This window comes from Bacillus sp. MM2020_4 (assembly GCF_011250555.1).
Classification (GTDB): Bacteria; Bacillota; Bacilli; order Bacillales; family Cytobacillaceae; genus Neobacillus.
In genome coordinates this window covers 1-57671 of record NZ_JAANMZ010000013.1, presented here as the reverse complement: position 1 = coordinate 57671, position 57671 = coordinate 1, and the positions used below count along the sequence as shown (strand labels likewise).

The following is a 57671-nucleotide window of genomic DNA, read 5'->3' as shown; positions in this document are numbered from 1 at the left end:
ATGAAACGCTATATTAGTTTTCAGTAGAAAAGAAAATTCAATATATTAAGAAAGCTTGTTTTTATTCTTGGCTAATCCATATATAATGGAATTGAAATGAATGAAAAGGGGGAATTTGCCGTGTCAATCAATTTTACAACGGATAAGGTAAATTTACGAGTTGTTGACCGCGTTGCAACACTGGAAATGAACAGACCGGAATCTTTAAACTCGATGGATACGGATGTCATTAAGGGGCTAGTTTGCAAACTAAAGGAATTAAGTGATTCTGATGATGTTGATATTGTTGTCATAACAGGTAAGGGGAGAGCCTTTTCAGCTGGCGGTGATATTAAAACAATGCTTTCAAACATGAATGAGAGCGACTTCTTTCCAGTAATGGATTGCATTAGTGAACTAATCATCACTCTTTATAGCATGCCGAAACTAACCATTAGTGCTGTTACAGGTGCCGCTGCAGGCTTGGGCTTTAGTTTAGCGTTGGCGACAGACTATATTATAGCCGATAAAGCTAGCAAATTGGCAATGAATTTTATTGGAATTGGTTTGATTCCTGACGGTGGTGCCCATTTCTTTTTAGAAAAACGATTGGGAGAGACGAAGGCAAAGCAAGTAATCTGGGATGGAAAAATGCTTAGTGCCGAAGAAGCGTTCAAGCTGGGACTGATTCAAGAGGTAGCAGGTGAAGACCTCCAGGAGGCTTTGGATACTAGAATTGCAGATTGGCTAAGTCGTCCGGTTCAGGCAATGATTAAGACGAAAAAAATAATGGCTGAGAAGAATCGACCGCAATTATTAAAAATCCTGGAGTTAGAAAAATATGGCCAGCAAAAAATGCGGGAAACGATTGATCACCAAGAAGGAATAAAGGCTTTTATTGAAAAAAGGAAACCACGTTTCATTGGACAGTAACCATTAGCGGCGCATGAATGATTCATGCGCCTGCTTGTTTCACGAATGGAAAAGTAAGAGCTTGCCATTTGGTGATGTGCAGCGATGTGTTTTTGCTAATAAGTTTTTCTCTACTAATAGTTGTTCCCCTAGTTTCTTTGCTGCATCGTCATTTTCCGCCTGAAAGGTTTCGTCTAAAATCTTTTCGCCAGTTGCTTCAAATGCAGTTAATTTATAATTCTTCACTATAAAAACCCCTTTAAAAAATGATTTACTACTATTTTTGCATAATTCTAAAAAAAGTGCAAAAGAAAGAAAATGAAACCAAATTATGGTACCATTCGTAATAATGAGAGAAAGGAGTGTATGAAATGGTTCTAAAACTTGAACATGTCACAAAACGGTTTGGGCAGTTTTTGGCCGTTGACGATTTATCCTTAACAATCCCTGAAAAAGAAATGTTTGGCTTTTTAGGGGCTAACGGGGCCGGAAAGACAACCACGTTTCGGATGATTTTAGGTTTGCTCGATAATACCGCCGGAAGAATTACCTGGGATGAGCAGCCGATTGATTATTCCACCAGCCATTTAGTCGGCTATCTTCCCGAGGAAAGAGGATTATACCCGAAGTTGAAAGTCCGAGATCAAATTGTCTATTTAGCGAGATTAAGAGGGATGCAGAAGAGTGAGGCGCTGATTGAACTAAAATCTTGGTTGGAGCGCTTTAAAATCCCAGAGTATGAAAATAAAAAAGTGGAGGAGCTGTCAAAAGGGAACCAGCAGAAAATTCAGTTCATTGCTGCTGTTGTACATAAACCGAAATTATTAATCCTTGACGAACCATTTAGCGGGCTTGACCCGGTCAATGTGGAAATGCTCAAGGAGGCTGTCTTAACCCTTAAACAAAATGGGGCAACCATTGTATTTTCCAGCCATCAAATGCATCATGTCGAGGAGATGTGCGAACATCTTTGCATTATGCATAAAGGAAAAACGGTAGTTCACGGTGACTTAAGGAAGATAAAACGTGAGTTTGGCAAAAAAAATCTCATCATCCATGCCGATTTTTCCCTAAATTCTTTGAAAGATTATCCTGGCGTTGTAAAAGCAACGCCAACAATGGAAGGGATTCTTCTACAGATTGAAGGAGAAAGAGTGGCAGAAAGTATACTTAAAGAAATTGTTAACAAAGGATTCATCCGAAAATTTGCCCTCGAAGAACCTTCTTTAAATGATATCTTTATCGAGAAAGTGGGTAATTCTTATGAATAGCTTTTGGATTATCTTATTTCATACCTATCTAAACAAACTAAAAAGTAAATCGTTTATTATTACCACAATCATCACTGTTGTGATTGTCCTGGCTCTAACGAATATTAATAATATAATCAGTATATTTGATAAAAACGGCGGGAAAGAGAATGTTGCTGTACTGGATGAAAGCGGGAAACTTTACGACCCTTTTAAACAACAGCTAAAAACAATTAACAAAGATATCAATTTAAAACTTTACAACGGAAGTGAGAAGGAAGCAGAAAAAGCAGTTGAAAAAGGCGATGTTTCCGGTGTTGTTCAGCTGGGGCTTAATGATGAAGGCTTGCCGGTAGCAACCTATAAAGCCATGAGCATCGCGGATTCCTCCCTTTTTACTGATCTACAAACTGCTTTGCAGCAAGTGAAAACGATGTTAGCGGCTTCTCAAATTAATTTGGCACCGGCACAGCTGCAAAAGCTTTATGAACCAGTTTCTTTTAAAAAAGTGGCGCTTGAGAAGAATGCCAAAACAGAAGAGGAGCTTAATCAGGCTCGAGGCCTTGTTTACGTCCTCCTATTTATCATCTATTTTGCGGTTATTATGTATGCCAACATGATTGCGATGGAGGTAGCCACAGAAAAGTCCTCGAGGGTAATGGAAATATTAATATCAAGTGTTTCGCCAATCAAGCAAATGTTTGCGAAAATATTGGGTATTGGTCTATTAAGTTTGACACAATTAGCGGCATTTCTGATAGTCGGTTATTTCTCCTTAACCAAAAACATGGATTCATTAAAGGAAGGTTTTTTTGGTGTTTACGGGTTTGGTGATATTCCCACAGCCACCATCATCTATGCCGTCATTTTCTTTATTCTCGGCTATTTCCTCTATGCCACACTTGCAGCCTTTTTGGGCTCACTTGTCAGTCGGATTGAGGATGTACAGCAGATGATTACTCCGATGACGCTAATGGTTGTAGCCGGATTCATGATTGCGATGTTTGGACTTGGTAAACCTGATGCAGCCTTTATTACCGCAACGTCTTATATTCCCTTTTTTACACCGATGATTATGTTCCTGCGTGTTGGGATGCTGACAATCCCTGCGTGGGAGGCGATCTTGGGTATCGCTATCCTTGTTGCTACCATTGCCGTGTTAGCCATTTTTGGGGCACGTGTTTACCGAGGCGGTGTCTTAATGTATGGGAAATCTAATTCCTTTAAAGATATTAAAAAGGCATTGCAATTAACCAAAAGCGAATAATGAATGGCTTTACCGGTTTCCGGTAAAGCTTTTTATTATTTTACTATAGGAACGTGCATTCGTGTTTTAATGGTGTTACAATGAATAAAAAGGGCGAAAGGAATTATTTATGAAAAAGATATCGTTTATTCATGCAGCAGATCTACATTTGGATAGCCCGATGATCGGATTAAAGCATTTACCAGCACCTATTTTTTCTAGGGTAAAAGAGAGTACCTTTATAGCATTGAAAAAGCTGACAGCAGCTGCGATCGAGCGGGAGGTTGATTTTGTCGTCTTGGCAGGAGATTTATTCGATGGAGAGGACCGCAGTTTGAGGGCACAATCTCGCTTTCGTACGGAAATGCTAAAGCTTGCTGAGAAGGATATTCCCGTTTATGTTGTACATGGAAATCACGATCATTTAAATGGTTCTTGGGTGCATTTGGACATGCCTGAGAATGTTCATGTTTTTCATGGTGAGGTTGAAACAATGATGCTCCATACCAAGACTGGTGAATGCGTTCATCTTTATGGATTTAGTTATCCTACAAGGCATGTGTTTGATCGGAAAATAGATAATTATAAGAAAGCTGAGGGGGCAGATTTTCATATTGGCATTCTTCATGGTAATGAAAGCACGGGAAAGGAGCATGACAACTATGCTCCATTTTCAGTCAAGGATTTACTGGAAAAAGACTTTGATTATTGGGCATTGGGACATATTCATAAACGTTCTGTATTGTCTGAGAATCCCCCGATTATCTATCCCGGCAATATTCAAGGAAGAAATAAGAAAGAGTCCGGCAGTAAAGGGTTTTATTATATTACATTGACAGACCTGGATACAAAAATGGATTTTATCGAGTCATCTGATATGATCTGGGAGGAAGCTGTCATTGATGCTGACTCAGCGAATAGTTTTCACGATGTACTTCGTTTATGCCAAGCGGCTATCAACACTATTCGAAGAGCTCAAATAGGAACACTGGTAACTCTTTATTTGAAAAATATTTATCTACCCAATGATGATGAAAAAAAAAGCTTGAACGTGGAACTTTTAGACCTCCTACAAGAGGATGAAAAGGATGAAGAGTCCTTTGTTTGGGTTGTCGACTTAGTCATCACGGAAAGTCTGCCAATCGATAAAGAGCAGTTGAAAACAGAAACCAATTTTTATGGAGAGCTATTTGAAACAATTGATCATTTCGATCAATTTGATTCTGCGTTAGCACCCTTGTATGAGCATCCGTTTGGGAGAAAATATTTGTCCCATTTATCACTTGAGGAACAAAATGAGTTGCTGGAAAAAGCAGAAAAAACGCTTATAGAATTACTTTATCATTCTTAGGAAAGGAGTGATCTTTTGAAAATTATTGAGTTTCACATATACGGATACGGTCAATTAGAAAATCTCAAAATCACGAACCTTAGTGATTTTCAAGTTTTCTATGGCGAAAATGAAGCCGGCAAGTCTACCATTATGGCTTTTATTCATGGGATTCTTTTCGGGTTCCCTACCAAGCAACAATCTGACCTGCGCTATGAGCCAAAACATAGCAGCAAATACGGTGGGAAAATTAGAATTTATCATGAAGAGCACGGATATGCTGTCATAGAGCGGATTAAAGGAAAAGCAGCAGGCGATGTGAAGGTAGTCATGGATTCAGGAGTAATTGGCGGCGAGGAACTTTTAAAAGAACTTACAGGAAATTTTGATAAAAGTTTATATCAAGCTATTTTTTCCTTTAATTTGCAAGGCTTGCAAAACATTCACCAATTAAAGGATGAGGACATTGGTAAATTTTTATTCTCTGCAGGAACATTGGGCACAGAACAATTATCAAAAGCGGAAACCTTCCTTCAAAGGGAATTAGACCTCCGGTTTAAGCCAACAGGGAAGAAACCACTTTTGAATGAAAGATTACAAGCCCTTCATGAAATAAGTGGAGAGTTGAAAAAAGCAGCGGCAAAAAATAAGGAATATGAAAGCCTGATTACGAAGAATGACGTGCTTCAGGAAGAAATGCTCGCAATAACGGATGCTCTTCAGGAACTAGCTAAAAAGATGGAGAAATTGAATGAATGGAAGAGGATCGAGCCAATCTTCAAAGAAGAGAGACGAATAAAGAAGGAGCTTAACGAACTGGGAGAAATCAGGTTTCCAGCACGCGGGATGGAAAGAATGGAGAAACTAAATCAACTGATTCACCCCTATCAGGCCGAAATCGTAAGTATTTCCGACAGAATCGAAAATATGAAGCAGGAATTAACGACGATTGAACCTACTATTTCTTTGCTTGAAAATGAGCCTGCGATTTTAAGATTGCTTAATCAAATACCGATAATGGAACAATGGAATCTTGAGAAGCAGCAATGCGAGGTTAAATTAGCTGAACTTGAAGATAAGCTGTCCATTACTAGAGAAAAACTTCATTTATCCTTAAATGAAGATGATATCCTTGCGATTAATACAAATATTTATATGAGGAATCAAGTGGAAATCGTTTCCCGAAAACGACAAAAACTTGAAGAAACAAAAGTAGAGCTTGAGGCGCAGTATCAAGAGGAAAAAAACGGATTGGAAGAAATAGAAAAGGACGTCCGATTTGTAGAGAGGCAAGTCCTGGCTAAACAAGAGCGGTTACAACTTGAGGAGCAAATAAATGCCGCCAATGATAAAAAGAGTTTGGAATGGGAATTAAATTCCATACAGGAACAAATAGAGATTTTCAAGCTGGCAAATGAACGGGATAAGACTGCAAAAGAAAACATAAATAAGCAGAAAAGGATCCAATTTTTTCTGTTTGAGTTCATTTTATTTGGGCTGTTATTATATGGCATGTTCACAAAGCAATGGGTTCTCTTTTCTTTCGGTGTGCTTGGATGTATAGGAATTGCACTATTTATGATGAAAAGCACAAAGCCAATAAAAGAAGAAAAAGGGAAGCAGAAACTTAATGGTTTAATAGACAAAGAAACAAACCTAAGGCAAAAGCTTGAGTCAGCAAAATATTTGGATATCACAAAGCTTGAGAATCAATTACAGTTGGATAATCAAAGGCTTGATGAGCTGCAACTATTAAAAATGAGCCTAAAACAACAGCAAATTCAATACAATAAGGCATTAACGAAATGGGAAGAATGGGAAAAAGAGTCTTCTCAAAATAAAGAACAGCTGTTGTCGATCAGCAATGAACTAAAGATCCCCGAATATATTGCAGTCATGTTTTTACAAGAAGCTTTTGAATTAATTGAGCAATGTAAATCGATTTACCGCGAGAAGAAACAATTGCAAGAAAGACTTGGACAGATAAATCAGCTTCAGGACCAAATAGAAGAAGGACTTAAATCATATGAGAATCGTTTTTTAGAGGTAAAGGGCTTAGATCTACATAATTCGGCCTACCTACTAAGGAACAAGCTGAAGGAAGAGCATGAAAAGCAAATAAAGAGCCAAGAAAGGAACGGGAAGCTTGCTGACCTTATAGCGGACTTAAAGCAAAAGTCACAAGAATTGGTGCTTTTACAATCCGAACATGATAAGCTTCTCCAAACTGCTAATACGGAAACTGAGCTTCAATTCTATGAACGAGGGGAAAAGGCTGAAAAACAAGCTTTCCTTCTTGAAAGGTATAACCATCTTTTAAGTCAGCTTCAGTACGCTACACTTCCTGAACAGGCTTGGGAAAGCTATCTGTCGATTCATGATTGTGATGAAGTGATCGCAGGATTAAATCTTGAGGCATCGAAATTCCATTCAAAATTAAAAGAGCTTCAAGAGAATCAAGCTTCGATAAAGTACGAGATTCAAATATTGGAGGAAGGCGGCGTGTATTCTGACATTCTCCATCACTACAAGCAGAAGAAATTTGAACTAGAAGAGGCTGCGAAAGAGTGGTCTGTATATTGTTTATCCCAACAGATTTTGGCGCAAACGATTGATAAATATAAAAATATTCATTTACCAAGGATGCTCTCCAAAGCGGAAGAATACATGTCAATTCTGACGGATGGCAGCTATAATAAAATTCACTTGCAGAAGTCAGGTTCCGGTTTTCTTGTTGAGCGTGAGGACCATACCCTATTTGAAGCAAAAGAGCTAAGTCAGGGAACGATGGAACAGTTATATGTGTCTATTCGGCTGGCGTTGGCAACAACGCTTTATGAAAAATATCAGTTTCCCATTATCATTGATGATAGTTTTGTCAATTTTGATGCAAAAAGAACAAACAAAGTGATTGAACTACTTAAAACACTAGAGCGCAATCAACTATTATTTTTTACTTGCCATGCGCACTTACTACCCCTTTTCCAGAGGGAAAATATTCTTTCTATAGAAAAAGGTGCTATTCAGGTCATTCACTAGAGATATATGTCTATGTGTTATACTCATATTATGGGAAGGAGCGTGGATAGATTGGGAAAAAGTATTTTAGATTATGAGGTTGGAGAACAGGTTGAATTATTTCTCTTAATAAAAAATTCAACAAAAGGGATTGCGAGTAATGGCAAGCCTTTTTTGACATTAATCCTCCAAGATCAAAGCGGCGAAATCGAGGCAAAGCTCTGGGATGCTAGTGAAGAAGATGAAAAGAACTATGCAGCTCAAAATATTGTAAAAATTCTTGGAGACCTTCAAAATTATCGTGGTAAGAGTCAGCTGAAAATCCGTCAAATCAGAAAGACTGGCCCATCTGACATGGTTAAGTTAGATGACTTTCTAGAGATAGCCCCATTAAGTCAGGAAGAAATGGTCGGCAAACTGACACAGTATATTTTCGAAATGAAAAATCCAAATATCCAACGAATTACCCGTCATTTAATAAAGAAGCATCAGAAGGCATTCTTAGAATATCCAGCTGCTACAAAAAATCATCATGAATTTGTTTCAGGACTTGCCTATCACGTAGTCAGCATGTTGGACTTGGCCAAAGCGATAGCTTCTTTATATCCTAGTCTTGATAAGGATCTATTGTATGCTGGTGTGATTTTACATGATATGGGGAAGGTCATAGAATTATCGGGGCCAATTTCAACCGTCTATACAATTGAAGGAAATTTGCTTGGACATATAACAATAATGATTACCGAAATAGGCAATGCAGCAGAGGAACTGGGAATTTCCAGTGAAGAGGTATTAATTTTACAACATCTTGTCCTTAGCCATCATGGGAAGGCGGAATGGGGCAGCCCTAAACCTCCATTAATCAAGGAAGCAGAAATCCTTCATTATATTGATAATCTTGATGCTAAAATGAACATGCTTGACCGTGCATTAGAACGAGTAAAGCCAGGGGAATTTACTGAGCGAATTTTCGCGTTGGATAATCGATCATTTTATAAGCCGATGTTTCATAAGTAAATGGAAATAACCCACTTAGGGTTATTTTTTTTGCGAAGAAACGAATATTTTTGGAAAAACCGAATAAGTTGTAATACAAAGTGGACAACCACTAGAGAAGGGAGCATGAGAAGTTGACTATACCTATTTGGGTTTATGCAGTCGTGGTTGGAATTGTGATTAGTGCCCTAATGGCAATCAAAACAGGCAGGGAAGAACGGCAGTTAGAAATGGAAAACATCGAGCGTGAGGGAGAAATCTATATTTCGCGACTAGAACGGGAAAAAGAGATGCGTGAAGAACTAAATGCAACAGGAGAATAGAAAAGCGGAAGCGCCTTGCTCAGGGGCGACAGGCATAAGACGAGCTGGCGAGAAGGCTGTTCTTTAACCTTCTTGACAGATTGGCTTATGACCCCGAGCCCCTAGGCGCTGGAGCTAGCCAATTAGAAAAGCGGAAGCGCCTTACATGACGCTTCCGCTTTCCCTTTTTATTGTTGTGGAGCAGCTGCTTGTGGCTTAAGCGCGTCTTTTAAATCTTTATCGCTAACTTTTACGTTGGCTGCTTTAAGTTCACGTTCCATTGCTTTGTTGATGTCTTCGGTTTTTAATTTAGATGATTTTACTTGATATTCAATATCTTTTTTCATATCATCGTAAGGCTTCTTCTCTTGTTTCTCTGTTACTTGGATAATATGATAACCGAATTGTGTTTTGACTGGTGCGCTTATTTCATTTGCCTTAAGAGCAAAGGCTGCTTTAACAAAGTCAGCATCATATTGAGCTTTATTGGCATTATTGATGGTACCTAGATCGCCGCCATTTTGAGCAGAAGCGGTATCTGTTGAGAATTCTTTTGCAACATCTTCAAATTTTGCGCCTTCATCAAGCTTTTTCTTTACTTCATTTGCAGTTGCTTCATCTTTAACAAGGATATGACGAGCTTTGATATCTGGCGTATAGCTATCATAGTATTCCTTCATTTCTTTGTCAGTTGCTTTTACGTCTTTCAATGCTGCTTTTTCCTGCATCATTCCAAGCTTCATTGTTTTCTTTAAATCGTCTTCGTTTTTATAACCATATTGTGCAAGAGTTGTTTCGAAATTTGCACCAAGATCTGATTTTAACTGGTTGATTTTATCATTCAGTTCTTTATCCGATACCTTGTATTTTTTAGATAGAACTTTTTCATATACCAGCTGCTGAAGGGCTTGATCACCGATTTTATCCTTCATCGATTTGTACAACTCTTCCTGCGTTACATTCCCAGCCTTGCTCTCTACCACAGTTTCAGAACCACTTTGATTACATGCACCTAATACAAGAACCCCACCAGCTAATGAAAGGGCTAATATCCATTTTTTCATGCTGTATCTCTCCTAAACAGTAAATTCTTATGGGCTTTTTGTCCACATTCCTTACTATAACATAAATTGGAACCGCTGCAAAAATAAATGCTAGGCGCGGTAGAAAAATATCAAGAAGGGCGTGGGACTTTCCTATAAAAATTAGCTAAGTGCCTAAACGAAATGAATACAACATGAATAGTATATCTTAGCAAATGAAAAAGGAGGTATTTCAATGAGTGCCGGAGGATATGGAGCTGGATTTGCTCTAATTGTAGTCCTTTTCATCCTATTGATTATTGTAGGGGCTGCTTTCGTTTATTAAAGAGGAAATTCCCATTTATGAAAGGAGGTAAAATATATGTCTGGTGGTGCAGCATACGGAGGAGGATTTGCCTTAATCGTAGTCCTTTTCATCCTGTTAATTATCATTGGGGCTTCTTGGGTCTATTAAGAAAATAGTGTAAAACTTAAAGCGATGAGAACTTCCTCATCGCTTCGCTTTTTTTAGTTAATTTCCTATTGATTAATCCTAACCATTCGTATTATTTTCACAGGCGGATTATGTATACAAAATTTCCAGGTATGATGAAATAAGTAAGATGGTAATCAGAACATTAATGGTACGAAAGACCTTATGCTGGTTTTCTTCTGGTATTTCCTTTTGAATGCAAAGTGAATTGGTCATTTTATTTACATAAAACAAAATAAAAATAGCGAAGACAATAAAAACGGAGATCATCATTGATTCCCTCCCTGTTGTTCGTGTTATGATTTATACAATACCAAAAATCGCACAAAAAAGATAGTCATAAAGAATGGAAGACTGTTAGACTTTTTATCGTCAGTAATAAATTCAAAATAGTAAAAGAGGTTTACCCAACTCTCAAAAAGGTGAATAATGTTAAAGGGAAAATGTAAAGGTTCGGAAAGAGGGCTATGGTTATGAATGAACATAAATTATTGTGGCAAAGGATCCAGCTTCTTGAATACCACCAGAAACTGCTTGTAAAATTGCTACACAATCCAAAGCAAGAATTTTATAAGCTTGTTATTGAAAATAGTTTAACCGAACAGGAAACAGAAAAGTTCTTAGCTTTATGTGACGAATTGAGCATGAAATTTGAAGAACAAAAAGCGGAAGGGTATGTATACTTTCATCCGCTTTTTGAACGATTATTAGCCTCATTACCAGCTAACCTGAAAATGGAAGAGGTAATAAAAGCATGCCTGCTCCAAAATTTATACGAACCGCTTTTTCACGAGTTCGAAAAATATTTATAATGGAGGTTTTACGCTAATTCTTGTTCTGTCTTTTTTGCTTTTTTTAGTAAACCATTTTCTTCGATGAATTCACTTTCGATATTATGAAAAGAACGTTCAAAGATCTCCATAAAATCTTCACCATAAATGTTGCGAATAATCGCCATTATTTCAATGATATCCGGAAATTTCCCATACAATTCCCGCAGCGGTAACGCACCAGAAAAGGCGGCATTACTAGTTGGTTCATACGTTTCCATTGATCGAAGTAAGATATCTTCACCAGTGTCAGTGAGTTGAATATACGTATTACGTTTGTCGTTTTCCTTTTTAGAGAATTTCAACAAACCTCGTTCTTCTAACTTTTTCGAAAAGTTAAAAGCTGTTGATACATGCATTACCCCGAATTTTGCCACATCGGAGATGGAAGCCCCATTTAAATGATAGGCGATCCAAAGAATGTGATGTTCATTAATATTTAAATCATAAGGCTTAATCCATTGCTGCCAGTCTTTTTCAATCGACTTCCATAACGCTTTACTTAATTGCGTTATTCTCTGACTAAAGATCATTGCTTCTTTCATTGAATATTGTTTCTCAGTCATCCCCAATTTCACCTACTTTTATATTTCTCTATTATCATTATGCCAATAAAATAAAAATTAATAAAGATGTAATTAACAAAATTTTTAGAAATTGCGTAAAATTTATATTGAATTTTTAAAAAATTCCATTTAAAAAATTTTTTCTAAATAGTTTTCACATAATTGTCCTGCTTAAAGGTGCCTTGTTCATATGAATGAATAATAAAACATATAAATAGTTACAACCATTGTTCGAATGAGTAGGAGGACAAAATAAGATGAAGAGTGTAGCTGTAACGTTATTTATCGTAAGTGCTATTCTTTTTCTGGGATCATCTAAATATTTATTTGATTTAAAAAGACCCGGTGTGTATCCGCCAAAACAGATAATAAAGAAAAGAGCAGCAGCTTTGGCTGGTGTTGGCGGCATTTTCCTCCTAGTTGCTTTATTGCTTTCAATAATTTCATAGAAACCCCCGTATGTAATTTAAGAAAAGAACCCCTGGGGGTTCTTTTCTTAAAAAGAGAGCCCCGTACATTATTTTTGGATGACGGAAGCTGATGACAATTTAGTTCGTTTAAAAATAGATTGAGCCACTGGATACAAAATAATCATAATAACAGTATTTAGTGCGATTGCCGGTAAAACACCTACCGAAAATAATGCAGCGAATGGTCCTGGTAAGCTGAATAATAAAAGAGCTGAGCCTAAAAATACAGTTCCTGATACTAATGTACCAACAGCTGATAAGATTGCTGCACAAACAATCGGCTTCATAACTTTCCTAAAGACCAAGAACAAACCGAAAAAGATTAACGAAGTAACAATCTTATCGATAATATTTGGGATTTGGCCGCTAGGAAAACTTGTCGTTAATGCCGACAAGATACCAGTTACAATCCCCATAAGCATGACGCTCTTTACTTCAGGAACGAGTAAAATGCCTAAAAACATCATGGCCAACATCATATCCGGCTTTATTCCAAGAAAACTTGGCATTATCGTATGCAATACGACTCCAATCCCCGCTAAAAGTGCTAAAATGACTAGATTCTTTGTATTCATTTCTCATCTCTCCTCTGCTATTCTAAGCTATTTGTTTCTCCTGCAGTACACTCATTGCCTACAGCGAAAAACTTAGATTCATTATAACATATTACGATAATATTAATAAAGATATAATTTTCAGAAAATTATGCTCTGGAGATAGGTTAAAGCTGCTTTTTAATGTTCACGGCCATTTCTTGTAATAGTTGAGGTGTATAATCGCTTTGATTGCTTTTCCAAACTACACCCAGGCCATCCCCTTTGCCATAACGCGGAATCAAATGGACATGGAAGTGAAAAACAGTCTGACCGGCAAGTTCACCATTATTATTGATGGTATTCATTGCAGCAGGCTCAAATTCCTTTTTTAGGGCAGTAGCAATAGAGGGGACCACTTCATATATGTTTCTTGCGATTTCTGGAGTCAATTCGTAAATATTCTCTTTATGTATTTTAGGGATCACCAGGGTGTGGCCTTTTGTCACTTGACTGATATCCATAAACGCTACCACATGCTCATTTTCAAAAACCTTTGCAGCAGGAATTTCACCATTAACAATTTTACAAAAGATACAATCGCTCATTTCAATGACAACTCCTTTTAATGTTTGTCTTATTTTACCATAATGAATGGTAATACAAAAGAAAAAGGCAGGATTCGCATGGAATCCCGCCTTCCCGAAGGGGAATTGCTTCAATTTTGACGTTCATTTAGGAGTGTTCTTTGATAAACACCTCATTTTTCATAGAGTGTTTTTATAAAGAGACATCTTTGTTCAAGCTGACCATCCCCTATTTGTGTTTTTATTGGTTTTCCTAACCTTTAAAAACGGGTAGTGATCTGCGGTAAACACCTCATTTGCCGTTTATTTTTTTAAGATAAACAGTTGGTGTTGAACTCTAAATGGTTTGCATGCACTGTGTACAAAACAACCATCCCCTTATCTGAAACGACCTGAAAGCTAACTTGTTTGAATGGAAAATGTCTTTGACAGACACCTCATTTCAAGGTTTGATGAATTTCTTCATCTTCGTCAGTTGTTTCCCCTTCGAATATTATGATAACCCGTTAGGAAAGAAATATACAAAAAAGTGTAAGAAAAATTGAATTCCTATTTTTATTGAAAGGAATTTGTTAAAATGTAAACCATAATCATGCTACGGAAGGACGTTTGCAATGTCTTTATTAACAATTGAAAACCTAGTTGGAGGCTATACAAGAAACCCAGTTTTAAAAGATGTTTCCTTTGAGGTTCGTGAAAAGGAATTAGTGGGACTTATTGGCTTGAATGGAGCCGGGAAAAGTACAACCATCAAACATATTATCGGATTAATGGAACCACATCGCGGTACCGTCAAAATTAATGGGAAATCTTTTACAGAAAATAAAGAAGCCTATCGCCGCATGTTTACCTTTGTCCCCGAAACACCAGTCTTATATGAAGAATTAACGTTGGATGAGCATTTAAAATTAACGGCCATGGCCTATGGGCTGGACGAGTCCACCTATAAACAGCGAATTAATCCGCTGTTATCGGAATTTCGAATGGAAAAACGGTTAAAATGGTTTCCAGCTCATTTCTCCAAAGGGATGAAACAAAAGGTGATGATCATGTGTGCGTTTCTCGTCCAGCCATCGCTTTATATCGTTGATGAACCATTTGTTGGACTCGATCCGCTTGGCATTCAATCATTGCTTGATTTAATGAAAAAGATGAAAGAAAATGGTGCGGGAATCTTAATGTCAACCCATATTCTCACAACGGCCGAAAAATATTGTGACCGCTTTATCATTTTACATGAAGGGAAGGTCCGTGCTAAAGGAACACTTAGTGAATTAAGGCAGCAGTTCTCAATGCCAACCGCCTCTTTAGACGATTTGTATATTCAATTGACGAAGGAAGAAAATTATGTTTGATGAGAAGAAACTTTGGAGAGACCGTGCTGGCGGTCGGATGAAGGATATAGGAAGATATTTACGCTATATTTTCAATGGGCACCTTGTTATTGTCCTGTTATTTTTGATTGGAACAGGAGCCTTTTATTATCAAAAATGGCTTGAAACCCTTTCAACTGCATTTCCTGCTGAAATCATATTAGCTGTTATCATGGGCTTTTTCATTACCTATAGCCCGGTTTACAACTTTTTACTCGAAGCCGATAATGTATTTTTACTTCCGCTTGAGGAGAAATTAAAGGGGTATTTTATTCGATCCGGGGTCGCCAGTTTTGTTTTTCAAGGCTATATTCTATTAATGGTTTTAGCGGTCCTGATGCCGATGTATGCCCATGTAAGCGAAAGTGGTTTTCACTCATTTATTCCGTTCTTATCCGTATTACTCATTGCTAAAGTCTGGAATTTAGCTGTTTCGTGGAAAATTCATTATTATGTCGAGGTATCTGTACATAGATGGGATATGGTTGTACGCTACTTTCTAAATGTCGCATTTTCCTATCTTTTATTTAAACAGGCCAACCTGGTTATTCTTTTGGTTATGGCATTAATTATGGGGTTTTATTATTACAGCTTTTTGGTTCGAACAAGAAAAATGGGCTTAAAATGGGACCAATTAATTAACCATGAAGAGAAAAGGATGGCATCTTTTTATCGTTTAGCTAACATGTTTACGGATGTGCCAAAACTGAAGGATACGGTAAAACGTAGAAAATGGCTTGATTTGTTTATCAGTAAAATTCCGTTCTCACAGGAAAAAACTTATTTATTTTTATTTTCGCGAACATTTTTGCGTTCTTCTGATTATCTGGGTTTATTTATCCGTTTAACAGTGATTGGCGCGCTTGCCATCTATTTTATTTCGTTTGGATTCGGCCAGATATTAATTGGTGTCTTGTTTTTATATTTAACCGGATTTCAATTGCTGCCGTTATGGAATCATCATCAAAATAAACTCTGGGTCGATATTTATCCGGTTGCGCCTAAATTTAAGGCTGCCTCGTTCCATTTTTTATTAATGGCCATCCTAACGGTCCAAGCCATTATTTTTGCCTTATTTATTCTGGTTAAAGGAGAAATAATGATTTCACTGCTTGCATTACTAGCTGGTCTTGCATTTTCCTATCTTTTTATTTACTTTTATGGAAAAAATCGTTTAAAAGCCTAGTCTATGAATTTCCCCTTTAAGATGAAGGGTTTTTTTTTGAAACTATTAGGCGGTTTTTATCGTATGTAAGCATAAGCTAATATGTAAAGGGGGTTGGTCATTTTGAACGAATATGAATTAATGGTTTTTGATGAAGTGGATGAATGGAAACGAAAATTAACCAGGCGTTCAGGAATGATGAACCGAATATCAAAAAAAGCCCAAGGGAAAATAAACGAATGGATTCCGGAAAAAGTCCATGAAGTCATGACAGAGAGCATCAAAGCGATGGTGAAAGCTACGTTACTTGGTTCGAAAGTGACAACGAATAAGGACCAGGCCCAAGGGCTAACCCTTGCAGAGAGAGACGAATTGGCACGAAAAAAAATAGCTGCGTATCAGAAGACCGCTGTGATTGAAGGAGCGGGAACGGGGGCGGGCGGTATTTTGCTTGGTCTAGCCGATTTTCCGCTGCTCTTAACGATTAAGATGAAATTCCTGTTTGAAGCAGCTTCTGTTTATGGATTTGATACGAGGAAATATGAAGAAAGATTATTTATTCTCCATGTCTTTCAATTGGCTTTTTCTAGTGATGAAATCCGTAAGCATACCTTATCGGAAATTGAAAATTGGGAAATCCGCAAGCAGGTTCTTGTGGAAATGGATTGGCGTCAGTTTCAGCAGGAATATCGCGATTATATTGACCTTGCCAAACTATTTCAGCTTGTACCGGGCATTGGGGCATTTGTGGGTGCTTATGCTAATAATAATCTTCTGAAGCATTTAGGTGAAACGGCGATGAATGCCTACCGCTTACGAATACTGCAAAAATCCCCTGAACTCTAATGAGACAGGGGATTTTTTATCATTATTCCTTATGGACTCTTATAGCTGCTGTACCCAATGTTTTTGCGGCGATGAGCATGGCTTTTTCATCAATATCAAATTTAGGGTGATGATGTGGATACCCTTCATCATTGGAAACCGGTTTTGCTCCCGTGTAGAAGAAGGTGCCCGGAACTTTTTGTAAATAATAGCCAAAGTCTTCTCCGCCCATTTGCAGCTCGGTTTCTTCGATACTATTCACCTCAGCAATATCCTGTGCACAGCTAATGATAAATTCTGTTTCCTTTTCATGGTTGACCACTGCAGGATAACCTCTGACAAAATCATACTTATAATTACTGTCAGATGTGTAGCAGGTACCGTGAACGATTCGTTCTATTTCACCTTCAATGAATCGTCTTACCTCTTCATTAAATGTCCTGACTGTTCCTATTAATTTTGCTTTGTCTGCAATGACATTGAAGGCATTTTCAGCTGTAAAAGAAGCGACAGTGACAACTGCAGATTCAACTGGGTTTACCTTACGGCTGACGATTTGCTGGAGATTCAACACGAGTTGTGATGCGGTCACGATGGCATCCTTTGTTTTATGCGGTTGTGCCCCATGACCACCCTTACCTTGAATTTCAATTTCGAAACGATCTGCTGCCGCCATGATGGGTCCTGTCCGGTATTGGATGGTGCCTGTTGGTTCACTTGCCCACAAATGCGTACCAAAAATCACATGGACACCTTCTAAACAGCCATCCTTAATCATTGGTGCCGCACCGCCGGGAGCATATTCCTCTGCATGCTGATGTATAAAGACATAGGTCCCTTCAAGGTCGTCACGAAGTTCATTTAAGGCTTTCGCAAGGACAAGAAGTGTCGCGGTGTGACCATCATGTCCACAGGCATGCATGACTCCGGGTACAAGTGATTTGTAAGGGACATCCTTTTCATCCTGAATCGGCAACGCATCGAAGTCTGCCCGTAATGCAACTGTTTTTCCAGACTTTTTCCCGTAAACTTTTGCCACTACCCCATTTCCGCCTATGTTCCCTTTTACTTCGATATCATGTTTTTCATAATAGGTTTGAATGAACCTAGCTGTTTCGTATTCCTGAAAAGATAATTCTGGATGTTGGTGCATGTAGCGGCGGATGGAGACCATTTCGTCATAATTATTTTCTAATTTCGTATATAGCTTGTTTAACATATGTAATCCCTCCAGAGTGGTTTGAAAAAGAGTCTATTTTCAAACTATTTTAACACCTTTGTGGTGTTTTGTATTTTATTTAACTCGGGAAATGAATGTGGCCGACATTAAGTCGGCCTTTCGTTAAATTAAAAATATTGCTGCAATTGTTGTCACGATAAGCCCGATAAATACAGGAAGAAGGTTCCGCCGAGCTAGTTCGAATGGATCAACGTTACAAATGGCTGCAGCTGGAATTAAAGCCCATGGCACGAGTGTTCCGCCTCCGACCCAGATGGCAGCAATTTGCCCTAGTGCAGTCAGTGTAGCGGCACCTTTACCGATAGCAACTGCAAATAGACCAGCAACAGAACCTGCTAGGGAAATTCCGGAAAATCCGGAACCATCCAAACCAGTAATAGCCCCAACAGTTGTTAATGTAATAGCTCCAACTGTTTTACTTAATGGGACAATGCCTGCTAACGCTATACCTAAATCATTGACAATTCCATGGGAAGCTTTCGGTAAAAAGTCGCCAATAATTTTAGTAAAGCCGCTATCACCCAAGTAGAAAAACGCGGCAATCGGTATGACGGGACCAAAAACTTTAAAGCCAAATTGGAAACCTTCGATTAAATAATGGGTAGTTTTTTCAAGCCCTTTATTTTTATGGCTAGTTAAGGTGATTAATAGAAGAATAAGAATGGAGGTTCCGCCGACTAAGGCAGTCGCATCTCCACCGGTTAAATCGAGGATCGACATGGCGGCTACGTCAGCAGCAAATAATAGTGGAACTAAGATGGCAAAAAAACGTTTTTGGACAAGTGATAATAACCCCAGTTCGTCAGCTTTCTCATCGGGAGAATTAGGTAAAACGGTAGAAGAGACCTTCAAAATTCCCCGTTTCATATCCCGCCTTAGAAAGTAAAAAGCTGTTACGGTTGTCACCAGTCCCATGATAAACACTAATGGAATGCTGGCATTTATTACATCTTGAATGGGTAATCCGGCTGCATCTGCGGTTAGTTTAGGTGCCGCTTGTATAACGAAGTCCCCTGATAGAGCAATTCCGTGCCCGAACAAGTTCATCGCCATGGCGACGCCCAATGCTGGCAAGCCAGCTCTAATGGCAACCGGTAGAAGAACAGCACCTAAGAGGGCAACAGCAGGGGATGGCCAGAAAAACCAGGAAATGACCATCATTAAGATCCCGATCGTCCAATAAGCAAGTGTCGGATTGCGTATCAATTTCCTAAAGGGTGAAATCATGACATCGTTGATACCGGTGCTTGTTAGAGTGTGGCTCATGGCAACAATAATGGAGATTACGAGTATCGTCGACAATAATTCTGTGATGGCATAGCTAAAGCTATTGAAAATACTACTAATCGAATGACTTAAACTACCAGAGGCTGTAAGCGCAATTAAGAAAATCCCTACAATACAAATTATTGATGTGTCCCTTTTCATTACCATAAACCCGATAATAAGAACAATAAAGGTCACATATATCCAATGAAGAGCCGTTAGCTCGATAAGCATTATATTCCCTCCTCTCATAATACCCATCAGGGGAAATCGCCCTGCTGGATGTAATACAGAATATGAAAATTGAACCTAGAGGTGAGGGGGTGCAAATAAAAAAGAATGGAGAAATATAACTCCATCCCTGTATTTCCTACAATTATTCGATTATTGAATATTTACTAATATATGGAGCACTAGCGAAAATTTTTTGCTGTGCATCTAGACCTGCTCCTGACTTCATAAATGAATCGGAATTTTGCCATCTTTGATATGACGCTTCATTTTCCCACACCGTCAGGATGACATAGGTAGTAGACGAAATAGGTCGAAGCAATCTTAATGCCCTCAATCCTTGCGCGCTTGCCGTTTTTTGAATTTGAATTTTACATTGGTGTTCAAAAACGGGCCGGCCTTCATCTGTAATCGGAATATGATTCATAATCGCAAAACTTTCTTTTTGAATAACTCCAACCGATTCTAATACCTCATACTTTCGGGGCATGCTAAATTTACTTTTCCCTTCTGTTTCGTGTAATAATAGGGCACCATTTTCATTGACCATGGTCACAATCAGATCATCAGGATATTTGTTTGCTAATTTTGTTAAAAAGTCCAATGTACCAGCGGTTATATAGATGTTCATCTATTCAATCCCCCTTGTATGTTTCATCCTCTATACCATACTATTTTCCATGCTTCATGTTAAATTAAACAAATTATGATCGAAAAAACGACATTTTTTTGACAGTTAGTATCATTTACTATGCACAAATAGGATTAATCGCTATAGTGGAGACAGTCTATGTATAAGAAAATTTTTAAATTTATCCTTTATATATTAAAATGGAGAACAGACATGTCTTTGAAAGGTGGACTTTATTCATGACCAGATCAATTAATGAAACATTTTTAAAAGCAGCAAGAGGTGAGAAAACGGATCATGTACCTGTCTGGTATATGCGCCAAGCAGGGCGTTCCCAACCGGAATACAGAGAAATTAAAGAGAAGTACTCCTTATTCGAAATTACGCACCAGCCTGAGCTATGTGCCTACGTTACCCGCCTGCCAGTTGAGCAGTACAATGTCGATGCCGCGATATTATATAAAGATATCATGACACCGCTTCCGGCAATTGGTATGGAGGTAGAAATAAAGGGTGGAATTGGACCAGTTATAGACAATCCAATCCGTTCTTTAGCAGATGTTGAAAAACTGGGTGAAATACACCCGGAGGAAGATGTACCATACGTATTGGATACAATCAAATTACTAACGACTGAGCAATTAAATGTTCCGTTAATCGGGTTTTCCGGAGCACCATTTACGCTTGCCAGCTATATGATTGAAGGCGGTCCATCGAAAAACTACAATAAGACAAAATCCTTCATGTATTCGGAACCTAAGGCATGGTTTGCATTGATGGAAAAACTGGGCGATATGATTATTACATACGTGAAATCGCAAATAAACGCAGGAGCCAAGGCAATCCAAATTTTCGATTCATGGGTTGGAGCATTAAATGTCGAGGATTACCGTTATTTCATCAAGCCTATCATGAATCGTATTTTCGCTTCATTAAAGGAAGAAAATGTTCCCTTAATAATGTTTGGTGTGGGTGCGAGCCATCTTGCTTTAGAATGGAATGACCTGCCACTGGATGTTGTTGGCTTGGACTGGCGCCTGCCAATTAGCCAAGCAAGAGAAATGGGGGTAAATAAAACCGTTCAAGGCAACCTCGATCCAGCTGTCCTGCTTGCACCATGGGAGGTCATTGAGGAAAAGACTAAAGCAATTTTAGATCAAGGAATGGCACAAAATGGCTATATCTTTAATTTAGGTCACGGTGTTTTCCCATCTGTTAAACCGGAAACATTGAAAAGATTAGCGTCCTTTATTCATGAGTATTCAGCATCCAAAATGAGTCGCTAGGTTTTCAACCTATGAGTGTTAATATTGGTAAGCAACCCACTTTTTTGGCACAATAGAATGAGTTGTTTGGAAGGGGGTATTCATTAATCCCCCCTATTCTTTTATAAATAACGAAAGAGACTTAATAAGAGGTGCAGCATATGACAAAAAAGAAAATGGGACTTTTAGTAATGGCATACGGTACCCCCTATTCATTAGAGGATTTAGAAGGCTATTATACGCATATCCGCCATGGCAGGAAACCAAGTCCTGAAATGTTAGAAGATCTTCGTAATCGTTATCAAGCAATCGGCGGGATCTCTCCATTAGCGAAAATTACCCTTAACCAAGCGGAAAAGCTTGAACAGTATTTAAATCAAATTCAAGACGAAATAGAATTTAAAATGTACTTGGGGTTAAAACATATTGCGCCGTTTATTGAAGATGCTGTGAAAAAGATGCACGAAGATGGTATTGAAGAGGCTGTAAGTCTTGTTTTGGCCCCGCATTTTTCCACCTTCAGTGTAAAATCCTATAATGGAAGAGCAGTAGAGGAAGCTGAGAAATTAGGCAACCTTACTATCAAAACGATTGATAGCTGGTATCAGGAACCGAAATTTATCTCCTATTGGGCTAATCAAGTACAACAAGTGTTTGGACAAATGCCCCAAGAGGAAAAAGACCAGGCCGTACTAATCGTTTCTGCACACAGCCTGCCGGAAAAGATCCTCCAGTATGGCGACCCCTATCCAAGCCAGCTGCAGGAAACAGCTAATTTAATTGCTGAACAAGCAGGTGTAAAGAATGTTGAAATTGGCTGGCAAAGTGCCGGAAATACACCAGAGCCTTGGATTGGTCCGGATGTTCAGGATTTGACAAGGGATCTCTATAAACATCATCATTATCAGGCATTCGTATATGCACCTGTCGGGTTTGTTTGCGACCACCTTGAAGTGTTATACGATAACGATGTTGAATGCAAAACGGTTACGAATGAATTAGGGGTTAACTACTATCGTCCGGAAATGCCTAATGCAAAGGACGAATTTATTGACTGCTTATCAAGCGTTATTCTTAAAAGAGTAAATGAATAAAACGCAGGCAGAAACATACATGGAGGAAGGTGACGTTTGTGACCAAAGACAAACAGAAGGTTGTCATTATTGGGGGAGGAATTGCTGGTCTCACGTCAGCATTCTATCTCCAAAAAACAATTCAAGAGCATCAACTGCCAATTGAGATTCAATTAATTGAAGCATCCCATCGTCTTGGCGGTAAAATGCAAACGGTTGTTAGAGATGGTTTTACCATTGAGCGAGGACCCGATTCATTTTTAGCAAGAAAAACAAGCATCATTAGGCTGGCAGAAGAAGTCGGAATGGATGACAAATTAGTTCCTAATTCGACGGGTAAATCGTATGTTCTTGTAAACGAGAAGCTCCACTCCATGCCTGGCGGTTCAATCATGGGAGTGCCTACGGAAGTGGGACCCTTTATCACAACAGGTCTTTTTTCCGTTCCCGGTAAATTACGAGCGGCAGCCGATTTTATCCTTCCCCGTTCAGAAAGTGGGAAGGACCAATCATTAGGACAATTTTTTCGAAGAAGATTGGGCGATGAGGTAGTTGAAAATTTAATTGAACCATTACTATCAGGAATCTACGCAGGTGATATTGATCAATTAAGCCTGATGTCGACCTTCCCGCAATTTTACGAAGTAGAACAAAAGTACCGAAGCCTGATAATGGGGATGAAAAAAACAACGCCTTCCCAGCCAAAACAGCCGGAAAATAAAGATAAGAAAAAGGGTGGTTTCTTAACCTTTAAAACAGGACTTCAATCCTTTGCTGAGGCCATTGAAGCAAAATTAGATCCGAGGACCATTTTAAAGGGCCACCGTGTTGATAAAATATCAAAGTCCAATGACCACTACGAAATTTATCTTAATAATAGCGAAACCATAAAAGCTGATTGTATTATTGCTGCTACGCCACATAAGGTAACGCAATCCATGTTTTCTGATTATAGCTTTTTCGATCCCTTTAAATCTGTACCATCTACATCTGTAGCTACCGTTGCAATCGCCTTCCCTGTGGAAGCAATTAAGAACGATATTGATGGAACAGGATTTGTTGTTTCAAGAAATGGGGATTACTCTATTACCGCTTGTACGTGGACCCATAAAAAATGGGAGCACTCAACTCCGAAAGGAAAAGTGCTTCTCCGCTGCTATGTAGGAAGAGCGGGTGATGAGACGATTGTTGACCTGTCGGATGATCGCATCATTAAGATTGTCCTCGACGATTTGAAAAAGACAATGAGCATCACGATGGATCCTGACTTTGCGATTGTTTCTAGGTGGAAAAATGCCATGCCGCAATATACCGTGGGCCATAAGCAACGGCTTGAAACTATATTGGAGCAGGTGAAGATAGATCTGCCTGGTGTCTTCTTGGCAGGTGCCTCATATGGAGGGGTTGGTGTTCCCGATTGTATTGATCAAGGAGAGGCAGCCGTCAAGAATGTGTTAGAATACCTAAAAGTAAAAAATATGTCAGAAGAAGCTGTTACGTTATAACCAGCTTCTTCTTTTTATTTTTCCTTGCCAACAGGAAAAATTGGATGTATACTCTTAAAGTATTAAATGACTGAAATGTTCATACAGTCATTTAAGAGGATCAGATTTTTGATATATGGCTTTCAAAACAAGGATTGTCCATGAAGATGGTCCTTATTTTCAGAAGTAAAATGACCAGATGAACGAATTGGTCATAAATAAAAAGGAGGTAGTAGAGGTGAAAAACATCTTATTAAAGGAAGAACTTTTGACGATTTTTAAAAATAAAAAAGTCTTAATTCCGATTATCGCTGTTATGTTTGTCCCCGTCCTATATGCCGGAATGTTTTTGTGGGCGTTTTGGGATCCGTATGACAAGCTTGACGAACTGCCAGTCGCAGTGGTGAATGGAGATGCGGGTGCAACACTTGATGGGGATCACCTAAAGCTAGGTGATGACTTAGTAACTAAGTTAAAGAAGAGTAAAGACTTTGGGTTTGAATTTGTTGATAAAAAAGAAGGTTATAAAGAATTAAAGGATCAAAAATATTATATGGTCATTGAAATTCCGAAAGACTTTTCTAAAAATGCAACTACATTAATGGATAAGGATCCAAAAAAATTAGAGTTGATTTATACTCCTAATGAAAGCTTTAACTTCCTTTCAGCACAAATTGGTAATACTGCTGCTGAAAAGATTAAAACGGCAGTAGCGGAAAAAGTAACAGAAACCTATGCAGAAACTATTTTTTCAAAAGTTAGCGATCTTGCTGACGGGATTATAAAAGCAAGTGACGGGGCAGGTCAGTTAAAAGATGGTTCCGTAGATTTAAATAAAGGATCTGAGGAGTTAAACGGTGGCCTAGCAACACTCGCTGAAAAATCTCTTGAATTTAATAATGGTGTCAAAACAGCTAATTCAGGTTCAAAGGCATTGGCTTCCGGGGCAACTGAATTGAAAGAAGGACTTTCCAAAGCAGAAGCTAATATGCCTATCTTAATTGATGGAACAAATCAGGTTGCTGCCGGTGCAGCAAAATTAAAAACCGAGCTGCCCACTGGTATTGCACAAGGAATGCAAAAAGAATTAACGGGCAGCGTTGGGGAGCTTAATAAAGGGATTGACATGTTTGAAACGCAGTTAACGAAAGGTTTGGCTGCACAAATTGCGGATCAGACGATTACAGAACAAACAGAAAAAATGAAGAAACTTGCTAACGCCTTAATCGCAAATGGGGTTTCTCCACAGCTTGTAAATGCCATCATGACAGCAGAACCTGCACCAACAAAAGAGGTGGTGCAAGCCGGTATTGAAGCAAAGCTATCTCCAGGAATTGATGCCGGTTTTAAACAATTTAAAACGGGTGTTAATGAAAAACTTTTGGGTGCGACCAATGGATTAGATCAAAAGATTAAGAGTCAGACCGATCCTTATTTTAATCAATTGTTAGCCGGTATTAATCAAGTAAATAGTGGTCAAAAACAACTTCAATCGGGAATCGATGCTTTGTCTGCGGGTTCTATCAAATTAAATGACGGAACAAATACCTTGTCTACTGGATTGAACACGTTAGAGGATGGTTCTAGCCAACTTACAGCAGGAACTGGAAAATTAGCAGACGGCTCTAATCAATTAAAAGATGGGACCACGAAGCTTTCTGACGGTGCGAAGGAATTAGCTGATAAGCTTGCCGATGGTGCAAAAGAAGCCTCCAAGGTTCATTCAGATGATAAAACATATAATATGATGGCAGAACCGGTTAAACTCGATAATAAGAAAATGAATCATGTACCAAACTATGGAACTGGATTTGCCCCATACTTCATATCACTAGGTTTATTTGTTGGTGCACTATTATTATCGATAGTCTTCCCGCTTCGAGATACTGCAGTTGCTCCTTCAAGTGGATTTAACTGGTTTCTTAGCAAGTATTCTATCATGGCGGGTGTTGGAATTATCCAAGCGTTACTTGCCGATGTAATCCTGCTAGGAGGATTAGGACTTGATGTACAGAGTGTACCAAAATTTATTCTATTTTCAATCATAACCAGCTTGACGTTCATTGCCTTGATTCAATTGCTCGTTTCAGTATTCGCTGATGCAGGACGTTTCTTGGCTATCGTCATCTTAATTTTCCAATTAACTACAAGTGCGGGAACCTTCCCACTTGAATTAATTCCTAATTTCTTACAGCATTTTAATGCCTTCTTGCCAATGACCTATTCGGTTCAAGGCTTTAAAGCTGTCATTTCAAGTGGTGACTTCAGCTTTATGTGGCATAATACTACGATTCTTTTAGGTTTCTTAGTTGCATTCGCCTTAGTAACGATCGCCTATTTTACAATGAGACATAAACATCAACATCAACATCAAAATAATTCTTTAGTAAGTGAATAAGTTACAATACCAGCCGTACTACTTCGGCTGGTATTTTATTTATGAAAAGAAATAGATTTTTGAGTATAGTAAAGGTAGGAACTAAAATCAGGAGGAATGATTCGTGAAACTAACAATAATTGGCTATTGGGGCGGATATCCAAAACAGAATGGAGCATGTTCGGGGTATTTGCTTGAACACGGGGGATTTCAATTATTAATCGATTGCGGTAGCGGGGTTCTTTCGAAACTGCAAAATATCATCCAGCCAGAGGAATTGGATGCGGTGATCATTTCTCATTACCATCCAGACCATATTGCAGATATCGGGGTCTTGCAGCATGCAAGACTAATCCTAGGATTTTTAGGCAAGGATTTCCCAACATTGCCAGTATACGGTCATGAATTCGATCAACAAGAATTTGCTAAATTAACCTATAAAAATATTACGAATGGGGTGGCGTATGATCCCCATAACACTGTAAACATTGGGCCGTTTCAAGTTTCATTTTTAAAAACCATCCATCCAGTCCCATGTTATGCGATGAAAATCGAGGCAGATGGCAAGTCTATTGTCTACACGGCAGACAGCGCCTTTCAAGAAGAATTTATCGAGTTTAGCCAGGGTGCCGATCTCTTGCTGTGTGAATGTAACTTTTACGGAAATCAAAATGGCAAGTCGGCAGGACATATGAACAGCTTAGAGGCAGGACGATTCGCCCAAAGGGCCGCTGTAAAACAATTAATCCTTACACATCTGCCGCAGTACGGAGAATTAGTGAATTTAATCACAGAGGCATCCGGTGAATTTACTGGTATAATAAAACTTGCAGATGAGTTTCAAACTATTTCTCTATAAGAAAGGGCGGAATACTATGTTATTTATCGATAATAAAGGCATCACCGATCCACGGATTAACCTGGCAATTGAAGAATACGCGTTGAAGAATCTTGATATTAACGAGAGCTATCTTTTATTTTACATAAATGAACCATCCATCATTATCGGAAAAAATCAAAATACAATTGAAGAAATCAATACAGAATACGTTGAGGGTAATGGAATTCATGTTGTGCGAAGATTGTCTGGCGGTGGAGCAGTCTATCATGATCTTGGTAATTTAAATTTTAGTTTCATTACAAAGGATGATGGGGAAAGCTTTCATAATTTCCGCAAATTTACTGAGCCAGTAGTGGAAGCTTTGAAAAAATTAGGCGTAAATGCCGAGTTAAGCGGCAGAAATGACCTTGAAGTAGAGGGCAGAAAGATTTCCGGAAATGCCCAATTTTCTACAAGAGGGAGAATGTTCAGCCATGGAACCCTGCTTTTTCATTCAGAAATGGATCATGTCGTAGCTGCCTTGAAGGTTAAGAAGGACAAGATTGAATCAAAGGGAATTAAGTCGGTTCGCAGCCGAGTTGCTAATATATCCGAGTTTTTAGCGGAACGGATTGATATTCAGGAGTTCCGTTCATTAATTTTAACCTCTATCTTTGAGGGGCAAGAACAAATTCCGGAATATGTGTTGACTGAAGAGGATTGGGAAAAGATTCATCAACTATCCAAGGAGCGCTACCAAAACTGGGATTGGAATTATGGAAGATCACCTAAGTTCAATCTCCAGCACTCGCACCGCTTCCCCGTTGGTTCAATCGATGTCCGCTTGGAAGTAAATAAAGGGATCTTAGAAAACTGTAAAATATATGGTGACTTTTTTGGTGTTGGCGAAGTAAGTGATATCGAAAACAGATTAAAAGGGATTCGTTATGAAAAGACTGAAATCGAAAAGGCACTTTCAGAAGTAGATACGATTCATTATTTTGGAAATATTTCAAAAGAGGAATTTATCAACTTGATCTATTAAAATATATTGAAATGTGACGCGGTGATAACTATCACCGTGTTTTTTTCGTATTACACTTGAATACTTAACTTTCTAGCAATATAATGTATTTAGAAAATTGTTATAATTTTATGAATGAGTATTCATTCATAGTGGGAGGGATACGATGAATTTATCTGAACAGCTTAATGAAACGGCAAAGAACTTTGCTACGAAACCAGCCTATTATTTTATGGGGCAGACAAGCACTTACGCCGAACTGGATGGGGCAATAACAAAGTTTGCTTCAGGGTTGGCAAAGCTAGGAGTTCAAAAAGGTGATCATATTGCCTTATTGCTCGGCAACTCACCGCACTTTATCATCAGCTTATATGGGGCTTTACGTTTAGGGGCAACTGTCATCCCCATTAATCCGATTTATACGGCGGATGAAATTGGCTACATTTTACATAATGGCGATGTGAAAGTGGTTGTTGCACTTGATTTAGCCTTACCGCTGGTGGAAAAAGTGCACACCAATCTCACAAAAATTGAGCATTATGTATTCTGCGAAACGAAGTCTGAAAGTCTTGCACAATCTGAAATTGAAAAACTTTCTGTGTATCCTAAAATGAAATCGTTTACAAGTTTGATTGCCTCTGGGGATGTATTCTTCCAAGGTCCAGAGCTGAAAGATGATGAAACAGCGATCATTCTTTATACCTCTGGAACAACTGGAAAGCCAAAGGGTGCCATGTTAACTCATAAGAATTTATACAGCAATGCTAAAGATGTCGGCGAATATTTGAAAATGAATAACGATGACAGAGTTGTAACTGTCCTTCCAATGTTCCACGTTTTCTGCTTGACAGTTGCCTTAAATGCACCTTTATTAAGTGGTGCAACCCTGTTGATTGCACCAAAATTCAGTCCAAAGGAAATCTTTGCGCTTATAAAAGGACAAGAGGCAACCGTTTTCGCCGGCGTTCCGACAATGTATAATTTCCTTTATCAATATCCGGAAGGGAATACAGAAGAGCTCCGATCATTACGGTTATGCATTTCCGGAGGTGCGTCACTCCCGGTTGCATTATTAAAGAATTTTGAACAAAAGTTCTCGGTGATGATTTCGGAAGGATACGGGTTATCAGAAGCATCACCTGTTACTTGTTTTAACCCGCTTGACCGTCCACGTAAGCCGGGGTCAATTGGTACATCCATCCTCCATGTGGAAAACAAGATAATAGACGAACTGGGTGAAGAGGTTCCTGTTGGCGGTGTGGGTGAATTAATTGTTCGTGGACCGAATGTGATGAAGGGCTATTATAAAATGCCGGAAGAAACGACTGCAGCGATCCGTAACAATTGGCTTCATACCGGGGACATGGCGAGAATGGATGAAGATGGCTATTTCTATATTGTTGACCGGAAGAAGGATCTAATCATTGTTGGCGGCTATAATGTATACCCTCGTGAGGTAGAAGAAGTCATTTACGACCATCCAGATGTTGTGGAGGTAGCAGTGCTCGGTGTTCCGGATCCTAACCAGGGCGAGGCTGTTAGTGCTTTTGTCGTCAGTAAAAACCCGGAACTTACAGTGGAGCAGGTACGTGAGTATTGTAAAGAGCATCTTGCGAAATATAAGGTTCCAACAACTATTGAGTTTTTAGAGGAACTTCCAAAGAACACAACAGGAAAAATCTTAAGGCGTGCCCTGAAAACTCAAGTTACCCAGACCGTCGGAAAGTAAGAGCGGTTTAGAGAAATGTAAAAGACAGGCATACAGCCTGTCTTTTTCGTAGTCCAGGAATTATAGACTCATACTTTTATCACAGTTGGAACGCTCCAGGCCATCTGCCGCTGACCAGGGCGCTTGCGCCTTTTGTTCTTTTATTTTTTCGGAAAATTTGCTAAAATTTATTTTTATACGATTGATTGCAACAAGGAGGGAATCATGTTGGCGGATATAGCAATAGAACGAGATACGTCTGAATTTAAAAAGGGGATTCAGGCAGGCATTAGCATCGGGATTGGTTATTTTCCCATTGCCTTAACATTTGGTCTCCTCGCTAAAACTACTGGACTTACTATATATGAAGCTGTTTTTATGAGTCTCATCGTGTTTGCTGGCGCATCACAATATATTTCATTAAGTCTTATTGCGTATGGAACCGGTATTATTGAAATTATTTTAACTACCTGTATCGTTAATATTAGACATTTTCTTATGAGTGCAACATTAAATGAAAAAAGCGAAGAGGACCATTTGCTCAACAAACTTTTTTATTCGTTCGGCATTACCGACGAAACTTTTTCAGTTGCGGCTACAAGGGATGGGAAAGTTTCAACAGGGTTTATGCTTGGCCTTAATTCGGTTGCCTATATCAGTTGGGTTGTTTTTTCGGGAATCGGACATCTAATTGGCGCAAGCCTGCCGCAAACCTTACAGGAAAGCATGGGGGTTGCCTTATATGCGATGTTTATTGGTCTCCTAGTTCCCTCGTTAAAAAAGAGTACAAAGGTCCTTTTCCTGGCCATACTGGGAGCGGTTTTTAACTCGGTATTAACACTTACTCATATCATGGCACAAGGCTGGGCAATTGTAACAGCAACGTTATTGTCGGCTATCATAATCGAAACAGCAGAAGTGCTTAAAAAAAGGTATCGAGGTGGACAATATGAGAAGTGAAATCATCTGGATGATTATCGGAATGGGGCTAGTAACCTATCTTCCAAGGATGCTCCCTTTTGTCCTATTTAAAGGGAAGGCGCTACCGCCTTTTATTCAAGGAGTATTAAGAAATGTGCCATATGCAACCCTTGGCGCCTTAATATTTCCGGCGATAATTTTTATTCAAAAGGACGATATATGGTACGGTGTACTGGGGGCTGCTGCAGCCTTCGTAGCCGCCTATTTAGGAGCAAATGTAATCGTGGTCGTCCTCGGCTCCATTGCTATCCTTGCCCTATATTCGTTTCTTATGTAAATCAGTTCCTAAAAGCTGGCTTTTTTTAATGCTTAGTTCTAAAAAACCCATTTTTAACTAAACTAAGTATAGGAGAGGTTGTACACAAGGGGGGACAAAATCATGGTTAGAAAACTGGGGGTCTATGCGGTTTTGGCCTTTTGTTTGTATGGATTGTTTTTTTATTGGTATTTATTTCACTTTGCCAATACGACATTACCATTTGAATATCAAGGATCAAAAGCAGACCCGGCTACCTTTCTTAATGGCAGAGAGCTAAGTTTAAGTGAAGAATATTCAAAGGTGAGAAACCTATTGTTTTTCTTATCAACACCTTTTGAGTGGCTGTTTTATTTTCTCATTTTATTATTTGGTTTTTCAAAGGCATTCAAACGATGGGCAGACAATTCTTCAAAGTATAAGCTGCTGCAAATACCCATTTATCTCATTTGGTTATTCTTTTTTGCCTTCATAGCCACATTTCCTTTAAACTATATTAGCTACTATTTATCCAAAACGTATCATATTTCAACACAATCGTTTCCTTCTTGGATGAAGGATGAGTTAATTGACTTTTGGATTAATTATGGGACGTGGTTGATTATTGTTCCTGTTCTTTATTGGCTAATGAAAAAAAGCCAAAAGCGCTGGTGGCTTTATGGCTGGTTGTTATCCATTCCATTTACGTTATTTATGATGTTCCTTCAGCCAGTTGTCATAGATCCACTATACAATGATTTCTATCCACTAAAGAATCAAGAATTGGAAACCAAAATTTTAGCACTGGCAGATCAAGCCGATATTCCAGCGAAGCATGTATTTGAAGTGAATATGGCAGATAAAACCAATGCAATGAACGCATATGTTAACGGAATTGGTTCTAGCGCCAGGATTGTTTTATGGGATACGACATTAAATCGGCTAAATGATAATCAAATCCTTTTTATCATGGCGCATGAAATGGGTCATTATGTGGAAAAGCATATTTATTTCGGCATCGCGGGTTACCTTCTACTTTCGCTCTTTGGACTTTATTTGACATACAGGTTGATGGATTGGATTATAAGCCGTTGGGGAAGGGAACTAAAAGTAACCAACGTACGGGATATTCGCTCACTTCCGTTGTTTCTTCTGATATTGTCTGTGCTTTTGTTTGTTTCAAGTCCACTTTCCAATTTAGCTTCACGCTACGAAGAAACACGTGCCGATAGATATGCGATTGAAATGACGAAAAACCCAGATGCTGCGATTACCTCTTTTCAAGAATTAAGCCGTTCTGGATTGAGTCAGGTGAACCCGCCGTTATTGGTAAAAATATTCCGATATACGCATCCTTCCATGCTTGACCGCATTTCCATGCTTGAGGAATATGAGATTAAGCATCGTCACTAATAGGATAAGGATATAGAACTGAAGACAGATCCATGTCTTCAGTTTTTTTATCTTATAAAAACAAATAACCGCCTAATCAGGCGGTTTAAAAAGTTTTTTACGTACCAAATCGTTTGTTAATGTCCTTAAGCTTGTCGGATAAAAGAAGAAATGATCTTTTGTCCCGGGTATCAATGGCCAAGTCAATTTTCCGCAGCAATTTTTCTTTTTCAATCGTTAACTGAATTTCTGATAAGAGCATGTCGATGTAAAGATCCTGGACGAAGTTCTCCTTCATTCGATTTCGCTTCATGGCACCAAGTTTCATTAGTTCCGTGTATGATTTTTCATTCATGGAAATCACCTCTGATGCTTTTTTTAATTATATGGAGATTTTCCGATAATATATCAAATTTTCTGATATTATTTTTTCTGATATTGTGAAGAAAATAGCAACAATTAAAAAAAACAAAGGAATAAAAATGGAAAAGTGGTAAGATATGGTGGAAAATTAAAATGAAAAGAGGTTGAAAGGATTGGCACAAGTAAAAATCGGAGAATACGTGGTGAATTCTTGTACGATGTATATAAAGCCAGCTGAATATGGAAATAAAATATTTTCCACTATTGTTGAACCAGAAGATGAATTTCTGTCTCCTTTTAAACCATTGGATTTAATCAAAAACAGCTGTGCATTCTATGGTGTCGATTATGAAAGCAGGAGGAAGGGAACCAAACTGTTAATTGATTATTCACGAAAACTCCCAATAGTCATAGAACCAATTAACAATATCTATGCCTTCTGTACTACTTCACCAGAAGACCCTAATTGTATTTGGTTCTTTCTTGAGCATATAAAGGATTACAGACGGGCATCTGCAAGGCAGACATTGGTCATTTTTCGCAATGACAATTCTTTCACTTTTCCGGTTTCCTACAGTACCTTTAATACCCAAATGTTAAGAACATCTTATTTACAAACAAAGCTTATGCAAAGGGTTGAACTTAATAAGAAGAAATTATTTTATTTACTGCATGGGCCCCAGTTGTCGAAGGCATCAGAAAGTGGTGAATTTTATTTGAAAGATCGGTAATAATGACTACATATTTCAGATTTTTATTGGGATAGATGTTTTTTTAATAAGTATGCTTCCATTAATTCTTGTACTTTATTGCGGATCCTTGGGTTAAAGTAATTATGGTTTTCTTCATAGCCCTTATAAATAAACATGTACATCGTAAAAGCATCGTCCCGCTGTGTTTCAATGACTTGAAGCTTATTCTTCTTCATATACATTTTTACCTCAGATAGTTCCCGTTGTATTTCCTTTATTGTTGCCTCAATTAAATCCAAATAAGGTTTTTTTAACTTAAAGGGGCTGCTTTTCACAACAGTAATATCACGGTTTAAGACAATAAGAACCATCGGTAAATAAATAGCTTTCTCTAATATGTCACGGTCATCCTCAGGAATTCTGGTCATCGTACCATCTACACCCTTCTATATTTTCGAACAAATGTTCCCCTTTATTTTACGAAAAAAAAGTGATAAAAGCAATAGACCATTTCCAAGCAGGAAGCTCGTCAATTTGGCGAGCCTTATTTATTGAAAATTATAGGCAATGTGTGAGAAAGTTTTTATTAATAGAAGGATATTTGATAGGGGAAAATGAATTTAATGAAGAAATCTAAAAAAAACAGTGATTTGGGTGTAGTTTCGCCATACGTACTGGATATGTGAAGAAGAATAAGGAGGCACTCCATCAATTTATCACGAAATAAAGGGGCTCTGACAGACAAAACATGAAAGGTGAAGGCAGATGGACATCGAATCATTAAAGGCTTGGTTTACACTTGAACACATTATGACCCTTATACAAGAATATCGGGCTCTTGGGCCGTTACCAGGCATGTTATTGATCGTCCTTGAAGCGTTTTTGCCATTTCTCCCCTTGTTTGTATTTGTCATGGCAAATGCCAGTGCCTTTGGCCTTTGGCTAGGTTTTTTATTTTCTTGGCTTGGAGCTTGTATGGGAGCCTTATTTGTTTTTTTACTAATTAGGAGATATGGGCAAAAAAAATTATTATCTTTTTTGCCCAGGCACCCAAAGGTTCGAAAGCTGATGGACTGGGTGGATCAACATGGGTTCGGCCCTCTATTTTTAATCCTATGTTTTCCATTTACGCCTTCAGCGCTTGTGAACATTGTTGCGGGGTTATCAAAAATACGATTTGCTCAATATATGCTGGCAGTGTGTATTGGAAAAATGGTGATGATTTTTACCATTAGCTTTATTGGCTATGATCTCCGTTCGCTCATAACAAAACCTTTTCGAACAGTCATTGTTTTACTAGTCATTTTTATTCTTTGGTATGTAGGAAAAAGAATTGAAATAAGGATGAATAAGAGTACTGAAACTGACCATAATGGTGAAATAGATAGAAATACAGTGACGGAGAAACGGAGGAGATTCAATGAAAATTGAATGGAAAAAGGAAGGATTGGAATGGGTGAAGGCATTTGCCATCGGAATCATTATCTTTGCTTTTATTCGAACATTTTTCTTTTCCAATTATATTGTAGAAGGCGAATCAATGATGCCGACCCTTCAGGATGGAAACAAACTTGTTGTCAATAAGCTTGGCTATCAGGTGGGGGAATTAAACCGGTTTGATGTCATCGTCTTTCATGCCAATTCCAAAGAGGATTTTGTCAAACGCATTGTCGGGCTGCCGGGTGATAAAATCGAATACCGTAATGATACGCTGTTTATTAACGGTCATAAATACGAAGAACCGTTTTTAAAGGTTTATAAGCAGAAAGCACCTGGTATGAAGCTGACAGGTGATTTTAGTTTAAAGGAGATTACGGGGGAAAATACAGTTCCGGAGGGAAAATTATTTGTCCTTGGTGATAATCGATTAGGAAGCTGGGACAGCCGCCAATTCGGGTTCATCTCTTCCAGTCAAGTTGTCGGTAAAGTCGATTTGCGCTATTGGCCATTAAATGAAATGGACGTGCACTTTTAATAGAAAAACAAAAGGCGCCCGTTAATCGGCGCCTAGAGCTAGATAATTCTCAAAGTCACAACTTTCCTACCTTTAAAGGGCAATGATACGATTGGATGAATCGTATTTTTTTTATGGATATAAACGTATCAATTACCATTATTGGTATAAATCCATAAGGGGAAATCCAAACGTTTGTACCTATTTTATGGTAGAATGTGAGATAAAGAGGTAATCGAGAAAGGGTGGTAAACCCATGTCAGTTAGAATGGTAATTGGGCGGTCAGGTAGCGGTAAGACTTCGATGTTTCTTGACGAAATACGCGACCGTTTAACCCGCGAACCCGAAGGTACACCAATTATTTATATTGTTCCGGAACAAATGACTTTTTTATCTGAATACCGTTTGGCGACAGACGCGAGTATTGGCGGAATGATTCGTGCCCAGGTTTATAGCTTTTCCCGTTTAGCATGGCGGATCCTGCAGGAAACAGGCGGAATTAGCAGAACACATTTGAGTAGTGTCGGATTGAATATGCTAATTCGTAAGATACTTGACGAACAGAAAGAAAATTTAAAGATTTTTCAGCGAGCAGCTGACAAGAATGGATTTGTTCAGCAACTGGAACAAATCATTACCGAGTTTAAGCGATACTGTCTAAGACCCGAAGAGTTGATAGAAAAATCGGTCCAGTTCGGTTTGGGGGATACTTCTGTTTCGAAGGCCTTACACGACAAATTAAATGATTTAGAATTGATCTATTCTAAATTTGAGGACGAGATCTTTGGGAAATATATCGATTCGGAAGATTATTTTCGCCTCTTAGCAGAGAAAATATCAGCCTCGGCTTACTTGAAAGAGGCAGAAATCTATATCGATGGATTTTATAGCTTTACACCACAGGAATATCTTGTCATGGCGGAATTAATGAAGCATTGTAAACGTGTTTCAATCGCGGTGACTGCAGATCGGTTATTTGTTCATTCAGAGCCGGATGAGCTTGACCTGTTCCGGGCATCGGGTGAGACATGCTATAACATCTATGATTTAGCACGGATCAGCAGCAGTGAAATAGAACAACCAATCATTCTAAAGGAACAGGTAAAATGGAATCTTCCATCATTACGTCATTTAGAGAAAGAATTTGATACACGACCAGCAGCAGTTTTCAAAGGCGCGCCTGCGATTCATATTAGTCAGGCTGTTAATCGAAGGGCGGAGATTGAAGGGATTGCATGGGAAATCCGCGATGTAGTTCGGACAAGTGGGTATCGTTACCGAGAGATCGCTCTGTTAATTAGAAATGGCGGGGACTACCATGAAATTGTTGAACCAGTATTTGACGATTATCAGATCCCTTATTTTATCGATCAGAAAAGAACGATGCTCAATCATCCGCTGATTGAATTAATCCGCTCAAGTTTAGAAGTGATAAACTCTTATTGGCGTTATGAGCCAGTGTTTAGAGCAATAAAAACTGAATTATTGTATCCTCCTCAGGAAAATCCGGCTAAAATGCGGGAGAAGATGGATAGGCTGGAAAACTACTGTCTAGCCTATGGAATTAATGGAGGTAAATGGACGAAAAAGGAACGCTGGGTTTATCGGCGCATAAGAGGGCTTGAATCGGCGGGCAATGTCCAAACAGATGCTGAAAAAGAGCTGGAGCAGGAATTAAATGAACTTAAGCTTATGGTAACTGCGCCAATTTTACGGTTATCCAGAAGGTTGAAGAAGGCCGATACAGGACGAAAGCTTTGTGAAGCTATCTATTTATATTTAGAAGAATTAGATATTCCAGATAAGCTTGAAAAATGGAAAATGGCGGCTGAAGAAAAGGGTAATCTGTTAAGAATGCGGGAACACGAACAAGTATGGAATGCGGTCGTTGACCTTCTTGATCAGTATGTTGAAATACTTGGGGAAGAGCAAGTTACCCCTAAGGCATTTGCTGCTATTTTAGAAGCGGGCTTCGAATCCCTGCATTTTTCCCTGATTCCGCCTGCACTCGATCAGGTGCTAATTGGTGATTTAGAAAAATCAAGATTGAATGACATCAAAATTGTTTTCATGGTTGGTGTGAATGAAGGAGTGCTGCCAGCGAAAATTTCTGATGACGGCATCCTGGCAGATGAAGACAGAGAACTGCTTTTAACGGCAGGCATGAAGGTTGCACCAAGTAGTCGGACCCGCTTACTTGATGAAACATTCCTTGCCTATAAAGCGTTTACGGCACCATCAGAAAAGCTTTATGTCAGCTACCCGCTTGCAAATGACGAAGGAAAAGCATTAATACCTTCTTCCTACATCAAGAGACTTAAAGATATGTTTCCAGACGCAAAGGAAGAGTACCTAGTTACAGACCCTGCTGAACTTGAAGAAACTGAGCAGTTACGCTTTGTTTCGAATTATACAACCACCATGTCCTATCTTAACACACAGCTGCAATGGAAAAAACGAAATTATCCCATTTCCAGCCTATGGTGGGATGTGTATAACTTTTATCTTGAAAGCTCGTGGAAAAACAGAGCACAAAAGGTATTTTCAAGCCTCTATTACTCAAATAGTTCCGTCCAGCTTTCAAAAGAGGTGGCGGATGAATTATATGGTGAGACCATTCAGGCAAGTGTTTCCAGAATGGAATTATTCAATGGCTGTGCCTTTTCACATTTTGCCCAGCATGGTTTAAAGCTTCGTGAACGACAAATTTTTCGCCTGGAGGCACCTGATATTGGTGAATTGTTCCATGCTGCATTAAAGCAGATTGCCGATATTGTCAATGACCAGAACATGTCATGGGCTGAGTTAACTCGAAAGCAATGTGAAGACCTTTCGAAAGAGGCAGTTAAGACGTTAGCACCCAAGCTACAAAACGAAATATTACTCAGTTCGGAACGCCACCATTATATTAAGCGGAAATTGGAGCAAATTATTACTCGTGCGTCCATTGTCTTAAGTGAACACGCAAAAGTGAGTGGCTTTTCACCAATTGGCTTAGAATTAGGGTTTGGACCAAATGGGGATCTTCCGCCATTAACTTTTTCATTAAAGAATGGAAAAAGAATGGAATTGGCAGGGCGGATTGATCGGGTTGATAAAGCTAACTTAGAAGACGATAGTGTCTTTTTGCGGGTAATAGATTATAAATCGAGTGAGAAGGATGTTAATTTAACTGAGGTTTATTATGGTCTTGCACTGCAAATGCTGACCTATCTTGATATTGTCATTACTCATTCCAATGAATTAGTGGAGATGAAAGCTAGTCCTGCAGGTGTTCTTTATTTCCATGTTCATAATCCGTTTATCAATACAACGAAAATGTTGTCCATGGATGAAATCGAAAATGAAATGATGAAAAAGTTTAAAATGAATGGGTTAATGGTGAGTGACCAAAGGGTCATCCAGTTAATGGATCAAACATTAGAATCCGGTGATTCGCAAATTGTGGCCGCTGGGATTAAAAAAGATGGAAATTTATCGAAAAAGTCAAAGGTAGCAAGTTTACAAGAATTTGACCATTTACGAAACCATGTCCGAGATTTATATCAAAAAACAGGCAATGCCATTACGAATGGGCAAATTGATATTGCGCCATATAAGCTAAAGGACAAGACCCCTTGTACCTTTTGCTCTTATAAGGCGGTATGTCAATTTGATGAATCGATTGAAAGTAATCGTTATCGGATTCTTACACCACATTCAAAAGAGGATGTATTGGAATTAATTAAAAAGGAGTCGACGGAAAATGAGTAATGTCATAATCCCTCCCAAGCCAGCAGGTGTGACCTGGACAGATGACCAGTGGAAGGCCATTATGGCCAGGGATAAGGATATCCTAGTAGCGGCTGCGGCTGGTTCTGGGAAAACAGCCGTCCTTGTGGAAAGAATTATTCAAAAGATCCTTTCTTTGGAAAATCCAATTGATGTCAACGAACTATTGGTAGTAACGTTTACGAATGCTTCAGCTGCAGAAATGAGGCACCGAATGGGCGAAGCCTTGGAAAAAGCAATCGATCAGGATCCGGGGTCCAGACATTTACGAAAACAGCTTAGCTTATTAAACAAAGCCTCCATTTCAACACTTCACTCTTTTTGTTTGGAAGTCATCCATAAATATTATTATTTAATCGATATTGACCCAGGTTTTCGGATTGCTGATGAAACAGAAGCACAAATCATTAGAGATGAGGTAATGGAAGAGCTGTTTGAAGAGGAATATGGTAAAGAAAAGAATGAGAGTTTTTTTCATTTGGTAGATTCGTTCACAAATGATCGAAGCGATCAGGCGCTAATGGATATCGTTCGTTCTATTTATGATTTTGCCCGTTCGAATCCAGTGCCGGAGGACTATTTACAATCAATTGTTTCGATGTATGATGTGGGGGATATCACTGATATTGAGGATCTACCTTTTATCCAGTCACTGCTTTTTGATATTGAACTACAGTTAGAAGCTGCCAAGGATATGATTAAGCGAGGATTGGAACTGACAAAGCTCCCAAATGGCCCTGCGCCGCGGGCGGAAAACTTTTTAGATGATTTGCATGTCTTAGAAACGCTAATGCTAGCTCAGAAGGATTCATGGGCAGCACTGTATCAAGCGATGCAAACCTGGTCTTTCGGAAGGGCTAAACCGGTGAAGGGTGACCACTACGAGAAGAATCTAACAGAAAAGGCTCAAAAGCTACGGGATAAAGCAAAGAAAAAAATCCAAGAAATAAAGGAAGAACTTTTTTCGCGAAAACCGGAGGGCTTTTTACGGGATATGGAGGAAATGCGTCCATTAATAGAAACATTGGTTAACCTTGTAAAAGCATTTTCAACCCGGTTTGAAAAAGTAAAAAGAGAAAAGGGACTCGTTGATTATGCCGATTTAGAGCATTACTGTCTTGGAATACTAACAAATGGAATCAATGTAGAAGGGGAATTTATTCCCTCAGATGCGGCGCTTACCTTCCGCAGCCACTTTAAAGAGGTCTACTGCGACGAGTATCAAGATGTAAATATGGTCCAAGAGACAATACTAAAGCTGGTAACCCAGGAAGATGAACGCACAGGTAATCTTTTCATGGTCGGAGATGTAAAACAAAGTATTTACCGGTTTCGTCTGGCTGAGCCAAATCTCTTCTTAAGTAAATATAATCGCTTTACTACCCATGGGAGAGATTCAGGACTTAGGATCGATTTAGCGCGTAACTTCAGAAGCAGAAAGGAAGTACTTGATGGCACCAATTATTTATTTAAACAAATCATGGGTGTCAAGGTTGGAGAGATTGAGTATGATGAGGCGGCGGAATTACGAAATGGCGCACCCTATCCGGAGGATCATTCTTTTCCAATAGAAGTTATCCTTATTGATCAAAACGCTGAAAGTGCGGAGATGACCGCAGAAGCAGAGAATGAGACAGAACGATTTGAGTTTGATGCCGAAGACCTTGCACAATCACAGCTTGAAGCAAGGGTGATGGCAGCAAAAATTAAAGAGTTGGTGTTAAGTGGCACCCCGGTATATAACACAAAAACGAAAATGCAAAAACCGTTACTGTATCGGGATGTGGTGATCCTCCTTCGCTCCATGACTTGGGCACCACAGATCATGGAGGAGTTCAAACAACAGAGTATTCCCATTTATGCAAATTTATCGACCGGTTATTTTGAAGCAACTGAAGTATCGATTATGCTATCGCTGCTGCGAGTCATTGATAATCCATTCCAGGATATACCATTGGCATCCGTTTTACGATCGCCGATTGTTGGATTAAACGAGGAAGAATTAGCAAAAATTCGGATTCACAAGAAACGCAGCACATTTTGGGAGGCAGTGTCAGCCTTTTGCCTCAGCAAGACAGCCGAAAATAGCGATCCTTTTTATGAAAAGGTACGCAGCTTTTTTGACATGTTAAAGGACTGGCGACAGTTGGCAAGACAAGGATCGCTTTCAGAACTAATCTGGCAATTATACCGTGATACCGGGTTTTATGATTTTGTTGGAGGTCTGCCAGGCGGGAAGCAGCGCCAGGCAAACTTAAGGGCTTTATATGATAGGGCAAGAGGCTATGAACAAACGTCGTTCCGCGGGTTATTCCGCTTTTTACGTTTTATCGAACGAATGATTGATAGGGGTGACGACCTTGGTGCGGCAAGAGCCCTGGGGGAGCAGGAGGATGTTGTTAGAATCATGACCATTCATAGCAGTAAAGGACTTGAATTTCCAGTTGTCTTTATGGCGGGAATGGCAAGGAATTTTAATATGATGGATATTCGGAAATCCTACATGCTCGATAAGGAATTTGGTTTTGCAACAAAGTATATAAATGTTGAGAAACGGATTTCGTATCCATCCCTCCCACAAATTGCCTTTAAACGAAAAAAGAAAATGGAAATGCTGGCAGAGGAAATGCGTGTCTTATACGTGGCCATGACAAGGGCGAAGGAAAAGCTCTATGTGACAGCAACATTAAAGGATGCAGTGAAAACCATTGACAAATGGAACGATGTTTCCGCCAATACTGAATGGCAGTTAAAGGATTATGAGCGGGCAGGAGCTATGAGTTATATTGACTGGATTGGACCAGCGCTAATTCGCCATCAGGACTGCAGTGAATTAAGGGGTGAAGGTGGAACAAGTCCGTTCGTTCCGTCGGAAATCACGGATCATTCTTCTTCATGGAACGTTGCTTTGATAAGTGCTGAAGAAATTCAGAAACAGGAGTCAGAAATTGAAGCAGAAGAAGATCATTTTTTGGAAAAGGTGCAAAAGTTAGAGAAGATTCCGGTAGAGTCCTCATTTGCTGACGAAATAAAAGCACGTCTGACATGGGAATATGCCTTCCCTGATGCTGCGGCACATCGCTCAAAGCAATCTGTATCAGAAATAAAACGCTTTGCGGAAATGACTGACGAGCAAAGTGGTACCGATTTGGTTCGGAAATTTAAAAAATCAATCATAAAACGTCCCAAGTTTATGCAAGAGAAACAATTAAGTCCTGCAGAGCGGGGAACGGCCATGCATATGGTGATGCAGCATGTTGATTTGACCATACCTGTAAGTGAAGAATCGATTGGTAAACAAGTAAACTGGATGGTTCACAATGAATTGCTAACCGCAGAGCAAGCAGCAATCATTGACTGCCAATTAATCGTTCAATTCTTCAACACAAATTTAGGACAGAGATATGTTCATGCTAAGGCGATTCATCGGGAAATTCCGTTTACACTTTCATTGCCTGCAAAAGAGGTTTATCCTAATTGGCACGAAGAAAATGAATCTGTTTTTGTGCAAGGGATTATTGATTGTATCCTTGAGGATGAAAAAGGTCTTGTCCTAATAGACTATAAGACCGATAGAATAACAGGCAGGTATAGTGGAGGTTTTCTTCAGGCAAAACCAATCCTTGAAGACAGGTACAGGCTGCAGATAAACCTATATACAAAGGCGATTGAACAAATCTGGAGAAGAAATGTTGCGGAAAGATATTTATTCTTCTTTGATGGAGCTCACATTTTGAAAGTGGAATAAAAATAAGAGATGACATGGACCCATTAAATGGTTAATGTCATCTCTTAATTATTTCCAACTGTTGGCTGGTCAATTAAATTGGTGTCAAGAACATTGGTACCGCTCAAACCGGTATTGGAGACAATGAGCCCGCCGGTGTTAAATCCACCAGAACCAGCAAACGTCTTTGAACTACTCTTTGGTGAAATATAGACGGTATCCCCAAACTGGACAATACCCCCACTCACAGTCACAATTTGTACTGGGCCAATGATAGCTGGCATGAATAACATCCTTTTCTAGTAAACTTCCTAGGCAATTACCTTACAGTAACATATGCATTTAGATGATGTCTTGTTCATGACCTTTAAGCAGAAGCTGCCGGATATGCTTAACTCTTACCTCCATCGAGGCATGTTGCGTGTTGCCAACATGTAAAATGGATGAAGAAGAAACGGCAGTGATATCAATATTATTCACTTTTATAAGTGGATTCAGATTATGCCGTAAAAAAGACATACTCTCATTTATAGGCGGCAGTGGCAGCGTTTTTTTATAGACAGAATAGGAAGGAAAATTCCCTTCGTTACCATGAAAAGTTTCTGCTTCCCTTTGAACGGCAAGGGCCCTGGAGAATGCGTTAAGAATGCAAGAATCCCCCAGCTGGATAATCGAGCAGAAGGCAACCTCTCTTATGCGGAGGTTATCTACACTAGAGGTTCGGGTTAGCATATCCAGGGGTCACATCCAGTTCCAATGGTACAAATGGCCCGATAATTAATGATTCTGGCGGTGTATCAAACGCTGATGTCAACTGGATTGTTTCTGCATCGCCCACCATAAATAATGAGGAGCTAGCGACCGCCATGATTTTAACATTGTTAACATGGAGAACACGATTGTAGACCTCAAAGTTCATTCCGTCTTCATCCCTTTCATATTTTCAGGTAAGTTAGCCAGAAAAACCTTTACACCACTTTGAATTTCCTGCTTTAATGCTTCAATTACCATTTCATCAATTGGATGATCCCCATCAGCCGACTGAACCTTTGCTGTGTAAGTTTTAATATGATGATCAATCCGGGTGGGAAGCTGTTTGATGATATCCTCTTTAATGAAAGCTAAATAGGTATCATTTGGGGGAATGTCTTGGTTTCTTTGGGCATCATCAATGATATGCGGCAAATCTGTTTCTAAGTAGTTATGAATAGCCTGTTCAATATCTATTGATTTTCGCATTTGTTCTTTTGGAGAAAAAGGGGTTTTTAATGATTGATTTTGAACAGCAAAGTCCTCAATTCCCGATAAATCATTCGGATTCAAACCAATATTTAACGTTCCCTCTAGGGTTTCAACCTTCAATTGATCAAATTTATAGTCAATCCTATCAACATGTATCGTGGGCTTTTCCAATGCCTGCTTTACATCATTGTTTAATTTTTGAATTGTCTGTTCTAATGCGACAATTCTTTTTTCTTGTGCTTGGATACACATCTGCAGCCATTGAAGGTATTGATACATATCTTGATACACGTGAATCACCTCGCCGCGAATTGCCTTTTCGTCTTGTGTTCTAACTATATGCACAAATCCTATTGGATTTGCTTCTTTTCCACAAGTTCATTAGGCAGACAAGGCTTTTGCATTACAGAGGTATCGTTTAAAAATTTCTGACAGGAGCTTGTAATGGTACGGCAGGCGCAAAAAGTGTTTCTCCTTGAGGCTTAATTCCCGCTGGCGCCGGCTTAGTAAATCCTCCCGTATTAAATAGATTTGCTTGGGGCTTAATAATCCCGGCACTGCCAATTTGGAGGACTGAGGAATTGGTGATTCCTCCAATTTTAATAAAATTGATTTGAATGGATTGCTGGATATAAAAATTCATGTTAGACCACCCACTCATTACATATTAAAGAAATTACCTTGATCAAGAACCTCTGGATCATTTGTATTCGTTGAACTTAATCGGTTATGGACATCTACCTGCTCACCGGTGTTAAAGGATCCGGCACCGGAAAAGGTCTTTGCTGTGGCAAACGGCATAATTTTGTAAACATCACCAATGTGGAAAACAGAGCTGTTTCCTAGTGTAATGACCTGTGCAACCCCAACAATTGCTGGCATATTCAACATCCTTTATTATTAATATCTATTACATCTTATGAGAGGGCGAATGTAATGTGAATCATTTGCCTAGATAATATTTGTTAGAGGTACCGGATACACCTGCTTCCTAATTCCTTTTGCAGCTTTACTAAGTTTGTCACAATATTTGAATCACTTTTTTCGTAATTACTAAAAGCCTATGGTATGATAGTCTCGATTACTATACATAGGAGGAAACAGAATGATTCATGGTCATGTAACAGCATGGGTTTTAGCTCTGATTTTATTTTTCGTAGCTCTGTCATTAAATAAAGGCGGGAAAGCCAAAGGATTTAAAATTATTCAAATGATATTACGTGTTTTATATCTGGTTATTATTGCCACAGGTATCGGACTCCTTTTCATGGTTTCCAAAATTGATGTTTGGTATATCTTAAAAGCGGTTGCCGGGTTATGGGTAATTGGATTATTTGAAATGATCCTGGGACGTGTCGCAAATAAAAGACGAACTTCCGTCTTCTGGATTCAGTTTGTGATCGCCTTGCTGCTCGTATTATATTTAGGCTTTGAAAAGCTGCCAATGTCTATTTTTAATGTATAAAGTATTTGTTTAAGAAGGCTGTCCCAGGGGGACAGCCTTTTCATTTTTGAAAAATAGCTATAAACCACGTGACAACTCAAGTTTCCGGTTTTAATATTAAAACTAGTAGAGGGGAGAGATGAATGTGATTGTAAAGGTGTTTGCAAATCTCCGTGAAATATGTGGAGGGGTAACAGTAAAGGTGCTGCCTGATGGGGATCGGGTTATGGATGTTTTAGATAAAATGGTGGAAATGTTTCCTGACCTGCGAGATGAGGTTTTTACTCCTGAAAAAGAGCTGCTGCCATTTGTTCATGTGTATGTGAACGGCAGAAATATTATTCATCTTGATGACCTTCAGACGAGAGTGGCCGAGGAAGATCAGTTTGCACTATTTCCCCCCGTTGCAGGAGGCTGATAATGGCGACAATAGATTTAGAGTTTCGGGGCATTAGTATAGCGTATTTGGGATTGTATTTCGAAGAGCTCGGTGCGAAACAGAAGACGGATTCGTTTCCCTTCATTTATGAGGCTGAGAGCTGGAGTGGACAGATCTTATCGGAGAAGGAAATAACATTTACTGAAACATTTAAGGTAAATGCCGCTAAGGTCCGCTTTAAAGCAGATACAGATACAATACTTGAAGCATTAATTAAAAATTATCGTTACAAAACAACCAGAATTGGCGGGTAATCAAAGAAGGCTTCTGCAACTTTATTTGCAGAAGCCTTCTTCATTTTATACTAGCTGATTTTCAGCATCAATAATGCCTAATTCACGCAGCTTTTCATTCGGTACAAGTCCGTCCTGCCAGCCCCGTACCTGATAATATTCTTCAAGCATGATATCCATACGGCTGACAACACCAGCGCTGTTTCCTGATGCCGGTTCATCAGTGAACCGTTTTGGAAGGAAGTCGTCTTCACGTTTATTGAAGCCTGCAAGGTTATTATAATAACGCTCCAGGTTATAGATTCTTTCTCCGGCCTTCATGACGTCATCTGCTGTCAATTGGACACCCGTCATCGCACTATACTGCTCAGCATAATGCTCCGCATTTTCAGAGAAAGAAGAGAATTTACAAATATTCATAGAATCAGAGAAGGCAAGCATATCTTGGAATACTTTTAATAATTCGCCTTTCCCTTCTGGTTGTAAACGGTCGGTTGGCTCTGGAATACCGGCAATTTCACTTGCAACAGTATAACCGCGCAGGTGGCAGGCACCGCGGTTACTTGTGGCATAACCTAGCCCGATCCCTTGAATTCCACGAGGGTCATAGGCTGGAATCGATTGGCCTTTTACGGACATGGAAAGTTCAGGTGCACCCCAAGAAGCAGCGGCGCGTGCTGGTCCTTCAGCAAGTGTACCGCCGAAGCCTTCGCGGAAAGCAATTTTTCTAGTTAATTCAATCATGGAATCGGCATCACCCCAGATTAGCTCCTCAGAAATGATCCCTTTTTCATAGGCTTCCATCGTTACAGAAAAGGCGTGCCCCAGTTCAATGGTATCAAGGCCGTACTCATTGCAGCGGTCAATCATAAAGGAAATCGCTTCAGCGTCACTTAATAGACAGTTGGAACCAAGGGACCAAGCAGATTCAAATTCGATGCTTTCCACTCGTGTCTTATATTTGCCATCCTTTACTTCTACTTCAATTTTACAGCCAACAGGGCAGGCATGGCAGGTTTTGTTCGCTACACGTAAATGTGTGTTCACATATTCACCACTATGCTTTTCTGCTTCATCCCAATGAGTAAACTGGGAGTTTTTCGTTGGCAGTGCTCCAACCTCGTTAATCAGGTTTGTTAACACGTTTGTACCATAGACGGATAAGCCGCCTTTATTTGGTGCTGTTAAGCCGCCATCGAGAATGGCTTTAACGGCTTTTTTATTCGCATCCTTATACTCACTCTCTAATTTAGCAACAGGCATGTTCCCTTTTTGTGCGGCTTTAATGACAATCGCCTTAAGCTTTTTATATCCGGCGACTGCAGCAGTACCACCGCGACCAGCAGCGCGGTCATGTTCATTAATAAATGAGGCAAACCGAACAGTGTTTTCACCTGCCTGACCAATTGTCATGACACTTAGGTCTTCTTCACCATGTTGATCTTTCATCGCTTTGATGAAGGCCCTTGTGCTTGTTCCCCACAAATTGGATGCATCACGGAGTTCTGCTTTACCTTCAGCAATGTAAAGATATACAGGCTTGTCACTTTTTCCTGAGAAAATAAGATTGTCGATACCTGCCCACTTTAGACGTGCCGCCGTCCATCCGCCGATGTGAGAATCGGTGACGGTACCCGTAAGCGGAGATTTTGTTACAACACATAGACGTCCACTCATAGATGAACGGGAACCGGTAACGGGACCAGTCATAAAGCATAAAATATTTTCAGGTGATAACGGCTCAACTGAAGGACCATTATCCAGCACATACTTAACCCCGAGACCGCGGCCGCCTATGTACTTTTTGGCATCGCCTTCATTAATGGCCCTGTAATCAACAGTCCCATTGGTTAAGTCAACTAAGACTTCCTTGTTTTTAAAACCGCCTAGATTCAAAGTAATTCCCCTCTTTTCCATTATTTTTTATACTAATCTCTTATTATATTTATAATATACAAAGAGATTTCTCCAAAAATTAGCTTTTTCCCCAATTATTATTATACACTCTTTTGTAATATTTTGAAAATTTAATTTTAGGTACTATGAAAAGAAAAAAATTTGGTAAGATAATAGTAATATGAATAGAGAAAAGAGGAATTCAGGTGAGTAGCTTGGAACGATATTCAAGACAAGTTCTTTTTCAAGGGATTGGGGTAGAGGGGCAAGAGAAATTGTTGAAAAGCCGGGTAGCTGTTGTTGGGGCAGGGGCACTTGGTACCGTGATTGCAAACCATCTTGTCCGATCAGGTGTGGGATTCATCAGGCTAATCGACCGTGATTTGGTAGAACTCTCCAATCTCCAGCGCCAAATGCTCTTTGATGAAGAGGATGCAAGATTACATCTTCCTAAAGCCGTGGCGGCGCAAAATAGACTAAAGAAAATTAATTCAACCGTTACGGTTGAGGCAGTAATAGCAGATTTGAATTTGGAAAATGCAGAGGAACTATTAGCTGGGGTTGACGTGATTGTTGATGGAACCGACAACTTTCAGACGCGCTTTTTAATTAATGATGTGGCAGTTAAGCATGGAACTCCATGGGTGCACGGTGCGGCAGTGAGTTCGCGCGGGATGTTTGCGGTTATTATACCGGGAGTAACCCCTTGCTATCGTTGTCTCTTTCCCTATGTACCTACTGGGACCGGCGAAACGTGTGATACGGTAGGTGTGTTGTCACCATTAACGGATATTATTGGCTCTTTCCAGGCGATGGAAACGATAAAACTTGTAGTGGGTGCGGAAACAACGCTTAACTTGGAACAAATCGATGTTTGGGACGTTTCCTCCATGCAAATGGATATCTCGCAGGGGAGAAATCCTGAGTGTCCTGCATGCGTGAAGAGGCAATTTGATTATCTTGATCGATTGTCAGGGCAGCAGGTAGCTTACACAAGCCTTTGCGGCCGGGATACAGTTCAAATCAACCCACGGAAAAAGAGCGAGCTGGATTTAAAAAAGACAACAGAGGTCTTAAGGAAGAGTGGTAAAGTCACAGGAAACGACTTTTTACTGCGCTTTTCCCCTGAAGAGGGTATTTTCATTGTGGTATTTAAGGATTCTCGTGTGCTTATCCATGGCACAAATGATATCGTCAAAGCGAAAACACTTTATTCAAAATATATTGGAACGTAAATAGAAAAAGGGTGTGAGCGCCCCCACACCTTTTTCTTATTGTCCATCTCCAGGCGCCTTCCGCTATTCTTTAAGAAATCATTTTTTCTATTATTAATCGCTTCCCAGTGTTTAAGGTGAATTCAAATCGGTCATTGACCTTTTCATAATAACAGAAGTGATGCTGGACATTGCAAATTTGCTCCTGATTGTCAAATACCAAAAAATTCACCCCGTCCTTACGGTGTTCATCTGATAAGAAGGATAAATGGTTATAACAATAAATACAATCATAAATAGAAAAATTCAGGGAATTTAATGTAGTGATAAATTGGAAAAAAGCATCATCGTTTACTCCATCTAAAAGTCTTTCTAATGAGTAAATTAAGTGTTTCCTCATTCGTATTGTATCGTGATCACGAAGCATAATCGCTTCCTTTCCACAATGAATTTTTCCCGGTTCATTCAATATTCCTTTTTTCCAGCGGTTCAAACGAAAGATTTCAATTTCTTGATGAACGAAATCATCGAGCATAGTTGCTTCCTCTGTCTCCTCATCGAAAAATATCCATTGATTGTTAATCTGTTCCACTGTTCCCTCATTGTAGGCCCTTTGCTGGCTATTATATAGATTTATTCGTTGCTGTCGATTCATTGTTAACCTCCGTAGCACAGTTGCTTTCATTTTTCTTTTTAGACATCTTCCTGACGTTTTATAACTAAAGTTTTTTTAAAAAATAAGTATAAATTTATACTGGGTTGCAGTTATATGGACAATTAACCATTTGACATGGGCTGAATACTATAGAGCATGCATGATCGATCTATAATTTTTTGTAAAGGAGTGAGATGTCAATGTGCGGAATCTCGGGGTGGGTAAATTTTTCACATCCAATAAAAAACGAAACAGATACATTAACGAAAATGGTGAATACGTTAGCGAAAAGGGGTCCTGATGAAACCAACATTTGGTTTGATACACATGTTGGTTTTGGTCATAAGCGGTTAATTGTTGTCGATCCTGAAGGGGGCAGACAACCGATGACCAAGCAAAAAGGGGATCTTGATTACACCATTTGCTACAACGGCGAATTATATAACACTGAAGATATCCGCAAAATACTCCATACTAAAGGATATTCCTTTAAAGGTCATTCTGATACAGAAGTTCTGTTAACTGCCTATATAGAATGGGCGGAGGAATGTGTAAATTATTTAAACGGCATATATGCCTTTGCCATATGGGATTCGAAAAGAGAACAACTCTTTATTGGACGAGATCGGCTTGGAGTAAAACCATTATTTTTCACCGAGCATAAAAAAGGGCTTATCTTTGCTTCAGAGTTGAAGGCCATTCTAGCCCATCCGGAAATCAAAACTGAAATTGACCAGGAAGGGCTAGCTGAAATATTTGGTGCAGGGCCATCAAGGGCTCCAGGGTCCGGTGTGTTTAAAGGAATGAAAGAGTTAAGACCCGCTCATGCGCTGACATTTTCAAAAAACGGCCTAAAAATATGGCGCTATTGGAATGTAAAAAGTGAAGAGCATAAGGATGGTGTCGAAGAAACAGCGGAAAAGGTTCGTTATTTAGTGACCGACGCTGTAACGAGACAGCTTGTTTCCGATGTACCCTTATGTACATTCTTATCCGGGGGTCTTGATTCCAGCATCATTACGGCCATTGCTGCAAAAGGATTTCAAGAACAGGGAAAAGGGAAGCTTCATACGTATTCCATCGATTATGAAGGAAATGACCAATATTTTTCCTCGAATGAATTTCAGCCTGATGCTGATGAGCGATTCATACAAATGATAACAGATCAATTTCATACGAAACATTTTAACAAAACGATATCACAGCAGCAGCTCGTACATGATTTATTGGAGGCCACACATGTTAGAGATTTTCCGGGCATGGCAGATGTGGATTCTTCCTTATTATGGTTTTGTAAAGAAATAAAAAAAGACTTTGTTGTCGGCCTATCGGGCGAATGCGCCGATGAAATTTTCGGAGGATATCCATGGTTTCATCGTAAACAAGATCTTGAACGCCCGGGTTTTCCATGGATGCGTTCTGTCGGTGAGAGACAAGATTTATTAAAATCGCATTGGCAGGAAAAATTGAAACTGGATGAATACAGCAGTGAACAATATCAAAAAGCTATTGCGGAAACCCCGAAAATGGAAGGGGAAAGTTTGGTTGAAGCGAAGCGGAGAGAATTGTTTTATATTAATATGACCTGGTTTATGACGACATTGCTGGATCGAAAAGACCGCATGAGTATGGGGGCGAGCCTTGAAGTCAGAGTTCCATTTGCTGACCACCGACTTGTGGAATACGTGTGGAACATCCCATGGGAGATGAAAATGTACCGCGGCAGGGAAAAAGGAATTCTAAGAAAGGCCTTTGAGGGGATTCTTCCGGAGGAGGTCCTTTACCGAAAGAAAAGTCCTTATCCAAAGACGCACAATCCGGCATATACGGTGGCCATTCAAAAATGGGTGGAGTCAATCCTACAAGATAAATCCTCGGTATTGCATGAATTTTTCCAAAAGGATCGCTTGGAAAAGATTGTCGAGACGGGGGGGACATCCTTTCAAGAACCATGGTTTGGCCAGCTCATGACAGGGCCGCAATTATTGGCCTATCTTGTGCAGCTTCACACATGGTTTAAGGATTACGATATTAATATAGTGAAATAGAAAGTGAATCAACAAATGAAAAATGCAGTTTTATTTCAAAAAGTAGAAATTAAATTTGGAATAAAAACCTTATTAGATTAAAATAAGTGTTGGGAAGAGGGTGCTCTTCCCTTTTTTGGAGGAGGAAAACAGATGAAGAAAATTACACTCTTTTTAATCACCTTATTATTCATTTCAGCCCTGCCGGCCCAAGCTGCTATAGAAAAGAAAGACAGGCTGTGGCAGGATGAAACTGTATATTCTATCATGATTGACCGGTTCAACAACGGGGATATAAACAATGATATCGATGTGAATGCCAAGGACCCGAATGTCTATAACGGCGGCGACTTTCAAGGGATTATTGACAAATTAGATTACATACAGGATATGGGCTTCACTGCCATTCGTTTAACACCCATCTTCGATAATGCCAAGAATGGATACCATGGCTATTGGGTGAATGATTTTTACAAAACGGATGAGCATTTTGGATCGATGAAGACGTTTCAAAAGCTTGTAAAAGAAGCACATAAGCGAAAAATAAAGGTATTAATGGATTTTGTCACAAATAACACTGCCGCTACCCATCCGTGGGTAAAGGATCCAAGCAAACAAGACTGGTTTCATCAAAAACAGGAAATCGTTGATACGAATAATCAGCAAGAGCTAGAAAATGGCTGGGTGGATGGATTACCTGACCTTAATCAGGACAACCCCGAAGTCAAAAAGTACTTAATCGATGCAGCAAAATGGTGGATGAAGAAAACAGATGTGGATGGATATAGCCTTCCAGAGGTCAATCATGTTCCAGTAAGCTTTTGGACTGATTTTTCAAAGGAGGTAAAGAAAGGGAAAAAGGGATTTTTCCTAATTGGCCTTCCAGCTGAGAATGCGGCATTGGATGTAAATAAATATCATGGTGCCGGAATCGACAGCTTATTTGATTATTCCCAAAGTGAGAAATTAAGAAAGGCTTTCGCAACGACAAATCAATCTTTTAGCCCCCTTAACTCTGACTTTTATAGTTCTGAAAAAAAAGCCGGATTAATGGCCAACTTTTTAGATAATGAATATACAACAAGATTTACGAATGATATTGTTGACAAGAGACAGTTTCCTGGCTCACGGTGGAAAACAGCATTAACCTATTTGTATACGACCCCAGGTGTTCCGATGTTTTATTATGGAACAGAAATTGCCTTAATTGGGGGAGATATTCCCGATAACCGCAGACAAATGAATTTTCGTACGGAAAAAGAACTGATCGAATATATTACCAAGCTTGCCGAGCAGCGAAAGCAACTTGCTTCCTTAACAAGAGGGACGATGGAAGTGCTTTATGACAAAGGTGGAATGGTGGTTTATAAACGGGTCTATAAAGGGGAAACATCAGTCGTTGCCATCAATAATTCCACCAAATCACAAAAGGTTATTTTAACAGATAAGCAGTTAGCGGACGGTAAGGAGCTTCGTGGTTTACTTGGGGGGGATCTTGTTCGCAGTCGTCAACATCAATACATTCTCATCCAAGATCGCGATAATTCCGAAATATATGTACTGACCGAAAAAAGTGGAATTAAGATTTCACTTATTGCCTCCTTAATTGTCGTTTACATCTTGGTCGGTATTTTCCTTTACTTCCTCATCAAGAGAAGAAAAACGAAAAGAATAGACTAAAACGTATCGGCGGTTGTCCCGCCGATACATTTTTTTAGCTATTGACAATTGTCCCGCCATTTACATGAATCATTTGCCCGCTGACATATGAGGAGTCATCAGACGCTAAGAACACATAGGCGGGTGCCAACTCATAAGGCTGTCCTGCACGTCCCATCGGAGAGGTAGACCCAAACGTGGCTACTTTATCCTCCGTAAATGTCGATGGGATGAGCGGAGTCCAAATAGGGCCTGGAGCTACTCCATTTACACGTATTCCCTGTGCAGCGAGTGACATGGCCAAGGATCGCGTAAAAGAAACAATGGCTCCCTTAGATGCGGAGTAATCAAGTAATTGTTCATTTCCTTCATACGCTGTAATCGATGCGGTGTTAATGATGGATGCCCCTTCCTGTAAATAGGGAAGAGCCATTTTGGTCATATAAAAGTAGGAAAATAGATTGGTTCGAAATGTTTTCTCCAGCTGTGCGGATGTAATATTCAATAGGCTTTGTTGTGGATGCTGCTCTGCCGCATTATTGACGAGTATATCCAGCTTACCAAATTGATCGATTGTCTTATTCACGATCTCTTTACAAAATTCTTCATCGCCAATGTCACCGGCATAAAGGAGGCAAGTGCGACCTTCTGCTTCGATTAGCTGCTTTGTTTCCTCGGCATCCTGATGTTCTTCTAAATAAACAATCGCGATATCTGCACCCTCCTTGGCAAAATAAACCGCAACAGATTTGCCGATTCCACTATCGCCCCCCGTAATGATCGCGGTTTTACCAGCTAATTTGCCTCCAGCCTTATAATTGGGAGCAACAGAAATGGGAAGCGGATTCATTTCACTTTCTATTCCAGGCTGGTGGTTTTGATGCTGGGGAGGAAATGTTTGCTTTTGTTGGTTTTTATTACTACTCATTTATGAAAACCTCCGTTAGTTTATCAAAAAAATATAATTTTAACTTTGAGATTTGCCCAGCTCCAGGCGCCATCGGCTAGTGTACTTCGCTCTTCTCCCTACGATAAGTCAACATCGGATCGCTACGCTCTCCGTGTTTCCTTTATCTCAGTCGAAGCGCTCCAGTCCATACGCCGATAGACGGGCGCCTTCCGCTTTATCTTGTTAGTTTTCTTTAAATGAGTTAAATTATGAAAAGAAATAAAAAAGGCATGAAGGATTAAACCTTCTGCCTAACACCTTATCGGTAATTGATGAATTGGACATCAATACTAAGGTCTGCTTCACGGACTAAGGAAATAATTTTTTGTAAATCATCCCGGTTTTTGCCGCTGACACGGACCTGATCGTCCTGCACTTGACTTTTCACTTTGACACCACTATTTTTAATAATCGTATTAATCTTTTTAGCATTTTCTTTATCGATCCCTTGAGCAATTTTTGCTCTTTGCCGCACGGTTCCTCCTGATGCCCTTTCGATTTTCCCATAATCAAGATTTTTTACAGGAACACCTCTTTTAATTAATTTACTAAACAATACATCCTTTAATTGATCCATTTTATATTCGTCGTCAGAAATGAGGACCAGCTCTTCCTTATCAAGTGAAACTTCACTTTTGCTGCCCTTAAAATCGTAACGGGTGCCGATCTCTTTCATTGTTGCCGTAATGGCATTTGTGACTTCGGTAAATTCAACTTTGGATACAATATCAAATGAGCTGTCTTTAGACATCGTTTTAACCTCCATTTTAAAATAAATAGAAACATAAGCTCCTGCAAAAGTTTCCCTTTATGGGTACATTATAGTAAAATATATCAGTCTAAACAAGATTAGAAAAGCGGAAGCGCCTTGTCTGCTTGCGCTAGACAGGAATCTCACAGGAAAAATCTCCGAAAAAAGAAAAGGGGAGTTATATATGTCACTCAATGAATTAATAGGTCAAGCAACAACGCTAACTGTTGCGCGGAAAGCCGAGTTTGGCTATTTTTTATCTGATGGAAATGAAGATGTTTTATTGCATAGTAATCAAGCGCATCAAGAATTAGCGGAAGGAGACGAAGTCGAAGTCTTTTTATTTGTCGATTCACAAGGGAGAATATCCGCTTCGATGACGATTCCGGAAGTTTCTGTTGGACAATACGCTTGGGTAAAAGTAACAGATACAAACCCGAAAATCGGCGTCTTTTTAAATATTGGCCTCCCAAAGGATATTCTGTTAGGTGCTGATGATCTTCCAGCCCATCAATCGGTCTGGCCGAACATCGGTGATATGGTGTATGTCACCCTAAGAGTAAATCGTAATCATCTGATTTATGCAAAGCAAGCCAGTGATCAAGTGATTCAATCGATTTCCGTCAAGGCAACCGAGAAAGATTTTAATAAAAATATCCAAGGTCATATATACCGTACGGCAAAGGTAGGCAGCTGGGTCTACACAATTGAAGGCTTTAAAGGATTTATTCATGAATCACAACGGGGTACAGAGCCACGATTAGGTGAAAAAGTAGAAGGACGGATCATTGACGTCAAGGAAGATGGAACGATTAATGTTTCTTTACTAGCAAGAAAAGAGGAATCACAAGATTTGGATGCAGCTAGAATCTACGAGTACTTAATGAGTAGAAATGGTGCCATGCCATTTAGTGATAAAAGCACACCGGAAGATATCCAAGAGCGGTTTGACTTAAGCAAAGGGGCCTTTAAACGTGCGCTGGGGAAACTGATGAAAGAAGGTAAGGTCTACCAAGAAGGTAGCTGGACATATGTAAAAAACTAACTTACATACTCTCTTTCTTAATGCTTACACTAAGGTTGCAAGTGATTTTGAAAGGAGCATGGTAATGCCGCACACTTCTGATAATGACAAAAAAGCAAAAGACAATAATGCCCTTCATCACGAAAAGAATATGATGCGTGAAAAAAACCGTCAGGCAGGGAAAAATCAATACTCAAAGAAAACAGACCATAAATAATAAGGAATGAGGTGCGAGCACCTCATTCCTTTCTTTTTAAGATATGGTTAAAATCTCATATTTTGCTGCCAAATCAATAAAGTCGCCCATCCCACTAATTTTGCCAACTTCCAATTTGTCAGTTACTTCATAGTGGTCGGCACATGTTTTACATGCTAAAATATCGACACCTTTTGCTTCCAATTCTTTTAGATGAACCGAGACAAGAGATTCCTCAGTCATGGTGAGTACTCCGCTATTCATACAAAAGACGGCTGCCGGGAGCTCTTCCTTTTGCTTTAGTATCGTAAAGAAAGTTTCAAGGATACTTTCACCAAGAGTTTGGTCGCCCCTGCCAAGTTGATTCGAGCTAACTAAAATCACTTTATTTTTCATGTGCTATCATCACTCCTTAACGGATACCTAAGGCGATTTTCGCATAACGGGACATCATTTCTTTATTCCAAGGCGGATTCCAAACAATATTTACTTCCGTTTCTTTGATCTCAGGGATGTCAGTTAGTGCTCTTTTCACTTGGTCGACAATGGTTCCAGCAAGTGGGCAGCCCATTGCCGTTAACGTCATCGTAACTGTAGCCTTTCCCTCATCATCCAATTCAACATCATATACCAAGCCTAAATTGACGATGTCGACACCTAACTCAGGGTCAATAACTAACTCTAATGCACCCATAATGTTTTCTTTTAATTCTTCATTCATATGGTTTCACTCCTTACTATATTTTTATTTACTTCATTGCTAGTTTTTATTACAATTTCCAAAAGGCGGTAATTAAAACCGCTTTTGCT

The 57671-nt window shown here is 39.3% G+C and carries 60 protein-coding genes; 37 read left to right on the top strand and 23 right to left on the bottom strand.

The features are described 5' to 3' along the window. Positions 1 to 120: 120 nt before the first annotated feature. The gene (locus G6554_RS10915; RefSeq protein ID WP_166241671.1) at positions 121 to 912 is read left to right on the top strand and encodes an enoyl-CoA hydratase; all 792 of its coding nucleotides are present in this window, start codon (positions 121 to 123) and stop codon (positions 910 to 912) included. Positions 913 to 951: 39 nt separating this feature from the next. On the opposite strand, the gene G6554_RS10910 is transcribed toward G6554_RS10915, so the two are convergent. Further along, a complete protein-coding gene (locus tag G6554_RS10910) occupies positions 952 to 1137 on the bottom strand; it encodes a YhzD family protein (protein ID WP_166241670.1) in 186 nt (61 codons plus the stop codon). A 125-nt stretch (positions 1138 to 1262) separates the two neighbouring features. On the opposite strand from G6554_RS10910, the gene G6554_RS10905 reads away from it, so the two are divergent. From G6554_RS10905 to G6554_RS10880, 6 genes are all read left to right on the top strand, one after another. Next, positions 1263 to 2162, top strand: coding sequence for an ABC transporter ATP-binding protein (locus tag G6554_RS10905; protein ID WP_166241669.1), 900 nt, complete (start codon positions 1263 to 1265; stop codon positions 2160 to 2162). Beyond that, entirely contained in the window at positions 2155 to 3408 is a 1254-nt protein-coding gene (locus tag G6554_RS10900; RefSeq protein WP_166241668.1) for an ABC transporter permease, read from the top strand. Before G6554_RS10905 ends, G6554_RS10900 begins: the two co-directional genes overlap by 8 nt. 109 nt (positions 3409 to 3517) lie before the next feature. Next, positions 3518 to 4738: a metallophosphoesterase family protein gene (locus G6554_RS10895; RefSeq protein ID WP_166241667.1), complete on the top strand. Its 1221-nt coding sequence runs from the start codon at positions 3518 to 3520 to the stop codon at positions 4736 to 4738. 15 nt (positions 4739 to 4753) lie between these two features. Beyond that, entirely contained in the window at positions 4754 to 7756 is a 3003-nt protein-coding gene (locus G6554_RS10890; RefSeq protein WP_166241666.1) for an ATP-binding protein, read from the top strand. Between the two features lie 51 nt (positions 7757 to 7807). Then, positions 7808 to 8752, top strand: coding sequence for a 3'-5' exoribonuclease YhaM (yhaM, locus tag G6554_RS10885; RefSeq protein ID WP_166241665.1), 945 nt, complete (start codon positions 7808 to 7810; stop codon positions 8750 to 8752). Positions 8753 to 8865: 113 nt separating this feature from the next. Beyond that, on the top strand, positions 8866 to 9054 hold the full coding sequence (locus G6554_RS10880) for a sporulation YhaL family protein (protein ID WP_166241664.1): 189 nt from the start codon (positions 8866 to 8868) through the stop codon (positions 9052 to 9054). A 167-nt stretch (positions 9055 to 9221) separates the two neighbouring features. Here G6554_RS10880 and G6554_RS10875 read toward each other — a convergent pair whose 3' ends face one another. Further along, on the bottom strand, positions 9222 to 10097 hold the full coding sequence (locus G6554_RS10875; protein ID WP_166241662.1) for a peptidylprolyl isomerase: 876 nt from the start codon (positions 10095 to 10097) through the stop codon (positions 9222 to 9224). Between the two features lie 214 nt (positions 10098 to 10311). On the opposite strand from G6554_RS10875, the gene G6554_RS10870 reads away from it, so the two are divergent. Beyond that, entirely contained in the window at positions 10312 to 10401 is a 90-nt protein-coding gene (locus G6554_RS10870) for a YjcZ family sporulation protein (RefSeq protein ID WP_166241660.1), read from the top strand. A 36-nt stretch (positions 10402 to 10437) separates the two neighbouring features. Then, on the top strand, positions 10438 to 10530 hold the full coding sequence (locus G6554_RS10865; RefSeq protein WP_149869219.1) for a YjcZ family sporulation protein: 93 nt from the start codon (positions 10438 to 10440) through the stop codon (positions 10528 to 10530). Between the two features lie 108 nt (positions 10531 to 10638). On the opposite strand, the gene G6554_RS10860 is transcribed toward G6554_RS10865, so the two are convergent. Then, positions 10639 to 10818: a hypothetical protein gene (locus tag G6554_RS10860; protein ID WP_007084261.1), complete on the bottom strand. Its 180-nt coding sequence runs from the start codon at positions 10816 to 10818 to the stop codon at positions 10639 to 10641. A gap of 203 nt (positions 10819 to 11021) precedes the next feature. On the opposite strand from G6554_RS10860, the gene G6554_RS10855 reads away from it, so the two are divergent. Further along, positions 11022 to 11360, top strand: coding sequence for a DUF1878 family protein (locus G6554_RS10855; RefSeq protein ID WP_166241658.1), 339 nt, complete (start codon positions 11022 to 11024; stop codon positions 11358 to 11360). Positions 11361 to 11368: 8 nt separating this feature from the next. Here the strand turns inward: G6554_RS10855 and G6554_RS10850 are convergent, their stop codons facing one another. Next, positions 11369 to 11944: an HTH-type transcriptional regulator Hpr gene (locus G6554_RS10850; RefSeq protein WP_166241656.1), complete on the bottom strand. Its 576-nt coding sequence runs from the start codon at positions 11942 to 11944 to the stop codon at positions 11369 to 11371. 257 nt (positions 11945 to 12201) lie between these two features. Here G6554_RS10850 and yhzF point away from each other — a divergent pair, with 257 nt between their 5' ends. Further along, positions 12202 to 12393 (top strand): membrane protein YhzF, encoded by a 192-nt coding sequence (gene yhzF, locus G6554_RS10845; RefSeq protein WP_166241654.1) that lies wholly within the window; start codon positions 12202 to 12204, stop codon positions 12391 to 12393. Positions 12394 to 12461: 68 nt separating this feature from the next. On the opposite strand, the gene G6554_RS10840 is transcribed toward yhzF, so the two are convergent. Together G6554_RS10840 and G6554_RS10835 are read right to left on the bottom strand one after the other, a co-directional pair. Then, positions 12462 to 12989, bottom strand: a complete 528-nt coding sequence (locus G6554_RS10840; RefSeq protein WP_166241652.1) for a tryptophan transporter — start codon at positions 12987 to 12989, stop codon at positions 12462 to 12464. A gap of 146 nt (positions 12990 to 13135) precedes the next feature. Beyond that, on the bottom strand, positions 13136 to 13555 hold the full coding sequence (locus tag G6554_RS10835; protein ID WP_166241650.1) for an HIT family protein: 420 nt from the start codon (positions 13553 to 13555) through the stop codon (positions 13136 to 13138). Positions 13556 to 14148: 593 nt separating this feature from the next. On the opposite strand from G6554_RS10835, the gene G6554_RS10830 reads away from it, so the two are divergent. The 3 genes from G6554_RS10830 to G6554_RS10820 all read left to right on the top strand — a co-directional run bounded on the left by G6554_RS10830 (position 14149) and on the right by G6554_RS10820 (position 16918). After that, the gene (locus G6554_RS10830; protein ID WP_166241648.1) at positions 14149 to 14889 is read left to right on the top strand and encodes an ABC transporter ATP-binding protein; all 741 of its coding nucleotides are present in this window, start codon (positions 14149 to 14151) and stop codon (positions 14887 to 14889) included. Next, positions 14882 to 16093, top strand: coding sequence for an ABC transporter permease (locus G6554_RS10825; RefSeq protein ID WP_166241646.1), 1212 nt, complete (start codon positions 14882 to 14884; stop codon positions 16091 to 16093). Before G6554_RS10830 ends, G6554_RS10825 begins: the two co-directional genes overlap by 8 nt. A gap of 102 nt (positions 16094 to 16195) precedes the next feature. Next, positions 16196 to 16918 (top strand): EcsC family protein, encoded by a 723-nt coding sequence (locus G6554_RS10820; RefSeq protein ID WP_166241644.1) that lies wholly within the window; start codon positions 16196 to 16198, stop codon positions 16916 to 16918. Between the two features lie 22 nt (positions 16919 to 16940). Here the strand turns inward: G6554_RS10820 and G6554_RS10815 are convergent, their stop codons facing one another. The 3 genes from G6554_RS10815 to G6554_RS10805 all read right to left on the bottom strand — a co-directional run bounded on the left by G6554_RS10815 (position 16941) and on the right by G6554_RS10805 (position 20265). Further along, positions 16941 to 18116, bottom strand: a complete 1176-nt coding sequence (locus G6554_RS10815; RefSeq protein ID WP_166241642.1) for a M20 family metallopeptidase — start codon at positions 18114 to 18116, stop codon at positions 16941 to 16943. A gap of 123 nt (positions 18117 to 18239) precedes the next feature. After that, on the bottom strand, positions 18240 to 19637 hold the full coding sequence (locus G6554_RS10810) for a hypothetical protein (protein WP_166241640.1): 1398 nt from the start codon (positions 19635 to 19637) through the stop codon (positions 18240 to 18242). Between the two features lie 142 nt (positions 19638 to 19779). After that, positions 19780 to 20265, bottom strand: coding sequence for an antibiotic biosynthesis monooxygenase family protein (locus G6554_RS10805; protein ID WP_166241638.1), 486 nt, complete (start codon positions 20263 to 20265; stop codon positions 19780 to 19782). 239 nt (positions 20266 to 20504) lie between these two features. Between G6554_RS10805 and hemE the strand changes: the two genes are divergently transcribed. The 10 genes from hemE (at position 20505) to G6554_RS10755 (ending at position 32645) form a co-directional block, all read left to right on the top strand. Next, complete coding sequence (gene hemE / locus G6554_RS10800; RefSeq protein WP_166241636.1) at positions 20505 to 21551, top strand: uroporphyrinogen decarboxylase; 1047 nt, start codon at positions 20505 to 20507, stop codon at positions 21549 to 21551. Positions 21552 to 21691: 140 nt separating this feature from the next. Next, positions 21692 to 22624, top strand: coding sequence for a ferrochelatase (gene hemH, locus G6554_RS10795; RefSeq protein WP_166241634.1), 933 nt, complete (start codon positions 21692 to 21694; stop codon positions 22622 to 22624). A 38-nt stretch (positions 22625 to 22662) separates the two neighbouring features. Next, positions 22663 to 24108, top strand: a complete 1446-nt coding sequence (gene hemY / locus G6554_RS10790) for a protoporphyrinogen oxidase (RefSeq protein WP_166241632.1) — start codon at positions 22663 to 22665, stop codon at positions 24106 to 24108. A gap of 217 nt (positions 24109 to 24325) precedes the next feature. Next, entirely contained in the window at positions 24326 to 26485 is a 2160-nt protein-coding gene (locus G6554_RS10785; RefSeq protein ID WP_166241630.1) for a YhgE/Pip family protein, read from the top strand. A 103-nt stretch (positions 26486 to 26588) separates the two neighbouring features. Next, entirely contained in the window at positions 26589 to 27323 is a 735-nt protein-coding gene (locus G6554_RS10780; protein WP_166241628.1) for an MBL fold metallo-hydrolase, read from the top strand. Between the two features lie 16 nt (positions 27324 to 27339). Beyond that, positions 27340 to 28329 carry a lipoate--protein ligase gene (gene lplA / locus G6554_RS10775; protein WP_166241626.1) on the top strand — a complete coding sequence of 330 codons (990 nt, stop codon included), beginning with the start codon at positions 27340 to 27342 and terminating at the stop codon, positions 28327 to 28329. A 145-nt stretch (positions 28330 to 28474) separates the two neighbouring features. Beyond that, positions 28475 to 30037 (top strand): fatty acid--CoA ligase family protein, encoded by a 1563-nt coding sequence (locus G6554_RS10770; protein ID WP_166241624.1) that lies wholly within the window; start codon positions 28475 to 28477, stop codon positions 30035 to 30037. Between the two features lie 207 nt (positions 30038 to 30244). Further along, positions 30245 to 30976 carry an AzlC family ABC transporter permease gene (locus G6554_RS10765; RefSeq protein ID WP_166241746.1) on the top strand — a complete coding sequence of 244 codons (732 nt, stop codon included), beginning with the start codon at positions 30245 to 30247 and terminating at the stop codon, positions 30974 to 30976. Further along, on the top strand, positions 30966 to 31274 hold the full coding sequence (locus G6554_RS10760) for an AzlD domain-containing protein (protein WP_166241622.1): 309 nt from the start codon (positions 30966 to 30968) through the stop codon (positions 31272 to 31274). The genes G6554_RS10765 and G6554_RS10760 overlap by 11 nt, the downstream gene beginning before the upstream one ends. Before the next feature lie 102 nt (positions 31275 to 31376). Further along, positions 31377 to 32645, top strand: coding sequence for a M48 family metallopeptidase (locus G6554_RS10755; protein WP_166241620.1), 1269 nt, complete (start codon positions 31377 to 31379; stop codon positions 32643 to 32645). A gap of 97 nt (positions 32646 to 32742) precedes the next feature. Here the strand turns inward: G6554_RS10755 and G6554_RS10750 are convergent, their stop codons facing one another. Further along, a complete protein-coding gene (locus tag G6554_RS10750; protein WP_166241618.1) occupies positions 32743 to 32979 on the bottom strand; it encodes an IDEAL domain-containing protein in 237 nt (78 codons plus the stop codon). A 181-nt stretch (positions 32980 to 33160) separates the two neighbouring features. Here G6554_RS10750 and G6554_RS10745 point away from each other — a divergent pair, with 181 nt between their 5' ends. Next, a complete protein-coding gene (locus G6554_RS10745) occupies positions 33161 to 33718 on the top strand; it encodes a competence protein ComK (RefSeq protein WP_242637846.1) in 558 nt (185 codons plus the stop codon). A gap of 23 nt (positions 33719 to 33741) precedes the next feature. Here G6554_RS10745 and G6554_RS10740 read toward each other — a convergent pair whose 3' ends face one another. Then, a complete protein-coding gene (locus tag G6554_RS10740) occupies positions 33742 to 34107 on the bottom strand; it encodes a YhjD family protein (protein WP_166241616.1) in 366 nt (121 codons plus the stop codon). Positions 34108 to 34444: 337 nt separating this feature from the next. On the opposite strand from G6554_RS10740, the gene G6554_RS10735 reads away from it, so the two are divergent. The 4 genes from G6554_RS10735 (at position 34445) to addA (ending at position 43153) form a co-directional block, all read left to right on the top strand. Next, positions 34445 to 35110 carry a TVP38/TMEM64 family protein gene (locus tag G6554_RS10735; RefSeq protein WP_166241614.1) on the top strand — a complete coding sequence of 222 codons (666 nt, stop codon included), beginning with the start codon at positions 34445 to 34447 and terminating at the stop codon, positions 35108 to 35110. Then, positions 35100 to 35654: a signal peptidase I gene (gene lepB / locus G6554_RS10730; RefSeq protein ID WP_166241612.1), complete on the top strand. Its 555-nt coding sequence runs from the start codon at positions 35100 to 35102 to the stop codon at positions 35652 to 35654. The genes G6554_RS10735 and lepB overlap by 11 nt, the downstream gene beginning before the upstream one ends. Positions 35655 to 35889: 235 nt before the next feature. After that, a complete protein-coding gene (gene addB, locus G6554_RS10725; RefSeq protein WP_166241610.1) occupies positions 35890 to 39387 on the top strand; it encodes a helicase-exonuclease AddAB subunit AddB in 3498 nt (1165 codons plus the stop codon). Beyond that, positions 39380 to 43153 carry a helicase-exonuclease AddAB subunit AddA gene (gene addA / locus G6554_RS10720; protein ID WP_166241608.1) on the top strand — a complete coding sequence of 1258 codons (3774 nt, stop codon included), beginning with the start codon at positions 39380 to 39382 and terminating at the stop codon, positions 43151 to 43153. Before addB ends, addA begins: the two co-directional genes overlap by 8 nt. Before the next feature lie 44 nt (positions 43154 to 43197). Here the strand turns inward: addA and G6554_RS10715 are convergent, their stop codons facing one another. From G6554_RS10715 to G6554_RS10690, 6 genes are all read right to left on the bottom strand, one after another. After that, positions 43198 to 43416 carry a spore germination protein gene (locus G6554_RS10715; RefSeq protein ID WP_166241606.1) on the bottom strand — a complete coding sequence of 73 codons (219 nt, stop codon included), beginning with the start codon at positions 43414 to 43416 and terminating at the stop codon, positions 43198 to 43200. Positions 43417 to 43474: 58 nt separating this feature from the next. Then, on the bottom strand, positions 43475 to 43864 hold the full coding sequence (locus G6554_RS10710) for a spore germination protein GerPE (protein WP_166241604.1): 390 nt from the start codon (positions 43862 to 43864) through the stop codon (positions 43475 to 43477). Then, positions 43845 to 44051: a spore gernimation protein GerPD gene (locus G6554_RS10705; protein WP_166241602.1), complete on the bottom strand. Its 207-nt coding sequence runs from the start codon at positions 44049 to 44051 to the stop codon at positions 43845 to 43847. The genes G6554_RS10710 and G6554_RS10705 overlap by 20 nt, the downstream gene beginning before the upstream one ends. Continuing rightward, positions 44048 to 44719, bottom strand: coding sequence for a spore germination protein GerPC (gerPC, locus tag G6554_RS10700; RefSeq protein WP_347564294.1), 672 nt, complete (start codon positions 44717 to 44719; stop codon positions 44048 to 44050). The genes G6554_RS10705 and gerPC overlap by 4 nt, the downstream gene beginning before the upstream one ends. A 73-nt stretch (positions 44720 to 44792) precedes the next feature. Beyond that, a complete protein-coding gene (locus G6554_RS10695) occupies positions 44793 to 45017 on the bottom strand; it encodes a spore germination protein GerPB (protein WP_166241600.1) in 225 nt (74 codons plus the stop codon). A gap of 17 nt (positions 45018 to 45034) precedes the next feature. Continuing rightward, entirely contained in the window at positions 45035 to 45256 is a 222-nt protein-coding gene (locus G6554_RS10690; RefSeq protein ID WP_166241598.1) for a spore germination protein, read from the bottom strand. A 223-nt stretch (positions 45257 to 45479) separates the two neighbouring features. On the opposite strand from G6554_RS10690, the gene G6554_RS10685 reads away from it, so the two are divergent. The 3 genes from G6554_RS10685 (at position 45480) to G6554_RS10675 (ending at position 46511) form a co-directional block, all read left to right on the top strand. After that, entirely contained in the window at positions 45480 to 45839 is a 360-nt protein-coding gene (locus G6554_RS10685) for a YisL family protein (protein ID WP_166241596.1), read from the top strand. A 124-nt stretch (positions 45840 to 45963) separates the two neighbouring features. After that, positions 45964 to 46236 (top strand): ubiquitin-like small modifier protein 1, encoded by a 273-nt coding sequence (locus tag G6554_RS10680; protein ID WP_166241740.1) that lies wholly within the window; start codon positions 45964 to 45966, stop codon positions 46234 to 46236. A 2-nt stretch (positions 46237 to 46238) separates the two neighbouring features. After that, entirely contained in the window at positions 46239 to 46511 is a 273-nt protein-coding gene (locus G6554_RS10675) for a MoaD-like domain-containing protein (protein WP_166241594.1), read from the top strand. Between the two features lie 45 nt (positions 46512 to 46556). Here the strand turns inward: G6554_RS10675 and G6554_RS10670 are convergent, their stop codons facing one another. Next, positions 46557 to 48386: an aldehyde ferredoxin oxidoreductase family protein gene (locus G6554_RS10670; RefSeq protein WP_166241592.1), complete on the bottom strand. Its 1830-nt coding sequence runs from the start codon at positions 48384 to 48386 to the stop codon at positions 46557 to 46559. A gap of 206 nt (positions 48387 to 48592) precedes the next feature. On the opposite strand from G6554_RS10670, the gene G6554_RS10665 reads away from it, so the two are divergent. Continuing rightward, complete coding sequence (locus tag G6554_RS10665) at positions 48593 to 49621, top strand: ThiF family adenylyltransferase (RefSeq protein WP_166241590.1); 1029 nt, start codon at positions 48593 to 48595, stop codon at positions 49619 to 49621. Between the two features lie 70 nt (positions 49622 to 49691). On the opposite strand, the gene G6554_RS10660 is transcribed toward G6554_RS10665, so the two are convergent. After that, a complete protein-coding gene (locus G6554_RS10660; RefSeq protein WP_166241588.1) occupies positions 49692 to 50255 on the bottom strand; it encodes a DUF2777 domain-containing protein in 564 nt (187 codons plus the stop codon). Between the two features lie 200 nt (positions 50256 to 50455). Here G6554_RS10660 and asnB point away from each other — a divergent pair, with 200 nt between their 5' ends. Continuing rightward, a complete protein-coding gene (gene asnB, locus G6554_RS10655; RefSeq protein WP_166241585.1) occupies positions 50456 to 52303 on the top strand; it encodes an asparagine synthase (glutamine-hydrolyzing) in 1848 nt (615 codons plus the stop codon). A gap of 132 nt (positions 52304 to 52435) precedes the next feature. Beyond that, positions 52436 to 53962, top strand: a complete 1527-nt coding sequence (locus G6554_RS10650; RefSeq protein ID WP_166241583.1) for an alpha-amylase family glycosyl hydrolase — start codon at positions 52436 to 52438, stop codon at positions 53960 to 53962. A 34-nt stretch (positions 53963 to 53996) separates the two neighbouring features. On the opposite strand, the gene G6554_RS10645 is transcribed toward G6554_RS10650, so the two are convergent. Further along, a complete protein-coding gene (locus tag G6554_RS10645) occupies positions 53997 to 54869 on the bottom strand; it encodes an SDR family oxidoreductase (protein ID WP_166241581.1) in 873 nt (290 codons plus the stop codon). A gap of 280 nt (positions 54870 to 55149) precedes the next feature. Next, complete coding sequence (locus G6554_RS10640) at positions 55150 to 55641, bottom strand: YajQ family cyclic di-GMP-binding protein (RefSeq protein WP_166241579.1); 492 nt, start codon at positions 55639 to 55641, stop codon at positions 55150 to 55152. Between the two features lie 184 nt (positions 55642 to 55825). On the opposite strand from G6554_RS10640, the gene G6554_RS10635 reads away from it, so the two are divergent. Then, positions 55826 to 56686, top strand: coding sequence for a CvfB family protein (locus tag G6554_RS10635; RefSeq protein ID WP_166241577.1), 861 nt, complete (start codon positions 55826 to 55828; stop codon positions 56684 to 56686). 64 nt (positions 56687 to 56750) lie between these two features. Beyond that, entirely contained in the window at positions 56751 to 56882 is a 132-nt protein-coding gene (locus tag G6554_RS10630) for a DUF3941 domain-containing protein (protein ID WP_007087076.1), read from the top strand. A 36-nt stretch (positions 56883 to 56918) separates the two neighbouring features. Here the strand turns inward: G6554_RS10630 and G6554_RS10625 are convergent, their stop codons facing one another. Both G6554_RS10625 and G6554_RS10620 read right to left on the bottom strand, forming a co-directional pair. Beyond that, positions 56919 to 57257, bottom strand: coding sequence for a DsrE family protein (locus tag G6554_RS10625; protein ID WP_166241575.1), 339 nt, complete (start codon positions 57255 to 57257; stop codon positions 56919 to 56921). Positions 57258 to 57273: 16 nt separating this feature from the next. Beyond that, a complete protein-coding gene (locus tag G6554_RS10620; protein ID WP_166241573.1) occupies positions 57274 to 57582 on the bottom strand; it encodes a metal-sulfur cluster assembly factor in 309 nt (102 codons plus the stop codon). Between the last annotated feature and the right edge of the window lie 89 nt (positions 57583 to 57671).

What these genes read in the sequence shown, in the direction of transcription:
- G6554_RS10905 (WP_166241669.1), top strand. Translation starts at nt 1,263, where the DNA reads ATGGTTCTAAAACTTGAACATGTCACAAAACGGTTTGGGCAGTTTTTG.
- G6554_RS10900 (WP_166241668.1), top strand. Translation starts at nt 2,155, where the DNA reads ATGAATAGCTTTTGGATTATCTTATTTCATACCTATCTAAACAAACTA.
- G6554_RS10895 (WP_166241667.1), top strand. Translation starts at nt 3,518, where the DNA reads ATGAAAAAGATATCGTTTATTCATGCAGCAGATCTACATTTGGATAGC.
- G6554_RS10875 (WP_166241662.1), bottom strand. Translation starts at nt 10,097, where the DNA reads ATGAAAAAATGGATATTAGCCCTTTCATTAGCTGGTGGGGTTCTTGTA.
- G6554_RS10870 (WP_166241660.1), top strand. Translation starts at nt 10,312, where the DNA reads ATGAGTGCCGGAGGATATGGAGCTGGATTTGCTCTAATTGTAGTCCTT.
- G6554_RS10865 (WP_149869219.1), top strand. Translation starts at nt 10,438, where the DNA reads ATGTCTGGTGGTGCAGCATACGGAGGAGGATTTGCCTTAATCGTAGTC.
- G6554_RS10860 (WP_007084261.1), bottom strand. Translation starts at nt 10,818, where the DNA reads ATGATCTCCGTTTTTATTGTCTTCGCTATTTTTATTTTGTTTTATGTA.
- G6554_RS10855 (WP_166241658.1), top strand. Translation starts at nt 11,022, where the DNA reads ATGAATGAACATAAATTATTGTGGCAAAGGATCCAGCTTCTTGAATAC.
- G6554_RS10850 (WP_166241656.1), bottom strand. Translation starts at nt 11,944, where the DNA reads ATGACTGAGAAACAATATTCAATGAAAGAAGCAATGATCTTTAGTCAG.
- yhzF (WP_166241654.1), top strand. Translation starts at nt 12,202, where the DNA reads ATGAAGAGTGTAGCTGTAACGTTATTTATCGTAAGTGCTATTCTTTTT.
- G6554_RS10840 (WP_166241652.1), bottom strand. Translation starts at nt 12,989, where the DNA reads ATGAATACAAAGAATCTAGTCATTTTAGCACTTTTAGCGGGGATTGGA.
- G6554_RS10835 (WP_166241650.1), bottom strand. Translation starts at nt 13,555, where the DNA reads ATGAGCGATTGTATCTTTTGTAAAATTGTTAATGGTGAAATTCCTGCT.
- G6554_RS10830 (WP_166241648.1), top strand. Translation starts at nt 14,149, where the DNA reads ATGTCTTTATTAACAATTGAAAACCTAGTTGGAGGCTATACAAGAAAC.
- G6554_RS10825 (WP_166241646.1), top strand. Translation starts at nt 14,882, where the DNA reads ATGTTTGATGAGAAGAAACTTTGGAGAGACCGTGCTGGCGGTCGGATG.
- G6554_RS10815 (WP_166241642.1), bottom strand. Translation starts at nt 18,116, where the DNA reads ATGTTAAACAAGCTATATACGAAATTAGAAAATAATTATGACGAAATG.
- G6554_RS10810 (WP_166241640.1), bottom strand. Translation starts at nt 19,637, where the DNA reads ATGCTTATCGAGCTAACGGCTCTTCATTGGATATATGTGACCTTTATT.
- G6554_RS10805 (WP_166241638.1), bottom strand. Translation starts at nt 20,265, where the DNA reads ATGAACATCTATATAACCGCTGGTACATTGGACTTTTTAACAAAATTA.
- hemE (WP_166241636.1), top strand. Translation starts at nt 20,505, where the DNA reads ATGACCAGATCAATTAATGAAACATTTTTAAAAGCAGCAAGAGGTGAG.
- hemH (WP_166241634.1), top strand. Translation starts at nt 21,692, where the DNA reads ATGACAAAAAAGAAAATGGGACTTTTAGTAATGGCATACGGTACCCCC.
- lplA (WP_166241626.1), top strand. Translation starts at nt 27,340, where the DNA reads ATGTTATTTATCGATAATAAAGGCATCACCGATCCACGGATTAACCTG.
- G6554_RS10770 (WP_166241624.1), top strand. Translation starts at nt 28,475, where the DNA reads ATGAATTTATCTGAACAGCTTAATGAAACGGCAAAGAACTTTGCTACG.
- G6554_RS10760 (WP_166241622.1), top strand. Translation starts at nt 30,966, where the DNA reads ATGAGAAGTGAAATCATCTGGATGATTATCGGAATGGGGCTAGTAACC.
- G6554_RS10755 (WP_166241620.1), top strand. Translation starts at nt 31,377, where the DNA reads ATGGTTAGAAAACTGGGGGTCTATGCGGTTTTGGCCTTTTGTTTGTAT.
- G6554_RS10750 (WP_166241618.1), bottom strand. Translation starts at nt 32,979, where the DNA reads ATGAATGAAAAATCATACACGGAACTAATGAAACTTGGTGCCATGAAG.
- G6554_RS10740 (WP_166241616.1), bottom strand. Translation starts at nt 34,107, where the DNA reads ATGACCAGAATTCCTGAGGATGACCGTGACATATTAGAGAAAGCTATT.
- G6554_RS10735 (WP_166241614.1), top strand. Translation starts at nt 34,445, where the DNA reads ATGGACATCGAATCATTAAAGGCTTGGTTTACACTTGAACACATTATG.
- lepB (WP_166241612.1), top strand. Translation starts at nt 35,100, where the DNA reads ATGAAAATTGAATGGAAAAAGGAAGGATTGGAATGGGTGAAGGCATTT.
- addB (WP_166241610.1), top strand. Translation starts at nt 35,890, where the DNA reads ATGTCAGTTAGAATGGTAATTGGGCGGTCAGGTAGCGGTAAGACTTCG.
- addA (WP_166241608.1), top strand. Translation starts at nt 39,380, where the DNA reads ATGAGTAATGTCATAATCCCTCCCAAGCCAGCAGGTGTGACCTGGACA.
- G6554_RS10715 (WP_166241606.1), bottom strand. Translation starts at nt 43,416, where the DNA reads ATGCCAGCTATCATTGGCCCAGTACAAATTGTGACTGTGAGTGGGGGT.
- G6554_RS10710 (WP_166241604.1), bottom strand. Translation starts at nt 43,864, where the DNA reads ATGCTAACCCGAACCTCTAGTGTAGATAACCTCCGCATAAGAGAGGTT.
- G6554_RS10705 (WP_166241602.1), bottom strand. Translation starts at nt 44,051, where the DNA reads ATGAACTTTGAGGTCTACAATCGTGTTCTCCATGTTAACAATGTTAAA.
- G6554_RS10695 (WP_166241600.1), bottom strand. Translation starts at nt 45,017, where the DNA reads ATGAATTTTTATATCCAGCAATCCATTCAAATCAATTTTATTAAAATT.
- G6554_RS10690 (WP_166241598.1), bottom strand. Translation starts at nt 45,256, where the DNA reads ATGCCAGCAATTGTTGGGGTTGCACAGGTCATTACACTAGGAAACAGC.
- G6554_RS10685 (WP_166241596.1), top strand. Translation starts at nt 45,480, where the DNA reads ATGATTCATGGTCATGTAACAGCATGGGTTTTAGCTCTGATTTTATTT.
- G6554_RS10675 (WP_166241594.1), top strand. Translation starts at nt 46,239, where the DNA reads ATGGCGACAATAGATTTAGAGTTTCGGGGCATTAGTATAGCGTATTTG.
- G6554_RS10660 (WP_166241588.1), bottom strand. Translation starts at nt 50,255, where the DNA reads ATGAATCGACAGCAACGAATAAATCTATATAATAGCCAGCAAAGGGCC.
- asnB (WP_166241585.1), top strand. Translation starts at nt 50,456, where the DNA reads ATGTGCGGAATCTCGGGGTGGGTAAATTTTTCACATCCAATAAAAAAC.
- G6554_RS10650 (WP_166241583.1), top strand. Translation starts at nt 52,436, where the DNA reads ATGAAGAAAATTACACTCTTTTTAATCACCTTATTATTCATTTCAGCC.
- G6554_RS10645 (WP_166241581.1), bottom strand. Translation starts at nt 54,869, where the DNA reads ATGAGTAGTAATAAAAACCAACAAAAGCAAACATTTCCTCCCCAGCAT.
- G6554_RS10640 (WP_166241579.1), bottom strand. Translation starts at nt 55,641, where the DNA reads ATGTCTAAAGACAGCTCATTTGATATTGTATCCAAAGTTGAATTTACC.
- G6554_RS10635 (WP_166241577.1), top strand. Translation starts at nt 55,826, where the DNA reads ATGTCACTCAATGAATTAATAGGTCAAGCAACAACGCTAACTGTTGCG.
- G6554_RS10630 (WP_007087076.1), top strand. Translation starts at nt 56,751, where the DNA reads ATGCCGCACACTTCTGATAATGACAAAAAAGCAAAAGACAATAATGCC.
- G6554_RS10625 (WP_166241575.1), bottom strand. Translation starts at nt 57,257, where the DNA reads ATGAAAAATAAAGTGATTTTAGTTAGCTCGAATCAACTTGGCAGGGGC.
- G6554_RS10620 (WP_166241573.1), bottom strand. Translation starts at nt 57,582, where the DNA reads ATGAATGAAGAATTAAAAGAAAACATTATGGGTGCATTAGAGTTAGTT.